This window comes from Actinomycetota bacterium (assembly GCA_030774015.1).
Classification (GTDB): Bacteria; Actinomycetota; UBA4738; order UBA4738; family JACQTL01; genus JALYLZ01.
Genome location: JALYLZ010000026.1, coordinates 1 through 57,671 on the forward strand (window position 1 = coordinate 1; position 57,671 = coordinate 57,671).

General features: G+C 71.2%; 48 protein-coding genes and 1 pseudogene (1 of these 49 running past the window's edge). 26 read left to right on the top strand and 23 right to left on the bottom strand.

Annotated features, from left to right (window positions below):
* The 6 genes from M3Q23_01655 to M3Q23_01680 all read left to right on the top strand — a co-directional run.
* Window positions 1-3,152, top strand: a 3,152-nt coding sequence (locus M3Q23_01655) for an AAA family ATPase (protein ID MDP9340816.1), incomplete at its 5' end; no start/stop codon positions are given.
* On the top strand, window positions 3,149-6,685 hold the full coding sequence (locus M3Q23_01660) for an AAA family ATPase (protein ID MDP9340817.1): 3,537 nt from the start codon (window positions 3,149-3,151) through the stop codon (window positions 6,683-6,685). The genes M3Q23_01655 and M3Q23_01660, both read left to right, overlap by 4 nt.
* A complete protein-coding gene (locus M3Q23_01665) occupies window positions 6,678-6,974 on the top strand; it encodes a hypothetical protein (GenBank protein MDP9340818.1) in 297 nt (98 codons plus the stop codon). The genes M3Q23_01660 and M3Q23_01665 overlap by 8 nt, the downstream gene beginning before the upstream one ends.
* A 661-nt stretch (window positions 6,975-7,635) precedes the next feature.
* Window positions 7,636-11,187 carry an AAA family ATPase gene (locus M3Q23_01670; GenBank protein ID MDP9340819.1) on the top strand — a complete coding sequence of 1,184 codons (3,552 nt, stop codon included), beginning with the start codon at window positions 7,636-7,638 and terminating at the stop codon, window positions 11,185-11,187.
* A 38-nt stretch (window positions 11,188-11,225) separates the two neighbouring features.
* Complete coding sequence (locus M3Q23_01675) at window positions 11,226-12,158, top strand: hypothetical protein (protein MDP9340820.1); 933 nt, start codon at window positions 11,226-11,228, stop codon at window positions 12,156-12,158.
* A 37-nt stretch (window positions 12,159-12,195) separates the two neighbouring features.
* Window positions 12,196-13,233 (top strand): zinc-binding dehydrogenase, encoded by a 1,038-nt coding sequence (locus M3Q23_01680; protein ID MDP9340821.1) that lies wholly within the window; start codon window positions 12,196-12,198, stop codon window positions 13,231-13,233.
* Between the two features lie 10 nt (window positions 13,234-13,243).
* Here M3Q23_01680 and M3Q23_01685 read toward each other — a convergent pair whose 3' ends face one another.
* On the bottom strand, window positions 13,244-15,208 hold the full coding sequence (locus M3Q23_01685) for a hypothetical protein (protein MDP9340822.1): 1,965 nt from the start codon (window positions 15,206-15,208) through the stop codon (window positions 13,244-13,246).
* Between the two features lie 79 nt (window positions 15,209-15,287).
* On the opposite strand from M3Q23_01685, the gene M3Q23_01690 reads away from it, so the two are divergent.
* From M3Q23_01690 to M3Q23_01715, 6 genes and pseudogenes are all read left to right on the top strand, one after another.
* Window positions 15,288-15,977, top strand: coding sequence for a hypothetical protein (locus M3Q23_01690; GenBank protein MDP9340823.1), 690 nt, complete (start codon window positions 15,288-15,290; stop codon window positions 15,975-15,977).
* 81 nt (window positions 15,978-16,058) lie between these two features.
* Window positions 16,059-16,607 (top strand): nucleotidyltransferase, encoded by a 549-nt coding sequence (locus M3Q23_01695; GenBank protein MDP9340824.1) that lies wholly within the window; start codon window positions 16,059-16,061, stop codon window positions 16,605-16,607.
* Window positions 16,608-16,821: 214 nt separating this feature from the next.
* Window positions 16,822-16,971: pseudogene (locus M3Q23_01700) on the top strand (FAD-dependent oxidoreductase).
* Window positions 16,972-17,050: 79 nt separating this feature from the next.
* Window positions 17,051-17,668, top strand: coding sequence for a hypothetical protein (locus tag M3Q23_01705; GenBank protein ID MDP9340825.1), 618 nt, complete (start codon window positions 17,051-17,053; stop codon window positions 17,666-17,668).
* A 67-nt stretch (window positions 17,669-17,735) separates the two neighbouring features.
* Window positions 17,736-19,763, top strand: coding sequence for a 2,3-oxidosqualene cyclase (locus M3Q23_01710; GenBank protein MDP9340826.1), 2,028 nt, complete (start codon window positions 17,736-17,738; stop codon window positions 19,761-19,763).
* A 69-nt stretch (window positions 19,764-19,832) separates the two neighbouring features.
* Window positions 19,833-21,176 carry an NAD(P)/FAD-dependent oxidoreductase gene (locus M3Q23_01715; protein MDP9340827.1) on the top strand — a complete coding sequence of 448 codons (1,344 nt, stop codon included), beginning with the start codon at window positions 19,833-19,835 and terminating at the stop codon, window positions 21,174-21,176.
* Here M3Q23_01715 and M3Q23_01720 read toward each other — a convergent pair.
* From M3Q23_01720 to M3Q23_01740, 5 genes are all read right to left on the bottom strand, one after another.
* Window positions 21,152-22,795 (bottom strand): glycoside hydrolase, encoded by a 1,644-nt coding sequence (locus M3Q23_01720; protein ID MDP9340828.1) that lies wholly within the window; start codon window positions 22,793-22,795, stop codon window positions 21,152-21,154. The two genes, M3Q23_01715 and M3Q23_01720, sit on opposite strands and share 25 nt — an antisense overlap.
* A 155-nt stretch (window positions 22,796-22,950) precedes the next feature.
* Window positions 22,951-23,910: a heme o synthase gene (locus tag M3Q23_01725; GenBank protein ID MDP9340829.1), complete on the bottom strand. Its 960-nt coding sequence runs from the start codon at window positions 23,908-23,910 to the stop codon at window positions 22,951-22,953.
* A 560-nt stretch (window positions 23,911-24,470) separates the two neighbouring features.
* A complete protein-coding gene (locus tag M3Q23_01730) occupies window positions 24,471-25,343 on the bottom strand; it encodes a cytochrome c oxidase assembly protein (GenBank protein MDP9340830.1) in 873 nt (290 codons plus the stop codon).
* Window positions 25,340-26,446, bottom strand: coding sequence for a HAMP domain-containing histidine kinase (locus tag M3Q23_01735; protein ID MDP9340831.1), 1,107 nt, complete (start codon window positions 26,444-26,446; stop codon window positions 25,340-25,342). The genes M3Q23_01730 and M3Q23_01735 overlap by 4 nt, the downstream gene beginning before the upstream one ends.
* Entirely contained in the window at window positions 26,430-27,092 is a 663-nt protein-coding gene (locus M3Q23_01740; protein ID MDP9340832.1) for a response regulator transcription factor, read from the bottom strand. The genes M3Q23_01735 and M3Q23_01740 overlap by 17 nt, the downstream gene beginning before the upstream one ends.
* A gap of 322 nt (window positions 27,093-27,414) precedes the next feature.
* Here M3Q23_01740 and M3Q23_01745 point away from each other — a divergent pair, with 322 nt between their 5' ends.
* The 6 genes from M3Q23_01745 to M3Q23_01770 are packed head-to-tail and all read left to right on the top strand — an operon-like array spanning window position 27,415 to window position 31,742.
* Window positions 27,415-27,855 (top strand): hypothetical protein, encoded by a 441-nt coding sequence (locus M3Q23_01745; GenBank protein ID MDP9340833.1) that lies wholly within the window; start codon window positions 27,415-27,417, stop codon window positions 27,853-27,855.
* Window positions 27,856-27,861: 6 nt separating this feature from the next.
* Window positions 27,862-28,896, top strand: coding sequence for a hypothetical protein (locus M3Q23_01750; GenBank protein ID MDP9340834.1), 1,035 nt, complete (start codon window positions 27,862-27,864; stop codon window positions 28,894-28,896).
* 11 nt (window positions 28,897-28,907) lie between these two features.
* Window positions 28,908-30,539, top strand: a complete 1,632-nt coding sequence (gene ctaD, locus M3Q23_01755; protein MDP9340835.1) for a cytochrome c oxidase subunit I — start codon at window positions 28,908-28,910, stop codon at window positions 30,537-30,539.
* Between the two features lie 5 nt (window positions 30,540-30,544).
* Window positions 30,545-31,141 carry a cytochrome c oxidase subunit 3 gene (locus tag M3Q23_01760; protein ID MDP9340836.1) on the top strand — a complete coding sequence of 199 codons (597 nt, stop codon included), beginning with the start codon at window positions 30,545-30,547 and terminating at the stop codon, window positions 31,139-31,141.
* 1 nt (window position 31,142) lies between these two features.
* Complete coding sequence (locus M3Q23_01765) at window positions 31,143-31,529, top strand: cytochrome c oxidase subunit 4 (GenBank protein ID MDP9340837.1); 387 nt, start codon at window positions 31,143-31,145, stop codon at window positions 31,527-31,529.
* A 27-nt stretch (window positions 31,530-31,556) separates the two neighbouring features.
* Entirely contained in the window at window positions 31,557-31,742 is a 186-nt protein-coding gene (locus tag M3Q23_01770) for a hypothetical protein (GenBank protein ID MDP9340838.1), read from the top strand.
* 19 nt (window positions 31,743-31,761) lie between these two features.
* On the opposite strand, the gene M3Q23_01775 is transcribed toward M3Q23_01770, so the two are convergent.
* The 6 genes from M3Q23_01775 to M3Q23_01800 are packed head-to-tail and all read right to left on the bottom strand — an operon-like array spanning window position 31,762 to window position 38,812.
* Window positions 31,762-32,610: a PHP domain-containing protein gene (locus M3Q23_01775; protein ID MDP9340839.1), complete on the bottom strand. Its 849-nt coding sequence runs from the start codon at window positions 32,608-32,610 to the stop codon at window positions 31,762-31,764.
* A 41-nt stretch (window positions 32,611-32,651) separates the two neighbouring features.
* Window positions 32,652-33,416 (bottom strand): hypothetical protein, encoded by a 765-nt coding sequence (locus M3Q23_01780; GenBank protein MDP9340840.1) that lies wholly within the window; start codon window positions 33,414-33,416, stop codon window positions 32,652-32,654.
* 17 nt (window positions 33,417-33,433) lie between these two features.
* Window positions 33,434-34,624 carry an acyl-CoA dehydrogenase family protein gene (locus M3Q23_01785; protein ID MDP9340841.1) on the bottom strand — a complete coding sequence of 397 codons (1,191 nt, stop codon included), beginning with the start codon at window positions 34,622-34,624 and terminating at the stop codon, window positions 33,434-33,436.
* Window positions 34,625-34,634: 10 nt separating this feature from the next.
* Window positions 34,635-35,723: an alpha-hydroxy-acid oxidizing protein gene (locus M3Q23_01790; GenBank protein MDP9340842.1), complete on the bottom strand. Its 1,089-nt coding sequence runs from the start codon at window positions 35,721-35,723 to the stop codon at window positions 34,635-34,637.
* Entirely contained in the window at window positions 35,720-37,852 is a 2,133-nt protein-coding gene (locus M3Q23_01795) for an amylo-alpha-1,6-glucosidase (protein ID MDP9340843.1), read from the bottom strand. The genes M3Q23_01790 and M3Q23_01795 overlap by 4 nt, the downstream gene beginning before the upstream one ends.
* A 48-nt stretch (window positions 37,853-37,900) precedes the next feature.
* Complete coding sequence (locus M3Q23_01800) at window positions 37,901-38,812, bottom strand: DMT family transporter (GenBank protein ID MDP9340844.1); 912 nt, start codon at window positions 38,810-38,812, stop codon at window positions 37,901-37,903.
* Between the two features lie 54 nt (window positions 38,813-38,866).
* Between M3Q23_01800 and M3Q23_01805 the strand changes: the two genes are divergently transcribed.
* From M3Q23_01805 to M3Q23_01815, 3 genes are all read left to right on the top strand, one after another.
* Window positions 38,867-39,859 carry a hypothetical protein gene (locus M3Q23_01805; protein MDP9340845.1) on the top strand — a complete coding sequence of 331 codons (993 nt, stop codon included), beginning with the start codon at window positions 38,867-38,869 and terminating at the stop codon, window positions 39,857-39,859.
* Window positions 39,859-40,851: a class II fructose-bisphosphatase gene (gene glpX / locus M3Q23_01810; protein ID MDP9340846.1), complete on the top strand. Its 993-nt coding sequence runs from the start codon at window positions 39,859-39,861 to the stop codon at window positions 40,849-40,851. Before M3Q23_01805 ends, glpX begins: the two co-directional genes overlap by 1 nt.
* A 128-nt stretch (window positions 40,852-40,979) precedes the next feature.
* On the top strand, window positions 40,980-41,219 hold the full coding sequence (locus M3Q23_01815) for a hypothetical protein (GenBank protein MDP9340847.1): 240 nt from the start codon (window positions 40,980-40,982) through the stop codon (window positions 41,217-41,219).
* Window positions 41,220-41,309: 90 nt separating this feature from the next.
* Here the strand turns inward: M3Q23_01815 and M3Q23_01820 are convergent, their stop codons facing one another.
* From M3Q23_01820 to M3Q23_01830, 3 genes are read right to left on the bottom strand one after another with little or no spacing between them, the layout of a single operon-like run.
* The gene (locus tag M3Q23_01820) at window positions 41,310-41,519 is read right to left on the bottom strand and encodes a winged helix-turn-helix domain-containing protein (protein MDP9340848.1); all 210 of its coding nucleotides are present in this window, start codon (window positions 41,517-41,519) and stop codon (window positions 41,310-41,312) included.
* A 1-nt stretch (window position 41,520) separates the two neighbouring features.
* Window positions 41,521-42,522, bottom strand: coding sequence for an LLM class flavin-dependent oxidoreductase (locus M3Q23_01825; protein MDP9340849.1), 1,002 nt, complete (start codon window positions 42,520-42,522; stop codon window positions 41,521-41,523).
* A gap of 22 nt (window positions 42,523-42,544) precedes the next feature.
* Window positions 42,545-43,894 (bottom strand): NDP-sugar synthase, encoded by a 1,350-nt coding sequence (locus M3Q23_01830; protein MDP9340850.1) that lies wholly within the window; start codon window positions 43,892-43,894, stop codon window positions 42,545-42,547.
* Between the two features lie 362 nt (window positions 43,895-44,256).
* Here M3Q23_01830 and M3Q23_01835 point away from each other — a divergent pair, with 362 nt between their 5' ends.
* Window positions 44,257-45,246 (top strand): hypothetical protein, encoded by a 990-nt coding sequence (locus M3Q23_01835; GenBank protein MDP9340851.1) that lies wholly within the window; start codon window positions 44,257-44,259, stop codon window positions 45,244-45,246.
* Window positions 45,247-45,314: 68 nt separating this feature from the next.
* Entirely contained in the window at window positions 45,315-46,337 is a 1,023-nt protein-coding gene (locus M3Q23_01840; protein MDP9340852.1) for an alpha/beta hydrolase-fold protein, read from the top strand.
* Window positions 46,338-46,373: 36 nt separating this feature from the next.
* Here the strand turns inward: M3Q23_01840 and M3Q23_01845 are convergent, their stop codons facing one another.
* Together M3Q23_01845 and M3Q23_01850 are read right to left on the bottom strand one after the other, a co-directional pair.
* A complete protein-coding gene (locus M3Q23_01845) occupies window positions 46,374-47,174 on the bottom strand; it encodes a zf-HC2 domain-containing protein (GenBank protein ID MDP9340853.1) in 801 nt (266 codons plus the stop codon).
* The gene (locus tag M3Q23_01850) at window positions 47,174-47,740 is read right to left on the bottom strand and encodes a sigma-70 family RNA polymerase sigma factor (GenBank protein MDP9340854.1); all 567 of its coding nucleotides are present in this window, start codon (window positions 47,738-47,740) and stop codon (window positions 47,174-47,176) included. Before M3Q23_01850 ends, M3Q23_01845 begins: the two co-directional genes overlap by 1 nt.
* Window positions 47,741-47,902: 162 nt before the next feature.
* Between M3Q23_01850 and M3Q23_01855 the strand changes: the two genes are divergently transcribed.
* Complete coding sequence (locus M3Q23_01855) at window positions 47,903-49,261, top strand: nodulation protein NfeD (protein MDP9340855.1); 1,359 nt, start codon at window positions 47,903-47,905, stop codon at window positions 49,259-49,261.
* Entirely contained in the window at window positions 49,258-50,226 is a 969-nt protein-coding gene (locus M3Q23_01860; GenBank protein ID MDP9340856.1) for an SPFH domain-containing protein, read from the top strand. The genes M3Q23_01855 and M3Q23_01860 overlap by 4 nt, the downstream gene beginning before the upstream one ends.
* Here the strand turns inward: M3Q23_01860 and M3Q23_01865 are convergent.
* The 3 genes from M3Q23_01865 to M3Q23_01875 form a co-directional block, all read right to left on the bottom strand.
* The gene (locus tag M3Q23_01865) at window positions 50,223-51,329 is read right to left on the bottom strand and encodes a PilT/PilU family type 4a pilus ATPase (protein ID MDP9340857.1); all 1,107 of its coding nucleotides are present in this window, start codon (window positions 51,327-51,329) and stop codon (window positions 50,223-50,225) included. The two genes, M3Q23_01860 and M3Q23_01865, sit on opposite strands and share 4 nt — an antisense overlap.
* A complete protein-coding gene (locus tag M3Q23_01870; protein MDP9340858.1) occupies window positions 51,326-52,033 on the bottom strand; it encodes a hypothetical protein in 708 nt (235 codons plus the stop codon). Before M3Q23_01870 ends, M3Q23_01865 begins: the two co-directional genes overlap by 4 nt.
* A gap of 98 nt (window positions 52,034-52,131) precedes the next feature.
* Entirely contained in the window at window positions 52,132-52,806 is a 675-nt protein-coding gene (locus M3Q23_01875; protein MDP9340859.1) for a helix-turn-helix domain-containing protein, read from the bottom strand.
* A 160-nt stretch (window positions 52,807-52,966) separates the two neighbouring features.
* On the opposite strand from M3Q23_01875, the gene M3Q23_01880 reads away from it, so the two are divergent.
* Window positions 52,967-54,118, top strand: coding sequence for an Mrp/NBP35 family ATP-binding protein (locus M3Q23_01880; GenBank protein ID MDP9340860.1), 1,152 nt, complete (start codon window positions 52,967-52,969; stop codon window positions 54,116-54,118).
* 18 nt (window positions 54,119-54,136) lie between these two features.
* Here M3Q23_01880 and M3Q23_01885 read toward each other — a convergent pair whose 3' ends face one another.
* The 3 genes from M3Q23_01885 to M3Q23_01895 all read right to left on the bottom strand — a co-directional run.
* Window positions 54,137-54,793: a hypothetical protein gene (locus tag M3Q23_01885; GenBank protein MDP9340861.1), complete on the bottom strand. Its 657-nt coding sequence runs from the start codon at window positions 54,791-54,793 to the stop codon at window positions 54,137-54,139.
* The gene (locus M3Q23_01890) at window positions 54,790-55,536 is read right to left on the bottom strand and encodes a hypothetical protein (protein MDP9340862.1); all 747 of its coding nucleotides are present in this window, start codon (window positions 55,534-55,536) and stop codon (window positions 54,790-54,792) included. The genes M3Q23_01885 and M3Q23_01890 overlap by 4 nt, the downstream gene beginning before the upstream one ends.
* 95 nt (window positions 55,537-55,631) lie before the next feature.
* Window positions 55,632-57,671, bottom strand: partial view of an AAA family ATPase gene (locus M3Q23_01895; protein MDP9340863.1) — the 3' portion only. It continues 939 nt past the right edge of the window; only the last 2,040 of its 2,979 coding nucleotides appear in the window; the start codon falls outside the window, past its right edge; its stop codon occupies window positions 55,632-55,634.

The following is a 57,671-nucleotide window of genomic DNA, read 5'->3' on the forward strand; positions in this document are numbered from 1 at the left end:
ACGACGCCGAGCGCGCGGTACGGGCGGCGCTCGAGCTGGTGGCGTCCGTGGCGGCGCTCGGCGAGGAGGTCGGCGCGACGGACCTCCGGGCCCGGGCCGGCGTGCTGACCGGGGAGGCCGCCGTGACGATCGGGGCGGAGGGCCAGGGCATGGTCGCGGGCGACCTGGTGAACACGGCCAGCCGGATCCAGTCCGCCGCGGAGCCCGGCACGGTGCTGGTCGGCGAGCGCACCCGGAGGGCCACCGAGGCCGCCATCGCCTACGAGGACGCTCTCTCGTACGAGCTGAAGGGCAAGGCCGATCGGGCTCAGCTGTCGAGGGCGACGCGGGTGGTGGCGGGCCGGGGTGGCGCGCTGAAGGCGGCCGGCCTGGAAGCCCCCTTCGTGGGCCGGGACCGGGAGCTCAGCCTGGTCAAGGAACGGTTCCACGCCGCCGTGGAGGACGGCAAGACGAACCGGGTGTCCGTGATGGGGATCGCCGGGATCGGGAAGTCCCGGCTGTCCTGGGAGCTGTACAAGTACCTGGACGGCCTGGCCCAGACCATCTCGTGGCACCGCGGGCGGTGCCTTCCGTACGGCGACGGCGTCACGTACTGGGCCCTGGCCGAGATGGTCCGGATGCGGGCCGGGATCGCGGAGGGCGAGGATCCGGCGTCGGCGCTGTCCAAGCTCGGGGCGTGCCTCGAGCAGTACGTGGCCGATCCGGAGGAGCGCGCGTGGGTCCACCCGCGGCTGGCCCACCTCCTCTCCCTGGAGGACCGGGCCGCCGGGAGCCGCGAGGACCTGTTCGCCGGATGGCGTCTGTTTTTCGAGCGGCTGGCCGAACGAACCCCGACCGTCCTGGTGTTCGAGGACTGCCAGTGGGCCGACGCGGCCCTGGTCGACTTCATCGAGTACCTCCTGGACTGGTCCCGGGACAGCCGGCTCCTGGTCCTCACGCTCGCCCGCCCCGAGGTCGCCGACCGCCACCCGGCGCTGGTCTCGGCGAGACGGGCCAGCACCTCGATCTACCTGGAGCCGCTCCCCCGCCAACCCATGGAGGCGCTGCTCTCCGGGCTGGTCCCGGGGCTCCCCGACGTGCTGCGGGAACGGATCCTGGACCGGGCCGAAGGAGTTCCTCTGTACGCGGTGGAGACGGTTCGGATGCTGCTCGACCGGGGCCTGCTGGAGCGGCAAGGGGACCGCTTCGCCGTCACCGGGAACGTGGACGTGCTGGAGGTCCCCGAGACGCTGCAGGCGCTCATCGCGGCCCGCCTGGACGGTCTCCCGGCGGAAGAGCGGGGGCTCCTCCAGAACGCCGCGGTGGCGGGCAAGACCTTCAGCGCGGATGCCCTCGTCGCCCTCAGCGGGGTGGCCGCTCCCGAGGTCGACGCCATCCTGGCGTCGCTGGTCCGCAAGGAGCTCCTGTCCGTGCAGACGGACCCCCGGGCGCCGGAGCGAGGCCACTACGTCTTCCTCCAGGCCCTGGTGCGGAAGGTCGCGTACGAGACCATCTCCCTGCGGGAACGCAAGCGCCTCCACCTGGCCCTGGCCGGGTTCCTGGAGACGAGCTGGGGAGCCGAGGAGGAGGAGGTTGTGGAGATCGTCGCCTCCCACCTCCTGGAGGCGTACCGGGCGGCGCCGGACGCCGGGGACGCCCCGGCCATCAAGGACCGGGCCAGGGAGTGCCTGGTCCGCGCTGGGCAGCGCGCCGCCTCGCTGGCCGCGATGGACGAGGCCCAGCAGTACTTCGAGCGGGCGGCGGAGCTCGCCGGTGGCCCGGAGGCCCGAGCGAAGCTGCTGGAACGGGCCGGCGCCGCGGCATACGCGGCCGGCCGAGGGGACCGGGCGATTACCCAGTTCGAGCAGGCCATCGTCCTGTTCGAGCAGGAGGGGATGGCGCATCCGGTGGCGCGGGTCGCCGCTCGGATGGCGGAGATCCTGTGGGAGCGGGGGCAGATCGAGAAGGCGATCGAGAACATGGAGAGCTCGTTCGCGGTCCTGGTAGAGGACGAGCCGGACGAGGACCTGGCTATGCTGGCGGCCCAGCTGGGACGGCTGCTGTACTTCACGGGTGACGTGGACCGTGCGACGCAGCGGATCGACGATGCCCTGAGGATGGCCGAACGCCTGTGGCTTCCCGAGGCGCTCTCCCAGTCCCTCAACACCAAGTCGCTGATCCTCGACGCCCAGGGCCGGCACGAGGAGGCTCGGGCTCTGCTGAAGCACTCCCTGGACCTGGCGCTCGATCAGGACGCCCCACTCGCGGCGTTCCGGGCGTTCTTCAATCTCTCGCACTCCATGATCGAATGGGACCAGTACGAGTCGGCGGTCGATCTCTGCAGCCGGGGCGTGGCCCTGGCCAGAAAGATCGGGGATCGCGGCTACGAGTCGAACCTCCTCGCACAGATCGCGACGGCCCAGTGGGTCACCGGCGATTGGGACGAGGCGCTGGAGGCCATGGAGGCGGTCTACGACTCGGCGGAGCCGTCCATGATCGCCGTCAGCCGCTCGTTGCCTTCCGTCGTGCACCTCCTCGCGAACCGGGGACTCGTGGAGGCGGCCGAGCGGAAGCTGGAGGGCCGTAGGGATGCCGAGCACTCCGCCGGGGTGCTGGAGCGGGCCGACTACCTGATTGCACGAGCCATCCTGCTGCGGGCAACCGGCGACTCTGGCGGCGCCCTGGAAGCGGCCGAAGAGGCCCTGAAGGCGAGGACCGTGACCGGCCTCCAGCAGGAGAACATGCGGGAGGCCTGGGTCGTTGCCGTCGAGGCGGCGTTCGATCTGGGGGACCTCGGTCGGGTTCGAGACGTGCTGGCCGTCGCCGAGGAGAAGCCGTCCGCCCACACCCCGAGGTACATCGAGGGGCACCGCGCGAGGTTCGAGAGCCGGCTGGCCGCCCTCCAGGGAGACGACGACCAGGCCCAGGCGGGGCTCCGGTCGGCCGCCGCCGTGTTCCGCGAGATCGGAGCCCTGTTCTGCCTCGCCGTCACCCTCCTCGAACACGGCGAGTGGCTGGCCGGGCAGGGCCGCAGTGAGGAAGGCGAGCCGATGCTGGGCGAAGCGCGGGAGATCTTCGAGCGGCTGAAGGCCAGCCCATGGCTGGACCGGCTCGACGGGCTGGACATCGTGGGGCAATCCGCGCCGCAGCCCGTAGCATCTCAGAACCCGTGATCTGCCCGAGCTGCGGCACCCAGAACGCGGCGGGGAAGAAGTTCTGCGTCCAGTGCGGAACCCCGCTCGCTCGCGCCTGTGCCTCGTGCGGCGCCCCGCTCGGCAGCGACGAGAAGTTCTGCGGGGAGTGCGGGACCCCCGTCGTCGATCGCTCCACCGCCCCGGTGGCGGGCCCGCCGCCGCCGGCGCCGGCCTCCGAGCGGCGGCTGGTCTCCGTGCTCTTCGCGGACCTGGTCGGGTTCACCGCCCTCTCCGAGACCCGCGACTCCGAGGAGGTCCGGGACCTCCTGTCCCGGTACTTCGACACCAGCCGGACCCTGATCAGCCGGTACGGCGGGACCGTCGAGAAGTTCATCGGCGACGCCGTGATGGCGGTGTGGGGAACGCCGGTGGCGCAGGAGGACGACGCCGAGCGCTCCGTCCGGGCGGCCATGGAACTGGTGGCTGCGGTCGCCGAGCTGGGCCAAGAGGTCGGGGGGCCGGAGCTGAACGCACGGGCGGGCGTGCTGACCGGCGAGGCCGCCGTCACGCTCGGCGCCGAGGGCCAGGGCATGGTGGCCGGCGACCTGGTGAACACCGCCAGCCGCATCCAGTCCGCCGCCGCGCCGGGGCAGGTCTTCGTCGGGGAGTCCACCCGCCGGTCGAGCGAGGCCGCCATCGCCTACGAGGACGCCGGCACGTTCGAGTTCAAGGGGAAGGCCGAGCCGGTCCGGCTGTGGCGGGCCCTGCGGGTGGTGGCGGCCGTCGGCGGGGTGCAACGGTCGGCGGGCCTGGAGCCGCCCTTCGTGGGCCGCGACCGGGAGCTCCGCCTGCTGAAGGACCTGTTCCATTCCTCGGCCGAGGACCGCAGGGCCCACCTGGTCTCGGTCACCGGCGCGGCGGGCGTGGGCAAGAGCCGCCTGCTGTGGGAGTTCGAGAAGTACGTGGACGGGCTGGCCGGGCAGTTCCGGTGGCACCGGGGCCGGTGCCTGGCCTACGGCGAGGGCGTCACGTACTGGGCGCTGGCGGAGATGGTCCGAACCCGGGCGGACATCGTGGAAGGAGAGGAAGCCGCCTCGGCGCTGGCCAAGCTCCGGTCGGCCCTGGAGGCGAGCCTCCCCGACCTCGAGGAGCGCCGGTGGGTGGAGCCGCGCCTGGCCCATCTCCTCGGCCTCGAGGAGCGGGTGTCACGCGAGCGGGAGGACCTGTTCGCCGCGTGGCGGCTGTTCTACGAACGCCTGTCCGACGAGATGCCGACGGTCATGGTGTTCGAGGACATGCAGTGGGCGGACGCCGCCATGCTCGACTTCATCGAGTACCTGCTGGAGTGGGCCCGGGACCACCGCCTGTTCGTGATCACGGTGGCGCGGCCGGACCTCGGCGATCGCCGCCCCAACTGGGGAACGGGCCGCAGCTCAACGTCCATCTACCTCGATCCGCTGTCGAACGCGGCAATGGAGGAGACGCTCACGGGGCTGGTTCCCGGCCTGCCCGACGACCTGAGGGACAGGATCCTGGAGCGCGCGGAGGGGATCCCGCTGTACGCGGTGGAGACCGTCCGCATGCTCCTCGACCGGGGGCTCTTGGTGCAGGAGGAGAACGCGTACACCCCGGCCGGCCCCATCGACGCCCTGGAGGTGCCGGAGACGCTCCACGCGCTCATCGCCGCCCGGCTGGACGGGCTGGCACCCGAGGAACGGCGGCTGCTCCAGGACGCCTCGGTGCTGGGCAAGACCTTCGCCAAGGGTGCGCTCGCGGCGGTGTCCGGCCTTCCGGCTTCCGACCTCGATGCCCTCCTCATCTCGCTGACCCGCAAGGAGGCGCTCACGGTCCAGGCCGACCCGCGCTCCCCGGAACGGGGACAGTACGCGTTCGTCCAGGACCTCCTGCGCATGGTGGCCTACGAGACGCTCTCCAAGAAGGAGCGGCGGGCCCGGCACCTCGAGGTGGCGGCCTATCTCGAGACCACCTGGGGAACGGACGACGACGAGGTCGTGGAGGTCGTCGCCTCCCACTACCTCGAGGCCCACCGGGCCGCGCCGGACGCTCCGGACGCCGCTGAGATCAAGGGCAAGGCCTGGCGCATGCTGGCCCGGGCCGGAGAGCGGGCCGCCTCTCTGGGCGCCAGCGAGGAGGCGGAGCGTTACTTCCGGCAAGCCGCGGAACTGCCCGACGAGCCCGCCCCGCAGAGCCAGCTGCTGGAGCGGGCGGGCGAGATGGCCGCCATGGGCGGGCGCCCGCAGGACGCCCGCCACCTCTTCGAACGATCCCTCGAGCTGGTCGAGCGCGAAGGGGACACCCACGCGGCGGCCCGGATTTCCGCCCGGCTCGGCTTCGTGGAATGGAGGACGGGCCAGCTGGACGAGGCCATCGAGCGAATGGAGCGCGGCTTCGACGTCCTCCGGGGCGACGAGCCGGACGAGGACCTGGCTCGCCTGGCCACGGACCTTGGCCGCCTTCACTTCTTCCGTGGCGAGCCCGAGATCGCTGCGGAGCGCGTGGCCTTCGGCCTCCAGGTCGCCGAGGCCCTATGGCTTCCCGAGCTCATCTCGCAAGGGCTGAACACCAAGGGGATCCTGGCGATGTGGCAGTCCCGCAACGAGGAGTCCATCGGCCTGCTGAGGCACGCGCTCGAGGTGGCGCAGGAGAACGAGATCCCCTCGGCCGCCCTCCGAGCCCACATGAACCTGTCGGAAACCCTCGCCCGCCGGGACCGCTACGATGACTCGATCGAGCAGTGCCAGGCTGGGGTGGCACTCGCGCACCGCGTGGGCGACCGGTTCAGCGAGTGGCAACTGGCCGGCAACCTCATGTTCCCCCTCTCCCAGACCGGCCGGTGGGACGAGGCCATGGAGATCTCTCGTGAGCTCCCGCCCGCCCAGTACCTGAACGTCGGCTGGACCATCGAGATCTCGGCGCTGCGCGGCGAGGTCGAGGAGGCGGCTCGAGTCTTCGCCGCGGTGTCGGCGATCGGGGGGACCGCCGACGTCCAGGACCGGGCGGGGCTCGACTCCGCCCACGCGGCCCTGCTCTTGGCGCAGGGCCGCTACGAGGAGGCGCTCGCCGCCGGTGAGGCCGCCTTCGCGGCACGCGAGCATCTCGGCGTGGCCGGGGAGGACCAGAAGGGTGGGTTCGTCCGGGCCGTGGAAGCGGCCCTGGCGCTCGGCGACATCGATCGCGCGGACACCCTGACGCGCACGGTGGAGGAGCTCCCGCCGGGGCTGCTCCCCCCGTACCTGGCGGCGCAGTCGTCGCGGTTCCGGGCGCGCATCACCCAGGCCCGCGGCGAGGCCGACGGCGTGGAAGCGGGGTTCAAGCGCGCGGCCGGAACGCTCCGTGAGCTGGGAGTGCGCTTCTGGCTGGGGGCGACCCTCCTCGAGCACGGCGAGTGGCTGGAGTCCGAGAGCCGTCCCGACGACGCCAGGCCGCTCCTGGCCGAGGCGCGGGAGATCTTCGACCGCCTCCAAGCCCGGCCCTGGGTGGAGCGTACCGATAGAGCTCACGGCTTCGAGGCCGTCGCGGCCACGAGTGATCTTCAGGGCCACCATGGCTGAGGAGATCCAGCGGGCTCGTCGGCGGCAGGGCCTCAAGGCTGCGGCGGCGGTCGTGATGGCCCTGGGGCTGGTGGCGGCGATATGGCTTGTACCGGTGTCTCACGTTCGGGTTGCCCTTCCACCTCTTCCGGATTGCCCCCGGTGCTTTCAACTCCAGACCCACTCCTGGATCCTGCTGCGAATTGGGATCGTCCTCGTGGGCGCCGGCCTGGCCCGACTGCTGTGGCAGCGGGCGGAATGGGAAAGCTGGCGATCCGCGCTGGTCCACCTCATCCGCGATGAGGGATGAGCGCGTCCAGGCCACCGCGGTGATGCTGTTGCGGACGTTCACCCTGGCCCGCTCGGCGGGTGAGCCGGCCCGGCGGGGGCGCCCACGCAGGCCCACCGCCGCGGACAGCTCGTCCGCGATCGCCTCCATCTCGGCACGGGCTCGGGCGGCCCGTTCCGGGTCGTTGAAGCGTTCGGCCTCGTCGATCTCGTCGCGCAGCTCTTCCACGCGACCGCGGTACTGCTCCCGGGCCGTCGCGTCGAGGATCTCGCCCGCGTCGCCCGGCCCACCGTCGGCGAAGAGCCGCGGTCGACCAACCGCCCTGACTGGAAGCGGAACCCGATCTGGACGTTGTCTTCGAGCTCGGATCGGAGTTCCCAGGCCCGGAGGTACGGCTCCAATGCCGCCTTCGCGTCGTCAACCTCCGAGTAGGCTCCAGTCGGCATAGCGCTTAGAGTCTCGGAGTCGAGGGTGCAATCGAAGTCTCCCAACTGACCGTGCCATGGAGCCGCCTTGGCGAAGTCGTATCGACTGTCCACGGCCACAAACCTGTTGGTCAGCTGCTCCACCACCTTGCCGTCCGAATAGCTTCCGGATCCCTTGGAGGACCCAGCTTCCCAGGGATCCTGGCCCATGAGGCAGCTGGGCGGCTCGTGGCTTCATCGCGGTACCCTCACGCCTGATGGCGCGCTGTCCTCATTGCGGGGAAGACAATCCCGACCGGTTCCGCTTCTGCGGCTCGTGCGGCCACGCACTGGCCCGGACGTGCTCCAACTGCGGCGCCGAGGTCCCCGCGGGGTTCCGGTTCTGCGGCGAGTGCGGCACTCCCATCGAGGCGGGAGCTGCCGCGGCAGGCGTCGCCGAGACCGCCGCCCTCCGTGAGGCGCCCGCGTCCGAGCGGCGGCTGGTCTCGGTCCTGTTCGCAGACCTGGTGGGGTTCACGAGCCTGTCCGAGTCCCGGGACGCGGAGGAGGTCCGGGACCTGCTGTCCAGGTACTTCGACTCCTGCCGCCGCCTGATCTCCCTGTACGGCGGCACCGTGGAGAAGTTCATCGGCGACGCTGTGATGGCGGTCTGGGGCACCCCGGTGGCGCAGGAGGACGACGCCGAACGGGCCGTCCGCACCGCCCTGGACCTGGTGGCCGCGGTGGCGGCGCTGGGCCAGGAGGTGGGCGCGCCCGAGCTCGCCGCCCGGGCGGGCGTCCTGACCGGTGAGGCCGCGGTCACCCTCAACGCCGAGGGGCAGGGGATGGTGGCGGGGGACCTCGTGAACACGGCCTCCCGCATCCAGGCCGTGGCCCAGCCCGGACAGGTGTACGTGGGCGAGACCACCCGGCGCTCCACCGAGGCCGCCATCGCGTACGAGGACGCCGGCACCTTCGAGCTGAAGGGGAAGGCCGAGCCCCTCCCCCTGTGGCGAGCGGTCCGGGTGGTCGCGGCCAGGGGCGGCGCGCTCAAGTCCTTCGGCCTGGAGGCGCCCTTTGTGGGCCGGGACCGCGAGCTCCGCCTGGTGAAGGAGCTGTTCCACGACGCGGCCGAGGAGGGCAAGGCGCACCTGGTCTCCGTGACCGGCATCGGCGGCATCGGCAAGTCCCGGCTGTCCTGGGAGTTCTTCAAGTACCTGGACGGCCTGTCGAACACCGCGTTCTGGCACCGGGGCCGGTGCCTGTCCTACGGCGAGGGCGTCACCTACTGGGCGCTCGCCGAGATGGTGAAGATGCGCGCCCGCATCGCCGAGGAGGAGGACCTCGCCTCCAGCCTGGCCAAGCTCCGGGAGATGCTGGAGGACCTGGTGCCGGACCCCGAAGAGCGCCGGTGGGTGGAGCCGCGGCTGGCCCACCTCCTGGGGCTTGAGGACCGCGTCGCCGCGAGCCGGGAGGACCTGTTCGGCGCGTGGCGGCTGTTCTTCGAGCGGGCCTCCGACCGATTTCCGGTGGTCATGGTGTTCGAGGACCTCCAGTGGGCCGACGCGGCGCTCCTCGACTTCATCGAGCACCTCCTTGAATGGTCCCGCGACCACCCGCTGTTCATCATGGCCCTGGCCCGGCCCGAGCTCTCCGAACGCCACCCGCAGTGGGGAGCGGGCCGGCGCAACTTCACGTCGATCCACCTGGAGCCGCTGTCCAGGCAGGCCATGGAACAGCTCCTGGGCGGCCTCATCCCGGACCTCCCCGACGACGCCCAGGAGATCATCCTGGCCCGAGCGGAAGGGGTCCCGCTGTACGCGGTGGAGACTGTCCGGATGCTGCTGGACCGGGGGCTCCTGGCGCCCGCGGAGGGCGGCTACCGGCTCACCGGGCCCCTCGGTGCGCTGGACGTCCCGGAGACCCTCCACGCCCTGATCGCGGCCCGGCTGGACGGCCTGGAGCCGGACGAGCGCCGGCTGCTCCAGGATGCGTCGGTCCTCGGGAAGACGTTCACCGGCCCCGGCCTGGCGGCCATCACCGGCATGCCCGAGGGCGAGGTCGAGCCCCTGCTGACCTCGCTGGTGCGCAAGGAGATCCTGTCCGTGCAGGCCGACTTCCGGTCTCCGGAGCGCGGCCAGTACGGGTTCCTGCAGGATCTGGTGAAGCGGGTCGCCTACGAGACCGTGGCGAAGAAGGACCGCCGGGCTCGGCACCTCGCGGTGGCGGCGTACCTGGAGACGAACTGGGCCGCGGACGAGGACGAGATCGTCGAGGTCATCGCGTCCCACTACGTGGACGCGTACCTCGCGGTCCCGGACGCCCCCGACGCGCAGGGGATCCGGACCAAGGCGAAGGACACCCTGGCCCGGGCCGGGAGGCGAGCGCAGTCCCTGGCCGCGTACGAGGAAGCGCAGCGCTACTACGAACGCGCGGCGGAGCTGGAGGACGCCCCCGTCCCCCGGGCGGAGCTCACCGAGCTGGCCGGAACGGCTGCCCGGCTGGGAACGCGCAACGACGACGCGGAGGCTCGGTTCACCGAGGCCATCGCGCTGTTCGAGGCGGAGGGCCACACCCACGCCGCGGCTCGCGTCTCCGCGCGCCTGGCCGAGATCCTGTGGTGGGAGCGCGGCCAGACCGACCGCGCGCTCGAGATGCTGGAGGCGTCGTTCGCCGTCCTGGCCGGCGAGGAGCCGGACGAGGATCTCGCCGTCCTGGCCGCGCAGCTGGCCCGGTTCCACTTCTTCAACGGGAACCTTGAGCGGTCGGTGGAGCGAGTCGAGTTCGCGCTGGAGATGGCAGAGGCCCTGTGGCTTCCGGAGACGCTGTCGCAGGCGCTCAACACGAAGGCCCTGGTGCTCAGCGCCCGGGGCCGGTTGGAGGAGTCGCTGGCCCTGCTCCAGCATGCGCTCAGCCTGGCCCTGGATGCCGACGCCGTCACCACGGCCCTTCGCGCTTACATCAACCTCTCGCACAACAGCCAGGAGATGGACCGTCACGAGCTGTCCCGCCGCTACCAGGAGAGCGGCATCGCGCTCGCCCGCAAGTTCGGGATGCGGTGGTTCGAATGGTGGCTGCTCGGCCACCTGGCTACGACGCTCGAGAACGAGGGGAGCTGGGACGAGTCCCTCGAGGTGGGCGGCCAGGTCCCTGACGCGAGGGAGGTCCCGGAGGCCAAGATCGGGTTCGCCACGGCGGCGTGGTCCGGGGTGATGATCCACGCACACCGCGGCGAGCTGGAGGCCGCCGAACGAACCGCGAACGCGGCGTTCGACATCGTCGTCCCCGGAGACGTCCAGGCCACCGCGATGGGGGCGGTGGTTCGCGCCATCGTTCGGCAGGCCCAGGGCCGCCAGGAGGAGGCGCTCGAGGCCGCGCGGGAGGCCCTGGCCGCACACCCGTCGATCGGCCTCCAGCACGGAGCGACCCGGGAAGCCTTCGTCGTCGCCGGCAGCGCCGCGATCGCGCTGGGAGATGCCGCCCAGGTGGAGGAGCTCATCTCGTGGCTGTCACGGAGCCCGCCAGGCCGCGTGCCGCCGTACATGAAGGCGCATCTGGCCCGGTTCCGGGGGCTGGCCGCAGCCGCGTTCGACCCCGATGCGGAGGTCGAGCAGCACCTACAGTCGGCGGCCGGCGCGTTCCGGGAAATCCGCATGCCGTTCTGGGTCGCGGTCACCCAGCTCGAGCTGGGAGAGTGGCTGGCCGGACAGGGCCGGAACGATGAGGCCGAACCGCTCCTGGCGGAGGCGCGAGCGACCTTCGAGCGACTCCGCGCACGCCCGTGGCTGGAGCGGGCGGACCGGGCCATCCCGGTCGCCGCTTCCGGGTGACTCCGGCGCCGGCCGGCCCCTCGCGGTAGGTTCCGCCCGTGCCGCTGGCCATCCTGTTCCTGCTGATCGGCGCCGCCGTGCTGGCGGTGGGCGCCGAGTCCGCCGTCCGAGGCACGGTCCGCTTCGCCGTCGCCGCCGGCGTCTCCGTCTTCGTCCTGGGCGCCCTGCTCTTCGGGATCGACTTCGAGGGTGCGGCCACCGCCATGATCGCGGCCGGACGGGGCCAGACCGCGCTCGCGGCGGGCGAGGCCTACGGCACGGTGATCTTCCTGCTCACCGCGGCCTTCGGGGCAGCCCTGCTGTTCGCCCGCAAGCCGGTGGCCTCGCCGTCGGTGGCCATGGTCGTGGCGCCCTCGCTCCCCATCGCCGCGGGCGCGCTGGCCCTGTACGACGGGACGGTGACCCGCCCGGAAGGGCTGCTCCTGATCATCGTGTACGCCGGATACGTGGCCAGCGTCGTGGCGGAGGGCCGGGGGGTGAAGGAGCGAGCTGAGGAGCTGGAGCGGGAGGCCCAGGAAGTTCGCGGCGGGCGGCTGAAGGCGGGGCTCATCGCGGCGGGCGGGTTCGTCGGGCTGCTGGTGGGAGCGTGGCTACTGGTGCAGGGGGGCGTGCGGATCCTCGACCGGACCGGGCTGGGCGCGGGGTTCGTCGGCGCCGCCATCGTGGGGACGCTGGCCAGCCTGGATGAGGTGCTCCTCGAGATCCTGCCGATCCGCCGGGGCCACCCCGAGCTGGCCACCGGGAACCTGTTCGGCACCGTGGCGGCGTTCACGTCGGCGATCCCGGGCCTGGCCGCCCTGATCCACCCGCTGGTCCTCGACGGCGCGGCCTCGGTGGCGTTCCTGGCCGCCGCGGCGCTGTACGCGCTGGTGGCCGTGTGGTTCCTGCTTCGGGAACGAGCGGGGCGGGTGCTGGGCGTGCTGGTGCTGGCGGCCTATGCCGCGTGGCTGGTCTACGCGGCCTCGCTGTAGGCTCCGGGCCGCGATGACGCGATGACGCGATGACGCGATGAAGGCCGCCAGGTTCCTGGGACCCGGACAGCCGGTGGCCGTGCAGGACGTGCCCGATCCCGCTCCGGGCCCCCAGGAGGTCGTGGTGCGCGTGGAGGCCTGCGGGATCTGCGCGTCCGACCTGCACCTCATCCACGGGGAGATGCCGCCGGTGGTCCCGCCGCCGCTCACCATGGGCCACGAGCCGGCGGGGGTCGTGGCGGCCGTTGGCTCCGGCGTCCCGGTGTGGAAGGAGGGCGACCGCGTGTCGGTGGCGGCCGGCAAGGCCTGCCTGGCCTGCTCGTCCTGCGCCAGCGGCAGGCTGGACGAATGCCGGAACCCCCAGATCATGGGGTTCCACTATGACGGGGCGTGGGCCGAGCAGCTCCTGGTGCCCTTCTCCGCGCTGGCCGCGCTGCCGGAGAACGTCCCGTTCGAGCACGGCGCCATCGCGTGCGACGCCGTCTCCACGCCCTACGCCGCGGTGGTGGACCGGGGAGCATTGCGAGCCGGCGAGCGCGTGGGCCTGTGGGGGATCGGCGGGCTCGGGACCCACGCGGTACAGATCGCGCGGCTGGCGGGCGCGTCGTTCGTGGCGGCGGTGGACCCCTTGCCGGCGGCCCGGGAGCGGGCCCTTTCGCTGGGCGCCGACATCGCGCTCGACCCCTCCGAAGACGTGCCGGCGGCGATCCGCGACGCCACCGGTGGCCGGGGCCTCGACCTCGCCGTCGACCTGATCGGCAAGACCGCAGCGGTCCGCCAGGCGCTGTCCTCCTGCACCCGCGGCGGCCGCGTGGTGCTGGTCGGGCAGTCGTTCGAGTCGCTCGACGCGGGCCCGATCATCCTGCTGTCGGTGGTGGGCCTCAGCATCCTGGGGCACCTCGGGTACAGCAAGCGTCACCTGGAAGAGGTGCTGGCGCTGATGGCGTCGGGCCGGCTGGACGTCTCCGGGTCCATCTCGGACCGGCTTCCGCTGGAGCGGGTGAACGAGGGCATCGACCGCCTGGCCTCGAAGGAGGGTTCGCCGGTCCGGATCATGGTCATGCCCCAGGCCTGACGCGGCGGGCTCAGGACCAGGTGACGGAGACCACGTTCACCTCGGCCGACACACCCTTGAGGGCGACGGCGCGGGGCCCGGACACGGCGCACGAGGGGCCCGCGTCGTCCGCCGTCTCGGCCGAGGCCAGCACCTGCCCGCCGTCGGCCAGCGCCGCGATCCTCGCGGCCACGTGGACCCCCTTGCCGCTGTAGTCGCCGCCTCGCCGGCTGGCCTCGGCGGCGTGGACGCCGATCCGCACGGCCGGGGCGAACCCGTGAGACCGCCGGTGCTCGGCCAGGGCCCGCTGGACCGCGATGGAACACTCGATGGCCCGCCGGGAGGAGTCGAACGCCACGAAGAACCCGTCCCCGGTCCGGTTGACCATCTCACCGCCGTGCCGGACGAACAGCGAACCGAGCGTCTCGTCATGCCAGCGCAGGAGCTGTTCCCAGGCCTCGTCGCCCATCGCCTCGGCCAGGTTGGTCGAGCCGACGATGTCGGTGAACATGAACGTCTTGGTCGTCTTCACCGAAGCGGCATCCCCGTCGGCCGTCGCCCCGATGGCCTGGGCCGCCGCCGCCGCATCCAGCATGGCTCCCAGCCGGTCGAACTCCGCCCGCGCCGCCTCGAGCTCCAGTTCGGCTTCGTCGCCCTGATCGAGCGTCCGGAGGGCCGAGGCCAGGACCATCCGGTCCCTGGCCACGTCGTACGGCGCGCCCACCTCCTGCCAGTGGCGGATCGCCACCCGCAGCTCCTGAGCCGCCTCCTCGGCGTCCCCCCTTGCCAGCAGCACCCGGCCCCGGGCGTCGTGCTTGGTGGCGTGGAGGGCAGGGGACTCGAACACGTCGGTGAGGCCGGACAGCTCCTCGGCCGCCGCGGCGGCGGTGTCCAGGTCGCCGGCGGCGATGGCGATCTCGACCTGGGCGGGAAGCATGCGAGCCCGGGCCCACCGGTCCCAGGTCTGCTCGGCCAGCGCCGCGTTGATGGCCTTGAACGCGGCCTCGACCTTCCCCTCGCCCAGCCGGATCAGCGCGAGGGCCGGCTGGGGCGCCCGGCCCAGGGCATGGGCCTGGCGCAGCGCGTCCTCGGCTCCCTCCAGGTCACCGAGCCGCATGCGGATCTCGCCGAGCGCGTAGAACCCGTCCGCCAGCGGGGGTCCCGCGTTGTAGCCGGCCAGCTCCTGGGTGGCCTGCTGGAGCTCCTCCTCGGCGCGCTGCAGTCCGCCCTGGAGACCCAGGATCTCGGCCCGGTGCACGCGGCAGACGCCCGGAAACCCGTTGATGGCCTGTCGCTCGCACCACCGGTGGGCCGCCTCCGTCCACTCGCTGGCCCGCCGGTAGTCGGTGGTGTCGCGGCAGGAGGAGATCATCGCGCAGTAGGCGATCCCGGTGGTGATCGGCCCGAGGTCGCCGTTCACTGCGGCGATGGTCGCCTCCTCCATCAGAAGGAAGCCCTCCTCGGTGCGCCCCACGGAGATCAGGAGGTCCCCCTGGCGAAGGAGCCCCATCGCCTGGAGGTCGGGGTCCCCGAAGCGGGCGCCGATGTCGACGGCTCTCGCCCCGAGCTCGATGGCCTGGTCGACGGCACCGGTCATCGCCACGCGGAAGCTCTCCGTGAGGGCCAGGTACCCGTGCGCGACGCTCTCCGGCTCCCCCCGGATCAGCCGCTCACCGCGCCCGGCCCAGGCCGAGGCGATGGAGAGCCTCTGCTTCAGCGCGTAGTCCTGCGCGATGGCGAACGCGAGCGTCGCGGCCCGGGTCCCGTCGCCCCGGTCCAGGTACGCCTTGAACGCCCGTTCCTTCGCTTCGGTGGCGAGGTCGGCCCGTGCCGTGAACCACGCGGCCAGCGCCAGCGCCTCGAGGTCCTCCGCCTCCAGCCGTCCCTCCCGGTCCGCCCCGGACAGCAGGTCGAAGGCCTCGTCCCACCGGTGGCCGGCCAGCGCGTCGTGGGCGGCCGGCAGAGCGGACGTGGGTTCGCGCTGGGTCGTCTCCATCGACAGTCATTCTCCACGGCCGCCGGTCGGGCGTCGAGGCCTCTCAGGTCGGGCCCGGGCCGGTCCGATACCTGGAGCGATGGAAACTGACCACGCGGGGGCGGAAGTCATCCGCTTTCCGGGGCATCGCCTCGGCACGATCGAGGAGACCATGGCCGGCCTGCGGGGCTCGGCCACGCCCGACGCCCGCCGGCGCGAGGGGCGGGTCACCGTGCTCGAGGTGGACCTCCGGGGATTCGCAGGCATGGCGGACGCCCTCGGGCGGGCCGGCGCCGAGCGGCTCCTGGCCACCGTCTTCGACCACGCCGTGCGCGCCGTCACCGCCTTCGGCCCCCAGACCGTGTCCGCGTCCGGCGAGCCCACCGGCCCCGTGATCTCGGCCACGTTCGAGGGCGGGGACCATTGCGGCAGGGCCGTCCGGGCGGCGGCGTCGGTGCGCGACACCGTCGACGAGATGCGCCCGTCCGGGCTGCCCGGCTTCCCGGCCTGCGCCGGCATCGACAGCGGCGACGTGATCGAGGCATCGTCGCCGGGAGTTGCCTTTCGCTCCGTGGGAACGGTGCGGATGTTCGCCGCGCGGCTCCGCGAGTTCGCCGGTCCGGGACAGGTCTTCCTGTCGGCGGAGTCCCGCGGGGAGCTGTCCGGACGCATCCAGGCCCGTTCGGTCGGCCAGGTCCGAACCAACGCCGGCGGCGAAACCAGGGAAGCCTTCTGCCTGGTCGACGCCGCGTCCGACCAGGCATCGAGCACACGCGCCATCCCGGGCTGATCGGCTCGGCCAGGCGCCCGTCCCATCTTCGGCCCCGGCTATCCTGTTCCTCGAGACACGATGCGAAGAGCACACGACCAGGTGGCAGCGATCGCGGCCGCCACCCAGCGCGACCGGCTTTTGATCGCTGCGCGGCGGGGAGAGCTCATGGACCGACCGGCGGACCAACTCGCGGCGCTCGTGGAAGCGGCGAGCGCGCTGGCGGCTGCCGGAATCCCCTACGCGCTGATCGGTGGCATCGCGGTCGGGATCCACTCGGAGGTGCCCCGAGCCACGCAGGACATCAATGTCGCGGTCCCCACGAGCATCCCTCGGGACAGGGTCATCTCGGTCCTCACGGCAGCCGGCTTCGAGGTGATGGGAGAGTTCCCGCACAGCCTGAATTTCCAGCACTCTGGGGGGGAGAGGGTCCAGGTGGCGATGGACGAGGCCTTCGACGAGATGATCGAACGGGCCGAGCCGCTCGAAGTGGGAGGTGTGGCGATCACGGTCGTGTCGAAGGACGACCTCATCGCGATGAAGGAACGCGCCGCCAGAGACCCGGGTCGTCGGCCCAGCAAGGCGCTCCGCGATCAGGCGGACGTCGAACTGCTCCGAGGCGACGTCCCCGAGCCGGGCGAAGGCTGGTAGCCCGGCCGACAGCTCGAGACCGCTTCTGCCTGGCCCATCGCCCCGGAAGCCATCGGACATGAAGTCCCAGAAGCACTAGGCAATGCCGCGATACCACGATTCCTTGTGGGCCTGATCGGACTCGAACTTTGGCGCGCCGGTTCCGGATGGTCCCTTTGCGCGTCGCTGGGTGGGTTTGGGCAGCGAATGACGGGTTCTCGTTCCGCCCCGCTGCATGATCGAGGTAGTGGGACGGCTTCGGGTGGTGATCGTGGGCGGAGGCTTCGGCGGGCTGGCCTGCGCCCGGAAGCTCGACGGAGAGCCCGTCGACGTGCTGCTGATCGACGCGCACAACTACCACCTGTTCACGCCGCTGCTGTACCAGGCGCTCCCAGGCCTGCCCGTCTGACCTCCCGGCCTTCCCCGACCGCGTCCGCGGGCCCGCCGCGTACCATCGGGGCGCCGTGCCGCTTCGCAACCGGGTCACCCCATTCGGAGACATCATCGTCACCGAAGCGCGGGGGCTCCTGTTCGGCAACCGGGGAGTCCTCCACGACGAACACGGCCGCCTGGTCCGGGCGTGGCAGGTCAGGCGGTGGATCGCCTGCCGGCTCCAGTTCAAGGGAAGACGCCGGGAGCTCCTCCGGCCGGGTCGGTTCACCGAGCTGTTCTTCCTGGATGAGGCGACGGCGTTCGCCGCCGGCCACCGCCCCTGCGCCGAGTGCCGCCGGGAGGACTTCCTCCGCTTTCGCCGGGCGTGGGGAGCGACCCACCCAGGAGCCTCGCTTCGGGTCGACGACATCGACCGGGTGCTCCACGCCGAGCGGCTGGATCCCGGCGGGGCGAAGCGCCTCCACGCGGCGCGACTCGGCGACCTGCCCGACGGAGCGATGGTTCGGCAAGACGATCGGGCCTGGCTTCTCCTCGACGGCGAGCTTCTGGCCTGGTCCCCGTCCGGCTACGGCGAGCGGCGTGCGGCGGCCGGACCGGCCACGGTCCAGGTGCTCATGCCGCCGTCCGTCATCGGGGTCATCCGGGCCGGCTACGAACCGGGCATCCATCCCACCGCCGGGAGCACCTGAGCAAGCCCTAACTCGCCGCCGGCCGTCGTCTTGTTCCGGGTTCCCGCGACCCCTACCCTGCTGATGCGTGGACAGTGGTGAGGAGACGGACGGTCGGTCACCGGCCGACTCCACCGCTGAGGGAGCGCTCGACCGAAGTGTCCGCCACCTCCTGGCCCTCCAGTACCCGGACGGGCGCTGGGAGGGCGAGATGGTATGGAACACCATGCTGGCCTCGCAGTACGTGCTGGTGAGAAGGATCACCGGGCGGTGGCCCCTCGAGGAGGAGGCGGTGCGCCGGGTCATCCGGCACTTCGCCCTCACCCGGCGCGACGACGGATCCTGGCCCATGCATCGGGAGGGCCCCGGGTATGTCTACCTGACGACGCTGGCGTACGTCGCGCTGCGGGCCCTCGGCATCGACGCCGACGATCCCTTGGTCGCGCCGGCTCGTCGCTGGGTCCGGTCGCGGCCCGGTGGGGTGCTGGCCATCCCGACCTGGGGGAAGCTCTGGCTGGCCATGGTGGGACTCTACGGCTACGAGGGCGTCTCCCCCATCCCACCCGAGGCGTTCCTCCTTCCCCATTGGATGCCGTTGCACCCGGACTCGCTCTACTGCCACACCCGTCAGGGGTATCTGGGGATGGCGTTCCTCTACGGGAGCCGGTTCCGTGGCTCGCTCGGCGATCTCACGGACGACCTCAGGAGCGAGCTCTACGACACGCCATACGAGCGGATCGACTTCGCCCGACATCGCACCCACGTCGCCCAGACCGACCTGTTCGTGCGTCCCAACGCCCTGGTTCGCGCGATCCTCGCCGTGCTCGCGGCGGCCGAGCGGCATCCGATCGCGTCCGTCCGTCGCCGGGCGCTCAGCACGTGCCTGGATCGGATCGTTCTCGAGCAGCGGCAGAGCGCACACCTCGGTCTCTCCCCCGTCGACGGGCTCCTCAACTGCCTGGCGATGTTCGCCGCCGGCGTGCCGGAGGACCAGCTCGATCGAAGCCTTCGCGGCGTCGGGCACTGGCGGTGGGAGGACGAGGAGGATGGCCTGCGCTACACCGGGGCCAGGTCCAGCGCCTGGGACACGGCCTTCGCCGTCCGGGCCGTCTCGGAAGCGCGGCAAGCATCGACGACACGGGGCCAGGACCCGGTGGTGGGGCTCGAGCCCGCCCTGCGCCGCGCCCACCGGTGGCTCCAGCAGACGCAGCTTCGCGAGGAGATTTCGAACCCTGCCGGCGCCGCCCGAGACTCCGTGGTCGGCGGATGGTGTTTCTCCGACGGGGCGCATCGCTGGCCGGTCAGCGACTGCACCGCCGAGGCGCTCTCCGCGATCCTCGCGGTGGAGTCCGCCGGCCTCGTTCCCGCCGAGGAGCGGTTCTCGGACCAGTGGCTCCGGCAGGCGGCGCGCTTCGTGCTCGCCCGGCAGAACCCGGACGGCGGGTTCGCCTCCTACGAACGACGCCGCGGCGGCCGGATGCTCGAGCGCGTCAACCCGACCGAGCTGTACGCGAACTGCATGACCGAGCGGTCCTACACCGAGTGCACGGCCTCGTGCGTCGGCGCGCTGGCGAGATACCAGCGAGCGTTCCCCACCTCGTCCGTGGGCCTCGGCTCCGCCATCGGGCGGGGGGTCTGGTTCCTGCGACGACGGCAGCGCTCCGACGGGTCGTACCCGGGTGCGTGGGGCGTCAACTTCACGTATGCGATCTTCCACGTGATCGAGGCCCTGCGCGAGACCGGGATCGCGGCCACGGACGACACGATCGTTCGGGCGACCGCATGGCTGCTGTCCAAGCAGAAGCCGGACGGTGGCTGGGGGGAGCACTGGACGAGTTGCCGCCTCGATCGGTACGTGGAGCATCCCGAGAGCCAGGCCACCATGACCGCGTGGGCTCTCCTGGCCCTCCTGCGCTCGGTGGGACCAGAGCACCCGGCCGTTCGTAAGGGCGTCGCCTTCCTGGGCTCCCTCCAGGGCACGGACGGCGCATGGCCCGGCCAGTCCCAGGCCGGGGTCTTCTTCGCGGTCGCACTGGTCGACTATCGGTTGTACAAGGACGTCTTCCCGACCTGGGCGCTGGCAAGGTCCGCCGCCATCGATCCACTTCGTCGCTGAAGCGGCCCCGTCCCGATCGGGCCTGGTTCCTCTGGAGGGTGAAGGTCCACGCGGCCGCATAATCGAGGTGTGGGACGGCTTCGGGTGGTGATCGTGGGGGGAGGCTTCGGTGGGCTGGCCTGCGCCCGGAAGCTCGACGGCGAGCCCGTCGACGTGCTGCTGATCGACGCGCACAACTACCACCTGTTCACGCCGCTGCTCTACCAGGTGGCCACCGCGCTGCTGAACCCGTCCGACATCGCCTACCCGCTGCGGAAGGTGTTCCGGCGGTCACCGAACGTGCGGTTCCGACAGGCCCTGGTGGCCGGCGTGGACTTCCAGGCGAAGACCGTGTCCACCCACGACCGCGAACGGATCCCGTACGACCGCCTGGTCCTGGCGACGGGCAGCGTCAATGACTACTTCGGGAACCAGGCCGTGGCCAGCCACGCCATCGGCCTGAAGAACCTGCCGGAGGCGATGCGCCTTCGCAACCACGTCCTGGCCTGCCTGGAGCGGGCCAGCCGAGCCTCCGACCCCGAGGAGCGCAGGGAATGGCTGACCTTCGTCGTGGTGGGAGGCGGTCCGACCGGCGTGGAGTACGCGGGCGCCCTCGGCGAGCTGCTCCGGCTGGTCCTCGGGCGGGACTATCCGGAGCTCCAGCTCGAGGAGTCCAGGATCATCCTGGTGGAGGGACAGGACCGCCTGCTGGGCCAGTTCCCGGGGCGCCTCGGCCAGTACGCCGCGCGGACCCTGGCCAAGCGGGGCATCGAGGTCCGCATGTCCACGCTGGTGCACTCGGCCGACGCCGGCTCGGTCAGCCTGTCGACGGGAGACGCCATCCGCACCCGGATGGTGGTGTGGTCCGCGGGGGTCCGTCCCGTGGACCCGCTGGGAGAGGCCGAGGCGCAGCGGGGCCGCGCCGGCAGATTGGTCGTGGACGATCACCTCCGGGTGGGCGGGGTGGAGGGAGTGTTCGCCCTCGGAGACGCCGCCGCGGCCCGTGGCGGGACCGACGCGGACCTTCCCATGCTGTCACCGCCCGCGATGCAGGAGGGCCGGTATGTGGCGCGACACCTGACCGAGGAGGCCCATGGGCGCCCGCCCGATCGATCCCCGTTCCGGTATGTGGACAAGGGGACGATGGCGACCATCGGACGGAACTCCGCGGTGGCCCAGGTGCGCGGCCTCCGGTTCCGGGGCTTCCCCGGCTGGGTGGCCTGGCTGGCCGTGCACATCTACTACCTGATCGGGTTCCGCAACCGCCTGGCCGTCCTGTGGTCGTGGGCCTGGAACTACCTGAAGAAGGACCGGGCCATCCGGATCATCGCCCGCAGCCAGGCCGACCCGCTGACCGACGAGCTGGACGAGACGGCTCCCGGCACGCCCGCTGACCCGGGCGGCGACCCCTACAGCGGCAGGATCGCCAGGTAGTCGTCCTGCTGGGCCACGGGGACCCCCTTGCCCAGCAGCTTCTCGTGCGAGTAGTTCGCGTTGAAGCCGACGTACGCCTTGCCCTGGTCGACGAACACCTCGATGTAGTCGCCCACGAACGCGCCGCCCAGGACGGGGTCGGCCTCCGGCTCGTTCGACACCGCGGTGACCCGCTGGCGGTGGCCGGACCGGACCGTTCCGGTGGCCGGGTTGACCGCCACCAGCTCCACGTCCTGCCGGTTCTGGAACACCGGGTCGAACCGGCTGGTGTACCAGGCCACCGCCAGGTCCCCGGACGGATCGGTGGCGATGGTCGGGAAGTAGTTGTCGCCGCCCTTGGACAGGATCCGGACGCCGCTCCACGTGGCGCCGTCGTCGTCGGAGTACCGCAGCTTGATGCGGGGCTCCTCGCAGATGTTGGCCAGCGGGCGGAACTTGCATCCCTCCCACACCACGAAGACCCGGGGATGGCCGTCCACCATGGCCACCGTGCTCTTCGGATACGTCGAGACCCGGAAGTCCTCGGAATGCAGGAACCCGCCGAACGGGATGGGCAGGCTCTCCACGGCGACGACCCGGGTTGGACCGAAGTCGGTGCTCCCGGCCTCGGCGACGCGCATCTTGATGGTGAACTGCTGGGGCGTTCCCTCCAGCTCGCCGGCGACGTCGACCCACGTCAGGTAGGTCCGGTTGTCCGGGCCGATGGTCACGTCGCCGAACTGGACGTCCTCGTCCGAGCCGCTGATCTGGATGGGAGCGGTGCACGTCGCGAGGTCCGCCGTGCACCGGACCGCGAAGATGCTCGCGGTGAAATCGAGGGGGCCCGGCCCGGTGGCGGTGAAGTCCGTGTACACGACCCACACGTGCTGGCCGTCGCCGGTGTCCCCCACGTCGAACCAGGGCTTGTCCAGGAAGTGGCTGGGGTCCGGCGCGGTGGCGACGAGGCGGCGGTTGGGCCAGCACGACGACGCCGTCCCACCCGGGCAGGAGTTCAACTGGGACACCGTGGTGCGGTAGATCCCGATGCCGCTCGGGAACATGCTCACCGGGTCGAAGGCCAGCCCGCCCGCGAACAGGTTGCAGGAGGCGTCCGCGACCATCACGGGGTCGCCGCCCGACGGGACGTTCAGGCCATCCTGCGAGATCGGCGGCAGGAGCCCCTCCTTCTGGACGCTCTTCCCGCCGGTCGTCGAGAGGTACCAGCCGGTGGTGTTGCCCTGCGGATCGACGAGGCCCCGGTAGTCGTTCGCCCCCATCAGCACGACGTCGGGGTCGCTCCGGCACACCGTGACGGTCTCCTCGTTCTGAGGCATCCCGCTGTGGTCCTTATTGAACACGACGGCGGGACCCTGGATCCCCTGCCTGGGAGCGCTCTCGGTGGCCGGGGTGCCGCCCTTGCGGGCCAGCGCCATGGCCCGGTTCGCGGCCTGGAACCGGCCCCGGAGCTCGGGCGGAGCCTTCTCCGGATGCGACAGCCAGTACCGCACCGCAACGCTCTGCGACAGCTGGGCCCACTGCCCGGCGCCGAAGGGTGCTCGGGGCTCCTCCGCGCCCTGCGCCGGCAACGCGAGAAGGCCCAAAGCCAGGGCGAACAGCCCCAGGCGGGCGAGCCGCGACACCGTTCGTCGTTCCAGCGCTTCCCCTTTCGAGGCCGGGGCCCGTGACGGGCCGTGCTCCGCCCGCCGCGGCATCGTGGGAGGCCGGACGGGGTCCGAGGATATCGGGACGAAACGGGAAACCGCAATGGGGCGCAGCGACGGCGTGAGCCGGGGGGCTACGTGAGCGAGCCGCCCGTGGCCAGCACGTCCACGGCGACGGCCGCGAACAGTAGGGCGAGGTACGCATTCGACGTGTGGAACAGGCGCATGGCCCTGGCCAGGGACGGGTCCCGCCGGAGCCCCAGGGCTCGAGTGGCCAGCCAGATCCACAGGCCGGCCGCGGCAACCGCGTAGACCGGCCCGAGATGTGCGACCGGAGCGAGGACGAGGCTCATCGGCAACAGGGCAGCCGTGTAGCGGACGATCCGCTTCGTGGTCTCCTCGACACCCCGCACCACCGGCAGCATCGGAACCCCCGCCTCCCGATAGTCGTCCACGTACCGGAGCGACAGCGCCCAGAAGTGGGGTGGGGTCCACAGGAACACCACCCCGAACAGCAGGAGCGCCGGAACCCCCACCCGCCCCGTGACCGCCGCCCATCCCACCAGGGCCGGGATCGCCCCGGCCGCCCCGCCGATCACGATGTTCTGCGGCGTGGTCCTCTTCATCCAGGCCGTGTACACGAACACGTAGAACAGGATGGCCAGGGCCGACAACGCGGCAGCGAGCACGTTCGTCGTCAGGGCCAGCCACGCGGTGGACACCAGGGCGAGGACGACGCCGAAGCGAAACGCGGCACCCGGCTCGACGGCATGACGGGGAAGCGGCCGCTGCCTGGTCCGGCTCATCTTCGAGTCGATGTCCCGGTCGAGATAGCAGTTGATCGCGTTGGCCGCCCCGGCAGCCATGGATCCGCCGAGCAGCGTCGCCAGGATCAGCCAGGGCGACGGCACGGCCCGGGCCGCCAGGATCATGGCCGGAACGGTCGTGATCAGCAGCAGGATCACGATCCGGGGCTTGGTCAGCTGGAGATACGCCCGCCCCACGGCCAGGGCCGGGACAGATCGAGGCGCCTCGGCGACGCCCCCGACGCCCCCTGGGGGCAGCCGGTAGGCGAGCGCGCACAGGGCCACCATGGCCGCCCACAGCACCCCGCTGAGAGCCTGATGCCACGTGGCGAGCGTCGTGGCCGAGCGGAGGCCCAGGGGGCCGTCCGCGGCCAGCGCCTCCAGCAGGGACAGGACGACGACGGCCGCCATCAACACCCGGATGGCCGGACGGCGCCGCTCCCCTCGGACGGTGAGCCAGGCCAGGGCCACCAGCCCGAGCAGGAGCGCGGCCCCGCCCGCCTCGTGGAGGGCCCGGAATGCCGTGGGCGGGGCGGCCTCGGAGGCCCCGGCCAGCATCACCGCGAACATCCCGAAGGCGAGGGCGAGCGATGTCCGCGCCACCAGGAGGTGGGCGCCACGAGGCCGCCATTCCCGCATCCGGAATGCCGACGCCAGAGCGGTGAGCACCGACGCCGCGATGAGCAGCAGCATGCTGGCTAGCCGTCCCGCGGTGGCGGGACCGGGCTCCGCCGCTCCCGAGGCGACGACGGCCACCGCGGCGGCGCCCGCCGCTGCCGCCGTGGCCGCCACCGCAAGGCTCGCCGGGGCAGCCCACGACGTCCGGGTGGCCGGAACCCGCACCGCGTTCATCCCGGGGTCGACCCCGTGGCTCGAGCGACGTCATGGACCCGCCGGGCGTCCTCGCGCTCGGCTTCCCGCTCCTCACGAGCCAGCCAGTCGAACAGCACGGCGCCGAGGGCCACGACCATGACGAGCATCCCTCCCTCCCACATCAGAGCCCCGGCCAGATGCTGGTCGCCCAGAGGCGACAGCCCGAGCGAGCGTGTGCTCGCGACGTAGGGCTGGTACAGGACGTGGCTCGCGCTGTAGATGGCCAGCCCGAGGACCGCCGTCACCGGCATGGACAGGAACAGGTACAGCAGGCGGGCCGGATGCGACAGCCGCCGCGGGCTGGGATCGAGCCCCACCACCGGCAGCCAGAACAGCAGGGCCGCCACCAGGTACGCCACGTGCTCGAGCGTGTGGATGGCCTCGCTTCGGACCGCGGCGACGTACAACGGGGGCACGTGCGTGGCCCACATCACCGCCGCGAACAGGGCCCACCCGAGCACCGGCCAGCCCACCACCCTTCCCACGGGACCGTGCAGCACGGGCAGGAGCACCGAGCGGCGCACGCCACGTGAGGATGCCTGGAGCGCGAGCATGGCCGGGGTGCCCAGGACCAGCAACGGGGCCGCCACCATGGTGATCATCAGGTGCTGGGCCATGTGCACCGACAGCAACCGACCCGCGTAGGCGTGCACCGGAGACTCCAGCGCGACCAGGAGCACCCCCAGGCCGGCGAAGAAGAAGCTGGCCCGGCGCCGGGGAAAGGCGGAAGGACCGCGGGTCCGCCACACGCGCCGGGCCGCCACCAGATACAGGGTCGCCGCCGCGACCGTCAGGGCGAACGGCACCGGGTCGAATCTCCACGACGTCAGGAACGTTGCTGGGGTCATGACCGGGCGAGCCGCTCCTGGGCGGGGGCGGTCAACTCCGGCCGATGTCCGTTCCCGACCAGCGGGAGGAGCAGCTCGAACACGCTTCCCTCCCCGGGAGTGCTGTGGACGGACACCCGGCCGCCGTGCGCCTCGACCACCGTCTTCACGATGGAGAGTCCCAGCCCGAACCCGCCGCCTTCCCTGCTCCGGCCGAGATCGGCCCGAGCGAACCGGTCGAAGATCCGGTCGAGGTCGGGCGGTTCGATCCCGGAGCCTCCGTCGGCGACGGAGATGGCGGCCATGCCGTCACGCCGGTGCACCGAGACCCTGATCTGCTGCTCCGGGGTGGTGTGCTTGACCGCGTTCTCGATCAGCGCGTCGATGGCGAGGGACAGCCGGTCCTGGTCGGCCTCGACCGTGGCTTCCTCCACGTCGTCCAGGACCCACACACGTGGAACCGGCGTCCACCGCCGGAGGGTCTCCACCACCACGGGCTCCACGTCGATCCGGCTCGGCCGGATGAAGTCGGGATGCTCCGAGGCGGCCAGCAGCAGGAGGCGGTCCGCGAGGCGTCGCAGGCGGGTGAGCTCGTCCACGACGACGCGGAGGTCCTCCCGCACCAGCGGGTCGCCGGTCGACCCGTGGACGAGCTCGGCGTGGCCGAGGGCGACGGTGATGGGGGTCCGGAGCTCGTGCGAGGCGTCCTGGAGGAACCGCCGTTCCCGATCTAGGACCCGGGCGATCGCTTCGTTCGCTCGCTGGAGCTGGTCCATGGCCGCCTGCCGGCGCCTGGCGTGCCACACCATGGCCAGGAACATGGCCGACATCAGCGGGACCTCGGTGAGCTCGTCGGCGGGCTGCGCGCCCTTCAGCACGTCGAGGTAGATGAACGTCGCGGTGGTCAGGATCACCGCCCCCAGGGTCCACAGGGTTGGGCGGACCCCCCAGACCCGGAACCCGTACAGCAGCGTCAGGCTGACCCAGATGAAGTGGAACGGGACGGTCTCCCACTCCGCCAGCAGCAGCATCGCCGTGAGGTTGGCGGCGCTGAAGACGACCCAGGCCAGGTCGATCCACTTGAGGCCCCGCGTCCACGACCGCCGCTCAGCCGGCTTGGACACGGTACCCCTCACCACGGACCGTCTCGATGGCGTCGGCCCCCAGCTTCCGCCTGAGCCGCCCCACGTACACGTCCAGGACGTTCGACCCGGACTCGAAGAAGTAGCCCCACACCCCCGAGAGCAGCCGCTCCTTCGACATGGTCTGTCCGGCATTGGCCATGAGGTGCTGGAGCAGCAGGAACTCTCGCTCGGCGAGCGGGGTGGGTCCCCCACCGGAATCGGCCTCCCGCCGGATCAGGTCCAGCCGCAGGTGGCCCGCCGAGAGCTCGGTCTTCCCCGGCTCCCGGGTCCGCCGGAGCCGGGCCCGAACCCTGGCCACCAGCTCCTCCAGCGAGAACGGCTTGGCCAGATAGTCCTCGGCCCCGAGCTCCAGGCACCTCACCTTCGAGGCCGGGTCCCCCAGGGCCGAGAGGACCACGATGGCTTGGGACGGCCTCACCTCGAGGATCCGGGTGAGGACCGCCACGCCGTCCATGTGGGGCATCAGCAGGTCCAGGATGACCAGGTCGTAGCGCTCGGTGGTGGCCGCGCGAAGCCCTTCGGCCGCGTCGGCGACGGCGTCAACCAGGAATCCGTGGGAACGCAGGCCGCGGGAGACGAAGTTGAGGATCCGGTGCTCGTCGTCGATGACGAGGATCCGAGCCAACCCGGCGACCTGCCTCGCGGCTGTCTGCAATCCGTCCCCCCAGGTCCTGGCACGCGCAAGGGTAGCGGTCCCGGACTCCCGCGAACAGAGGGGCGGTCGCTCCTGTGCATGACAGTTCTGTCATCGGAACCCCTGCACACAGGGGTTCCGGGACTCTCCCCGGTGACACTTCTGTCATGTGCTTGATTTGCACCGCCGGCCGGGTACTGACTGTGGACGTGGACGGCGGATCGCTCCGGCGCGGCCGGGGCGACGGGGCGAGGAGGTGACTATGCGGGGCATGAGGTCATCCGGCCGGACGGGGATCCGCCCGGTCTTGGCCGTGGCGCTGGTATCGGTCCTGGCGCTCGTGGCTTCCGGGTGCTCGAAGAGCGCGAAGACGACGCCGGCGTACGACGTCTTCGTCCAGAAGTTCCGCTTCCACAACATGCCGGCAACCCTCTCCGGAGGCAACATCTTCATCAACTTCTCGAACAAGGAATCGGACACCATCACCCACGAGATGGTGCTGGTCCAGCTGCCATCCGGGAAGACGTCGGACGACATCATCGCCGACGCCAAGACCGGCGGGACGGGGTCGGAGGACGAGTGGCTCCACTTCGGTGAGATCCCCGAGGTGGACACCGGCGCCACGAAGACAGGACTGTTCGATCTCCCGGCCGGAACCTACGCGCTGGCCTGCTGGCAGACGGGCAATCTGGGGGGAGGCAAGGGAACTCCCCACGCGGCGCGCGGGATGGTGTTCCAGTTCACGGTGACCTAGGGAGCCATGCGGGCTCGAGGTCGCCTTCTCGCCGGCGCGGCGGCGTGCTCGCTGCTCCTGGCAGGTTGCGCCAAGCAGGGCGCGACGGCCCAGGGGCAGGAGGTGCACCACCTCTACGGGATCATCTTCGTCCTCGGCGCGTTCGTGTTCCTGCTCGTGGAGGGCCTCCTGCTGTTTTCGATCGTCCGCTTCCGGAAACGCGACGATGTCGAGCCGCCCCAGACCGCCGGCAGCAACCGCGCCCTGATCGGGTTCTTCGCGTTCGGGATCGTCCTCGTCGCGGTGCTCTTCCCGTTCGGAGAACAGGCGCTGTCATCCGTCCAGAAGAACGAGCCCCCGCTCGTGAACATCCGGATCGAGGCGTTCCAGTGGGAGTGGACCGCCTTCTATCCCAACGAGGGCATCTTCACGACCGGCAAGACCCTGGTCCGGCCGTTGGTCATCGAGGTCCCGGTGGACGAGCCGGTCCACGTCACGCTGGTGTCCCGTGACGTCATGCACGAGTTCTTCATCCCGGCGTTCCTGTTCATGCGCAACGCCTTCCCGGGCCATCCCAATTCCTTCACGTTCACTCCCACTCGGCTGGGGACGTTCCCCGGCCAGTGCGCCGAGTTCTGCGGCCTGTGGCACTCCCGCATGACCTTCATCCTCAAGGTGGTCCCGTCCATCGACTACTCGGACTGGGTGAAGACCAAGATCCATCAGGCCATCGGTGGCACGTGCGAGCCGAAGGGGAGCTCGCTCCACCTCACGGCCCACAACACGTCGTGGGACACCAACTGCATCGCCATCGACGCGGGCTCCACGCTGGCGCTCACGGTGACGAACCTGGACCAGGGCATCGACCACAACTTCGGCATCTGGCCCAGCCTCCAGGCCTCCTTCGCCAAGAAGGGGGAGCTGTTCGAGACGGGTCGGTTCCCCGGGGTGGCCACGAAGTCGTTCCAGGTGTCGCAGGTCTCCTCGCTCCCGCCCGGCCACTACTACTTCCAGTGCGACGTCCACGGCGTGGCCATGGCCGGCGCGTTCATCGTGAAGTGAGGGGGTGATCGATGGCCGTCACCGAGGTCCGGCCGCACGCCCTGGCACCCCAGCCCCGGGGCCGCCTGATGGGTTGGCTGACCACCACCGACCACAAGAAGATCGGCATCCTGTACTGGATCAACTCGTTCGCGTTCTTCTTCATCGCCGGGATCTTGGCCCTGCTCATGCGGACGGAGCTGGCCCGTCCCGGCACGCAGTTCCTGAGCGCCCACGCCTACAACGAGGTGTTCACGGAGCACGGGACGCTGATGATCTTCCTGTTCATCTTCCCGGTCCTGTCGGGCTTCGGGAACTACTTCGTGCCCCTCCAGATCGGGGCCCTCGACATGGCGTTCCCCCGGGTCAACGCCCTGTCGTTCTGGCTGCTCCCGGTGGGAGGGCTGTCGATCGTGGGAGGGTTCCTGGCGAAGGGCGGGGCCGTCGCGTGCGGGTGGACCTGCTTCGCGCCGCTCTCGCTCCAGGGCAAGACGGGAGAGGACCTGTGGATCGCCGGCCTGCTCCTGGTGGGTGCGGCGTCGATCCTCGGCGCGATCAACTTCATCGTGACCATCCTCAGGATGCGCGCGCCGGGGATGAGCATGATGCGGATGCCCATCTTCTGCTGGAGCATCCTGGCCACCTCGTTGCTCGTCGTCCTGGCGACCCCCGTGATCACGGCCGGCCTGGTGATGCTGTTCGCGGAGCGTCACCTGGGGGCCGTGTTCTTCGATCCTACACACGGCGGAAACGCCATCTACTGGCAGCACATCTTCTGGTTCTTCGGGCACCCCGAGGTGTACATGCTCGTCCTCGGAGCCTGGGGCATCGTGAGCGAGATCCTGCCGGTCTTCTCGGGCAAGCCGCTGTTCGGCTACCGGGGCGTGGTGCTCGCATTCCTCCTCATCACCGCCCTGTCGTTCACGGTGTGGGCCCACCACATGTTCGTGACGGGCCAGGTCCAGCTGTCGTTCTTCAGCGTGACCACGGAGATGATCTCGATCCCCACCGGGGTCCTGTTCTTCAACTGGCTGGCCACGCTGTGGAAGGGGAAGCTGCGGCTCGAGCCCCCCATGCTGTTCGCCCTGGGATTCGTCTCCATGTTCCTGATCGGGGGGATCGACGGCGTGTGGATGGCCTCCCCGGCCATGGACTTCGCCATCCACGACACGTACTGGGTGGTGGCGCACTTCCATTACGTGCTGTTCGGTGGAACCGTGTTCGGCGTGATGGCCGGCCTGTACTACTGGTTCCCCAAGATCACCGGCCGGATGATGTCCAGGAAGCTCGGCCTGTGGCACTTCTGGCTCCAGCTCATCGGATTCAACCTCACCTTCTTCCCCATGCACGTCCTGGGGCTGGAGGGCATGCCGCGGCGGGTGGCCGACTACGCCTCCAACCGGGGCTGGAACCTGTGGAACTTCATGTCCAGCGTGGGCGCGTTCGTGATCGCCGCGTCGATGGCCGTGTTCCTGGTGAACGTGATCACCACGATGCGCAAGCCGAGGTCCGCTCCGGCCGACCCGTGGGGGGCCAACACGCTGGAGTGGGCGACCTCCTCGCCGCCGCCCCCGCACAACTTCGACGTGCTGCCGCCCATCCGATCCGAGCGGCCGGTGTACGACGCGCGGGCCGCGGTGCGCGCCGCCGAGGAGGGAGCGTGAGCGCGGTGGACGCGAGAGCCGACGAGCGCGCGGTCCGGGGCACCAGCAGCCCGGTCCTGGGAATGGTGCTGTTCGTGGCCTCGGAGGCCATGTTCTTCGCGGCCTTCTTCGCCGTCTACGCCATCGACTACTCCTCCTCCCGGATCTGGCCGCCTCGCGGCATCGTCGTCCCGTCGCTGGCCCTTCCGTCCGTGGCCACCGCCCTCATCGCCGCCAGCAGCGTGTCGGTGCAGCTCGGGCGAAGGGCCATCCGCCGCGGGGACGTCGGGGCCCTGAACCGGTGGGTGGGGGCCACGCTTCTGCTGGGGGTGGGGTTCGCGGTCCTCCAGCTGGCCGGCTACTCCCAGGTCGACTTCGGGATCTCCGCGGGCGTGTTCGGCTCCCTGTTCTACATGATGACCGGGATCGCCCTGGCCCACGTGGTGGGCGGCGTCGTCTTCCTGGTGATGGTCCTGACGCGGTCGATGACCGGCCAGCTCACCATGATCCGCCACGATTCCGCGGAGGCGGCCGCCATCTACTGGCATTTCGTGGTGGTGGTGTCGATCGCCATCTACCTGGCGTTCTTCGTCCTGGCCTCCGTCTCCACGAAGGGGCCATGAGGTGAGCCTGTACGCTCGGATCGCGCTCGGGCTGGCGGTGTTCCTCGGCGTCGCCGGCGTCGTCTACGCGGTGGCGTCGCACGAGTACGTCGGGACGTCGCTGCTCCTCATCGCCACCGCCTGTTTCGCGTTCCTGGGGTTGTACGTGCGTCGGGCCGTCAGGGCGGCAGCCGCCGAATCGAGAGCGGACTCGGCCGAGAAGGCCGAGGAGCCTCACATCGCGCCGACCATCTGGCCGTTCGTGTTCTCGCTGGCCGCGGTGGGGCTGGCGCTCGGCGCCATCGTCAGCCGCTGGCTGATCCCGGTGGGGGCAGCACTGTTCGTCGCGGCGGGAGTCGGTTGGTTCCTGGACGTGGGCCGGCAGTGGGGCCACGGGCGGCAGCGATGAGGCGGCGCGGGGAGTAGGGTCGATGGGATGAGGCGGCTCTACGATCGTTGTGCCCGGTGCGGGGTCGCCGTGCCCCTGGGCCGCTCGGTGTGCCGGGCGTGCAATCCGGCCGACCTGCCGAGCCCCAGCCCGTCGCAGTACCACGCCGTCGTGTACCTGGCGATCGTGCTCACCCTGGTGCTCGCGACCATCGTGGTGCTGATCCGGGCCTGATCCGGGCCCTCGCCCAGGATCAGCTGCGCGCGATGCGCTCGGCCCGGTCCTTCAGGGCGGCGAACTGGAGGGGGTCGGTGGTGAACGTTCCCAGCCGCACCGGGTCGTACCGTGTGCCATGGCAGTCGGAGGCGCCGGTCGCCACCAGGCCGAGCTCGGCCGCCAGGTCCCGGTAGTAGGCGCGCTGCTCCGGCGTGTGGTCCGGGTGGTCGGCCTCCAGGCCGGCCATGCCGCCCTCCGCCATGGCCTCGATGAGCTCGGTGGGCACGGACCGCTGCCTCGCCCACATCCCCGGATGAGCCAGGACGCACACCCCGCCGGCCCGGCGGATGAGCTCCAGGGCGTCCAGCGGGTGCAGCGCGTGCTTGGGCACGTCGGCTCTGCCTCCGTCGGCGATGAACTCCTCGGTGAACGCGTCCTCCTCCGTCGCCACCACGCCGGCCTCGACGAGGGCCTGGGCCACGTGGGGCCGGACGATGCTGCTGTCGCCGGCGATCTCGCGGACCCGCTCGAACGAGATCGGATAGCCGAGGGCCTGGAGCTTCTCCACCATCCGCTCGCCCCGGCGGAACCGGTCGTCGCGCAGCCGCTGGAGCTCTTCCTGGAGGGCCGGGTCGTCGCGGTCCATCCAGTAGCACAGAACGTGCACGCTGGCTCCCTCGTAGATCGCTGAGAACTCCACCCCGGGGACGATCTCCAGCGGCGTGCCGGCGGCCGCCTCCGTCGCCTCGTCCAGGCCGTCGGTGGTGTCGTGGTCGGTGACCGCGAGCACGTCCAGGCCCCGGTCCAGGGCCAGCCGGACCAGCTCCGCCGGCGTGAACGTCCCGTCAGATCGGCTGGTGTGCGCGTGCAGGTCGATGCCGCCCATGAGCCGGCCATGCTACCGGGCTTCAGGCGCCCCTTACACGCCTATGGGCGCTGACGACGCCGGGACCACCACAGGCCGGCCACCCAGGCGATCTCGACCAGAACGACGGCCGGCAAGGCGAGCCAGGGACTGATGAACGAGGCGGGGACGGCGAACAGCGCCCAGCTCGCCAGGCGGATCCACCAGTGGATGTTCCCGTGGTGCAGATCGTGGTCCAGCATGGCCAGCCGGCGCCCCAGCCTGGCCAGTGCCCCCGAGGGCCCCGCCCAGACGTACATGACGCCCCCGCTGCTGGCACGTCGTTCCTCTCGCATCCCGGGGACCATTTCGACGAACGGCTCCGCCTGGATCGCGCAGTGGAGCTCGAGTCGGGCCCGCATCGCCTGAAAGACCGGATCACGGCGGCTGGCGAAGGAGAACGTGGTCTCCGCACGTGAGACCTCGGCCATAACGTTGCCCCAACGGAACCACAGGAACCGATGTGCAGGCACCCACTCGAGCCTCCGGTGGGCACGGTGCTCCAGGCGGAGCATCGGGCGCTCGTCGTGCCGTCGCCCCTGGCTCCACCGAGCGATCTCCGCGAACGCGAGCGCCTCGTGCGTCCACTCGCCGGCGTGCGGGGGCGAGCTCAGCCGCCAGGCGAAGAGGATCCGCCGGTCCGTGACAAGAGCGCCGACGCGGCGCACGGCCACTCGATCGGCGGGCCGGTCCCTGACGAGGCCAACCGATCCTGCGGAAAGAATCGTTTCCCCCGGCTCGATCTGGGCCCGCACGTACGCGTCGATCTGATCGCTCCAGGAGCTCAAGGCGCCGACCACATCGATCAGGTGAACGCGCTCTCGCCGGTGAGCGCTCGGCCGATGAGGAGCTTCTGGATCTGGCTTGTGCCCTCGTACAGCGTGGTCACGCGGGCGTCGCGGAGGTACTTCCCCACGGGGAACTCGTCGATGTAGCCGTACCCGCCATGGATCTGGAGAGCGGCGTTGGCGGCGCGGACGGCGACCTCGCTGGCGAAGTACTTGGCGTACGACGACTCCAGCCGGTGGGGCTTCCCGGCGTCGGCCAGCGCCGCCACCCGCCACACCAGCATCCGGGCCGCTTCCGTCTCCACTGCCATGTCGGCGATGAGCTCCTGCACCAGCTGGAACCGGGCGATGGGCCGGTCGAACTGCTGGCGGTCGCGTGCGTACGCGATGCTGGCCTCCAGGCAGCCCTGGGCGATCCCCACGCACCCGGCTGCCAGCGACATGCGGCCGTTGTCCAGCGCGGACATGGCCACGGCGAACCCCTCGCCCTCACCCCCCAGCCGGTTCGCGTCGGGGACCCGGACGCCGTCCAGGTGCAGCTCGGCGGTGTCCTGGGCCCGCAGCCCGAGCTTCCCGCGGACCTCACGGGCCTCGAAGCCCTCCGAGCCGGTGGGAACGAGGAAGGCCGTGACGCCCTTCGGACCGGGCCCGCCGGTGCGGGCGAACACGAGCGCGACGCCCGCCCACGACCCGTTCGTGATGAACATCTTCGAGCCGCTGATGCGCCAGGCGTCGGCGTCGGCGTCGCCCTCGTCGCCCTCGCCGTCACCGTCGCGTTCGCGTTCGGCCCGGGCCTCCAGGCCGGCCGCATCGGAGCCCCGCCCGGGCTCCGTCAGGGCGAAGCACCCCAGCGCCTCGCCCGAGCACAACCGAGGCAGCCATTCCCGCTTCTGCTCCTCGTTCCCCCACTTCAGGACGGTCTTGGCCACCAGCCCGACGTTCACCGAGATCACGCCGCGGACGCTCGAGTCCGCCTTCCCGATCTCCTCCACCACCAGGCAATAGGACAGGTTGTCCAGGCCCATCCCGCCGTGCTCCTCGGGGATGGGCGCGCCCAGGAACCCCACCGCGGCCAGCTTCCCGACGATGGCCCGGTCCATCCGCTCCTCCCGGTCCCAGTCCCGGGCGAACGGGGCGATCTCCCGCTCCGCGAACTCCCGGGCGGTCCGTCGGACCAGCTCCTGCTCCGGCGTGAGCTCGAAGTCCACCACCGGGACCTCAGCCGCCCGCCCGCGCCACCAGGTCCGGCGTGGCGTCCGCCACCGACCGGCAACCCGCGATGGCCATGGCGACGTCGAGCTCCGCGCGCAGCAGATCGAGCACCCGGCGGACCCCGTCCTCTCCATCCACGGCCAGGCCCCACAGGACCGGCCGGCCCACCAGCACCGCGCGTGCCCCCAGGGCCAGCGCCTTCAGCACGTCAGACCCCCGGCGCACGCCCCCGTCCACCAGCACGTCGGCCGCGTCTCCCACGGCCTCCACCACCTCGGGAAGGGCGTCCATCGACGAGACGGCCCCGTCCAGCTGCCGCCCGCCGTGGTTCGACACCACGATGCCCTCGAACCCGGCGTCCACCGCCCGGCGCGCGTCATCCGCCCGAACCACGCCCTTCAACACGAAGGGCAGGCCGGTCAGCGACCGAAGCCACGACACGTCCTCCCACGAGAGCGAGGGATCGCCCTGGAACCCGATGAACGCCGCCAGGCCGGATCCCCGTCCTTCCGGAGGCCGCTGCACCAGCATGTTCGCGTAGCGCACGTCGCCGGGAAGCTGGAAGTCGTTCCGGACGTCGCGGTCCCTGGCACCGACCACGGGGAGGTCCGCCGTCAGCACGATGGCCGAATAGCCCGCCGCGTCGGCCCGCTTGACCAGGCCGGCGGTGAAGTCCCGGTCACGCTGGACGTACAGCTGGAACCACCGGCGCCCGCCCGCTTCGGCGACCTCCTCGAGGGTCCGCGACGACAGCGAGGACAGGATCATCACCGAGCCGGCCGCCGCGGCCGCTCGGGCCGTCGCCACCTCGCCCTCCGGATCCGCCAGGGCGTGCAGCGCGGTCGGCGCGACCAGCACCGGCAGGGACACCTCCTGGCCGAGGACGGTCGTCGCCGCGTCCCGGGACGACACGTCCACCAGCACGCGCGGACGCAGGGCGTAGCGGGAGAAGGCGGCCCGGTTCTGGCCCAGGGTCCACTCGTCCTCCGCGCCGCCGGCGAAGTAGTCGAAAGCCATGCGCGGCAGGGTTGCGCGGGCCCGTTCCTCGTACTCCGCGAGGGTGATCGGCGGCCGCTCCTCCCCGGAGCGGCTCATTGCCGGATCAGCACGCCGAGGTCCCCCTCCTTGCGGGAGACCTGGACGGCGGTGACGCCGTCCCTGCGGGTGAAGGTGAGGTCCACCCTGGCCTTCCCCACCCGCAGGCCGACCAGCTCCGCGGTGTCCAGCCAGTCCGGGAGGGTCGGCCGGATGATGTACAGCACCCCGTTCGGCGCGTCCGCCGTCATCCCCGCGTAGGACCGGAACATCAGGAGCGACGCGCCGGAAGCCCAGGCCTGGGGCCGGCACGCCACCGGGTACTGCACCGGGACCGGCACGTCCTCGGCGGAGAACCCGCACCACAGCTCGGGGTACCGGGCCAGCGGAAAGTACGCTCCGGCCAGGCAGAGCTCGTCGATCACCCGCATCGACTCCTGGTCGAAGCCGTAGCGCTTCAAGCCGTGCGCGATGAGCGAGTTGTCGTGGGGCCACACCGTCCCGGTGTGGTAGCCGATGGGGTCGTACGGCGTCTGGCGGGCGGCCAGGGTCCGGATCCCCCACCCGCTCAGCAGCTGCGGCGAGGTCAGCTTCCCGGCCACCCGGGCCGCCTTGTCCTCGTCCACGATGCCGGCCCACAGGGCCTGTCCAGGGTTCGACGTGATGGTGGTGACCTGGCGCTTGTCCCCGTCCAGGGCCAGCGCGAAGTAGCCCTCGCGCTCCATCCAGAAGTCACGGTTGAACCGCTCCTTCAGCGCCTCCGCCTCCCCCTCCAGGCGCTCGGCGAGCCGCTGGTCGCCCACGGCCCGGGCCAGCGTGGCAGCCCGGCGCTTCGCCTCGAACACGTACCCCTGCACCTCCACCAGCGCGATGGGCGCGGCGGCCCTGGTGCCGTCGGGATGCACGATCGCGTCGTGGGAGTCCTTCCATCCCTGGTTCTCGAGCCCTCGAGGGGCGCGCTTCTCGTACTCGACGTAGCCGTCGCCGTCCCGGTCGCCGTACCGGTCGATCCACTCCAGGGCGGCCAGCGCGTTCGGCCACAGCTCCTTCAGCGCATCCTCGTCGGCGGTCCACGAGTACGCCGACGCCAGCACCATCAGCCACAGCGGCGTCGCGTCGATGGAGCCGAAGTACGGGGTGTGCGGGATCTCACCGGTGGCGGCCATCTCCCCCACCCGGACCTCGTGCAGGATCTTCCCCGGCTCCTCCTCGCGGTCCGGGTCCTCCTCCGTGCCCTGGAGCGCGGCCAGCTGCCGGAGCGCATCCCACGCCAGGTCCGGGTTCACGGCCAGGCACTGATACGCGGTGATCAGGGAGTCCCGTCCGAACAGCGCCGAGTACCACGGCACCCCGGCATCGAGGTAGGAACCGCCGCCGTCCGAGGGCGATAGCAGCATGCGGAGGTCCAGGACGGCCCGCTCCAGGAACCGGGACAGCTGGGCGTTCGAGGTCCGGAACCGCGTGCAGCGCTTGCGCCACGAGGAGTATTCGCTCTTCAGGGCCTCGCGGGTCTCCCGGAACCCGCGGCGTGGGGGGGCCTTCCCCTCCAGCTGGGGCTGGACCTCCATCGCGATCTCGGAGCTCTCCCCCGGCTGGAGCCTCAGCTCGAAGGAGGCGCCGTCACCGGTCAGCTCGGCCGGCTGGGGGGAGAACCGCAGCGTGGTGGTCCGGATCACGCCGTCCAGTCCCCGGTACCCCATCACGACCTGGTGGCGGTCCACCTTGGGCTGCTGGAGCTGCCCGCGCTGCTCCCGGGTCATCCCCCGGACCTCGAAGATGTCCAGGAAGTCGGCACCGAACTCGACGGTCAGGTGGACGTCGCGGGGCTCCCGCCCGAAGTTCGAGAGCTTCATGCGCTCCATCAGCGCGTCCCCCAGGATCCGGGTGCGGGTCACGGCCAGGTGGTCCTGGCGCTCGAACCCGTCGGGCTCCCGGGCCGTGGTCACGTAGGCCAGCTCCACCACCTGGAGGTAGTTGCGCTCCGGGGAGGAGTGCAGGAGGAGCGGCCCGCTGTCGTCGAGCGACAGCTCGAGGCGCGACAGGAAGCGCGTGTCCATGTGGTACAGGCCCAGGGCCGCGGTGTTCCCCTCGGGGACGTTCCCGCGCGAGTCGGAGATGAAGAAGCTCCGGCCGTGCTTGATGACCTGCACGTCCCGGATGTCGACGGGAGAAGCGGTCCGCTTCGCCACAGCCGTATCGTAGTTCGGCTCGAACACCCCGGAGAACGAAAGGGAGGGTCAGTCCACGGGCGCCTCGACCACCCGCCGGCTCCGGGTGATCGCGACGTAGATGCCGGCCAGGATGAGCAGGCCGCCCGCCACGGCGGTCCACCGGGGCACCTCCCCGAAGAAGGCCAGGGCCAGGAGGGACGCGCCGATCGGCTCCCCCATGATGGCGATGGCCACCACGGTGGCCTCGATGTGGCGGAGCAGGTAGTTGAAGACGGTGTGCCCCATGATGTGCGGCACCAGCGCCATCAGCACGAACAGGCCCCACGTCCGGGCGGGGAACCCCCCGAACGGCTCCCCGGCGATCGCGACCGCCGGCACCAGGAGGACCGCGCAGGACGTGTACACGATGGCCACGTACGGGAGGAGCGACAGGTCCTGCCGAAGGTTCCGCCCCACCAGGAAGTAGCCGGCCGCGCTGACGGCGCCGGCCAGGGCCAGGGCGTCGCCGAACGCGGCTCGGGACGACACGGTGAAGTCGCCGCCGGACACCACGCCCGCTCCCGCCAGGGCCACGGCGATGCCGCCGAGGGCCGCCGCGGGGAGCCGCTCCCCCATGGCCCGTCCCAGCAGCGCCGTCCACACCGGCTGCGTCGTCACCAGCACGACGCTGGCGGCCACGCTCGTGTAGGAGAGCGAGGGGATCCACGTGGCGAAGTGCACCGCCAGCATCGCGCCGGAGGCCACGGCCAGGAGGACCTGGCGGCGGGTGAGCCGGAGCAGCTCTTCCCGATGCCGGACGATCGCCAGCGGCACCACCAGGGCGGCGGCGATGGCGTCGCGCCACAGCGCGACGGAAAGTCCCGGCGCGTCCGCCCACCGGATCAGCACCGCGGAGAAAGACACCGCCACCACGCCCAGCGTCAGCAGCGGGTAGTCGAGGCGCGACGGGACGGCTCGGGCCGGAAGCCCTGCCGGCACCGGGGCCCCCGGAGGATGCCGCCCTGGCATGGCGCCCATTATGGTTTGGCGGCCATGGCACGAATCACGGTGTTCGGAGCGGGCGCGATGGGCACGGCGCTCGCCATGCACACGGCCCGCCGGGGCCAGGACGTCTCGCTGTGGGCCAACCCGCACGACCGCGCGGTCTTCGAGGCCATGAAGAGCGAGGGACGCCATCCCTCGCTCCCCGAGCACCTCCCCGCCGGCGTCGCGCTGTTCGGGCCGGAGGACCTCGGTTCCGCCGCCGACGGCGTGGAGATCGCCGTCATGGCCGCGCACTCCGACGGGGCCCGGTCGCTGGCCCGCATGGTCGCCGGCGCGGTGGCGGGAGCGCATTCGGTGGTGTCCGTGGCCAAGGGGCTGGAGACCGAGACCGGCATGCGCGCCTCCGCCATCTACGCGCAGGAGCTCCCGGTGGCGTCCATCGTCGCGGTGGGCGGGCCCTGCCTGGCCCCCGAGCTGGCGGAGGGATCCCCGTCCGCGGTGGTGTGGGCCGGGAGCTCCGTGGAGGCGGCCCGGGCCGCCGGTGAGCCCGTCGCGGACCGCCACTACCAGATCACGTTCAGCGACGACGTCCTGGGCGTCGAGTACTGCGCGGTGGTCAAGAACGTGTCCGCGATCGGCCTGGGCATCCTGGACGGCCTGTCGAAGCTCCAGAGCATGCCGCTTCAGAACGCCAAGGCGGCGCTGTTCGTGCGGGCGGCGTCGGAGCTCGCCACGCTGGTGGTGGCCCTGGGAGGACGGGCCGAGACCGCGCTGGGCCTTCCCGGCTTCGGCGACATCGTGGTCACCGGGCTGGGCGGCCGGAACCGCCTGTTCGGCGAGCTGGTCGGCGAGGGCGGCAAGCCCGCCGAGATCGTCCACGCCATGCGGGAACGCGGCCTGACGGTGGAGGGCCTCGACAACGCCCGGCACGTCCGTCGGCTGATCACGGAAGCCGGACTCGACCTCCCCTACCATCTCGCGGTGTACCGGGTGCTGTTCGAGGGGTATGACCCCCGTCACGTGCTGGAGGTGTTGTGCTGATGCAGCAGGAACGGCCGGATCGCAACCTCGCGCTCGAGCTCGTGCGGGTCACGGAGGCCGCCGCGCTGGCGGCCGGCAGGTGGGTGGGGCGGGGGGACAAGGAAGCCGCGGACCAGGCGGCGGTCGACGCCATGCGCCTGATGCTGGACACGGTGGCCATGGACGGCGTGATCGTGATCGGCGAGGGCGAGAAGGACGAGGCGCCGATGCTGTTCAACGGGGAGCCGGTCGGCAACGGCTCGGGCCCGGCCGTGGACGTGGCGGTCGATCCGATCGATGGAACCAGGCTCACGTCCGTTGGGCAGCCCAACGCCCTGTCGGTGGTGGCGCTGGCCGAGCGCGGCACCATGTTCTTCCCCGGGGCCGCGGTGTACATGGAGAAGGTGGCCACCGGGCCAGAGACCGTGGACGCCCTCGACATCACCGCGCCGCCGGACGAGAACGTGCGCCGCGTGGCCAAGGCCAAGGGTGTCTCGCCCGAGGAGATCACGGTGGTGATCCTGGACCGGGACCGGCACCAGGAGATGATCTCGAGCGTCCGCGAGGTGGGAGCCCGCGTGTTCCTGATCACCGACGGCGACGTCGCCCCCGCCATCGCCTCCGCGCTGCCGGCCTCGGGCATCGACATGCTCATGGGGATCGGCGGGACGCCGGAAGGGGTGATCGCCGCGGGAGCCCTGAAGTGCCTCGGGGGCGGCATGCAGGGCCGCCTGTATCCGCGGAACGACGACGAACGCCAGCAGCTCCTCGACGGCGGCTATGACATCGATGCCGTCCTCACCATCGACGACCTGGTGTCGGGACAGGACGTGTTCTTCGCCGCCACCGGCATCACGAACGGGGCGCTGCTGCAAGGGGTGAGCTACTCCTCCTCCGGTGCGGTCACGTCCTCGATGGTGATGCGATCCCGCTCGGGGACCGTCCGCTACATCGAGGCCCAGCACGAGTTCGAGAAGCTCGACCGCATCTCCCGGGTGGCCTATCGCCGCTAGCGGCCCGGCACGACGTCGCGCGGATTTTTCCGGCAGTCCTCCCCAAACCAGCGGCGCATCGCTGCGTGATATGCAACATCCCACTATGCTGTGCGCAACGAGCCCTACCCCCGGGAAGGAGTGATCCGATGGGTGAACGGACCATCCTGGTCTGCGATGTATGCGGTCAGCCCGCGACCCAGACGGCAACGATCAAGGTCGGACGGCGAAGTTGGGCCAAGGACCTGTGCGACCGGCACGTCGCCGAGCTGATCGCGGGGGCCAGGCGTCCGCGGCCCGGCCGCCGGCGCGGCGTGGTGGCGGCCGCCGGCCTGCCCAAGCGTCCTCGGGGCCGGCCTCGCAAGACCCCCACCACCACGGCCTCCTAGCGGGCGTCTCCAAATCCAGCGCATTTTCGCCGCCGTCTGCGGCAGTTTCGACGTGGCCCTGAGCGAGCGTCGCGCAGGAAGTGGCCCGGTTCACGGCAGGCGATACACGCCCTTGCCCTCCCGCTCCAGGTTCCCGTCCCGGGCCGCCCTGGCCAGAGCGGCGACGAGGTCCTGGCGGATGTTGCGTTGGGTGAACGGGTCGAGATACCCGCGCTTGAGCGCGAGGTCCTGGATCACGGTCCAGTGAAGAGCCACGCCCTCCTCGCGCAGCACGGTGAGGGCAGCCTCGAGGACCTCCACGTCACGGCCGCGAGGTGTTCGCCATGACCGCCTCGGCCAACGCCTCGATGGCCGATCGGTCGTACACGCTGAACGGCAGCGGGCCCAGCGACACGATCAGCTCCTCGACGCCCAATTCCTCGAATTGCCCGACCGTCTCCCGGACTTCCTCAGGGGTACCGACCAGGGCGCCGGTGGCCCATTCGTCCAGCGAAACGGCGTCGATCGCGGCCCCCGGCGCCCACCGCTGCATGGCGGCGTACCGAGCTTCGAGGTCGGCCCGGTCCTCCCCCACCAGGGAATAGAGCCCCACCGACAGCCGCAGCGTGCCGGGGTCCCGGCCTTCCTGCTCGCAGATCCGCCGGGCCTCGGCGACCAGCTCCGCGTAGTCGGGGACCGTCCACCGCCACACGGTGTTCCATCCGTCGGCATGCCTGGCCGCCAGTCGAAGCGCCCTCGGCCCGCCCTTGGCCCCGAGCCAGATCGGAGGCCGGCCCTCCGGGGCCGGGCGGTTGTAGGCGCCGTCCAGCCGAAAGTGCTTGCCCTGGAAGGTTGCCGGGCCGTCGCCGAAGAGAAGGCCGAGCACCTCCAGGGTCTCCTCGAGGACCTCGAACCGCTCCCTCACGGAGCCGTACGGATATCCGAATGCCTCGTATTCCTCCTGGTACCACCCGGCGCCGATCCCGAGATCCAGCCGTCCGCCGGACAGCAGGTCCACGGCCGTGGCCATCTTGGCCACGATGCCCGGATGACGAAACGACGAGCACAGCACCAGCGTGCCCAGGCGAACCCGCTCGGTGGCCATGGCCAGGCCGGCCAGCGCGACCATCGGCTCGGTGGAGCCCTGGACCTCCGGGCCGCCCCCGTAGCGGGTCAGGCGGAGGAAAAAATGGTCCGAGATCCACACCGATGAGAATCCCAACCGCTCCGCCAGCTTCGCGATCTCGGCCAGGCGATCGAACGTCACCGGCCCAGGATCGGGACCCGAGAAGTCGTAGTGGGGAAGCGCCAGGCCGAATCGCATCAGCGGACTCCCGTCACTCCCATCACAGGTACTTCAGGACGTCGTCCGGGCCGGTGAGGTCCGTCCCCGACGGCACGGAGATGCCGGCCGGGATCTTCAGGCGCGGATAGACCGCGATGTCGCCCGACAGGTGGACCCCCGCGTACACGACGACCTCGTCCCCCAGGGCCACGTCTCCCTGGATCATGGTGGGGTTCGACGGCTCCGAGCGGATCTCGCTCATCGAACCGATGACCGCGTCCCGGAGCACGGCGTTCGGCCCGATGATCGCGCCGTCGCGGATCTGGGAGCGGGAGATGAACGCGCCTTCCCGCACCTCGATGTCGTCGTCCAGGTTCGATTCCGTGATCACCACGCCGGGACCGATCTCGCAATAGCGCCCGATTCGCACGGCCGGACCGATGGTCACCAGCCCCTCCCCCAGCTTCTCGGCCAGGGTCTTGCCGGTCAGCGAGTCCCGCATCCCCAGCGATTCCGGTGCGATCCACACCCGTCGGTCGGGGTCGAGCGGCGGCCCCAGCAGGCGCGAGACCGACTCGAAGTTACCGTGAAGCGCATCGACCATCGTCTCCAGGAAGTCCTCCACGTTGCCGAGGTCGCCGATCCTCCGCACGGTGTGGGCGTACACGGGGTGGCCGTTGCCGACTAGCCACGGCAGCAGGTCCTTGCCGAAGTCGAGGCGAGACCGGCGGAGCGAGGCGATCTCGGTCGTGCCGGACACCTCGCGTAGGGCCTTCGCGTCGATCAGGTAGAAGCCCGCGTTGGTGAGCAGGGGGAGCCGGTCGAACTCGCTCTCGTCGTGCACGGCGAAGTGCTCGCGGAGCTCGGCCAGCGTTGGCTTTTCCACGAACTCCCGGATCCGGGCGTCGGGCGTGGTCAGCATCACGCCGTATTTCTCGGCCACCTGGACGGGTGCCCGGGTCATGGCGGCGACCGTGACCGTCGCGCCCGACTCGAGGTGGGCCCGGTACATGGGCTCCAGGTCGAAGTCGAAGATGGAATCGGTGGGGAACACCAGGCAGGGCCCGGTGAGGTCCCAGTACTCGAGCATGCGAAGGGTCGAATCGGCGCTGCCGGTGGTGAGCACGTCGAACTTCACCGGCGAGTACATGACGTTCACGCCGAACTCCTCGCCGTAGCCGATCATGACCTTGATCTGGTACCGGTTCTCCTTGCCGTGGGCGATGATGTAGAAGTCCTTCATCCCCTCGTGGGTCAGGATCTGCATCACCCACCGGATCAGCCGCCGCCCCAGGAACGACATGGCGGCCTTGGATCGCAGGTACCCCGGGGCCTTGAGGGTGAGCGGGCGAGCGCGGACCCCCTGACCGCCGGCCAGGCCGATTCCCACCAGGTCCGAGAAGACCGCCACGGGCCCGATCATATCCACCGACCCGGCGAGGGCGGTCCCGGAGGCCCCTCCTTCGCTCACCGAGCGCGACGCTCAAGTGTCCGCCTCCCCCCGTCGACCCTACTCGGGTGGACCCCTTCGATTGGGAGCATCGAGAGGCCCGTCCGCACGGGCAGGGCGCCCCCACGGCCGTACCCGAGACCCGCGCGCCTGCGCCCGCGCCCGAGGTCCCTCCGCATGAGCCCGCCACGCCCGAGGGACCCATTCCCCTTCCCGCCGGACCCCTGACCGCTTCGCCGCCGCCCACCACCGTCGGCATCTTCGCGACCATCCCGCCGCCCGAAACGCCTCCCAGTCCGCTTCGCGCAGAGCACCCGAAGCCGATGCCGGCCCCTGCAGCCCAGCTCCCCACCTCGTGGGCGGCCCAGTCCTCGAAGGCGCCCTCGGGAGGACGCTCGTTCAGGCGGATCGCGCTCGCCCTCGCCCTCGTCGTCGCGCTGGCCGCCGGAGCGGTGGTGTTCCTCTTCGGCCGGGGAAGCACCGGCGGCGTCGCGCTGGCCATGAGCTTCGAGCAGGGCAAGACCCTGAAGTACCGAATGCATCTGTCGTCGGACCTCGCGTTCTCGGCGGCCGGCCGGACCTACCCGTTGAAGGCGGACGTGAACGAGCTCATCGCCATGCACGTGGTCTCGGTCGAACCGGACGGGACCGCGACCGTCAGGGTGACCGCGTCGCGCGGGGCGGGCGTCGTCAACGGACGGCGGCTGCCACCCGATGCCGGAAGAACCCAGACCGTGGTCGTCCAGAAGATCGCGCCGGACGGACGGCTGATGCCGGCAGCCGATACGAAGAAGGGCTCACCGACCAGCTTCGACCTCGTCCCGACGAGCGATGAACTCATCTCCCTGCTCCCGGATCATCCCGTCCAGCCCGGCGACACGTGGACTCGGGCGGCCACGGCCTCCTTCCCGTTCGGAACGGGGAACGACCTCCACCTGTCGGAGCAGGTCACCTTCGTTCGATATCAGCGGGTTCAGGGGACGAGGGCTGCGGTGTTGCAGGACCACGCGCTCATCCCGATCGATCTGACCCTGGACGCCGCGCAGCTCCTTCAGGCCCTCGGGGGGAAGGCTCCCGGCCTCCCTCCGGGAACCCACCTGCAGATCGTGTACCGCGGTACGGTGACCGAGGACGTCACCAGCTGGTTCGATCCCACCGCCGGCCGGATGCTCTCCTTCTCCGGACAGGCCACCATCGACGCGACGATGAGCGCCACGGGCCTGCCGCCCGGATCCAACGCCCCGCCCATGACGCTCTCCGGGACGCTCTCGGTCAGCTTCAGCGAACCCGATCTCCACGCGAAGAAGTCCTAGTGGCGCCGGGTCTTCCATGCGACCTCGGCTACGATGCGCCCCTGACCGGCAAACATGGAGGAGGTCGCATGAAGCCCTGGAGCATGGAGTTCGCCGGACGGATCGATGAGCACGTCATCGAGAGCCAGGCACTGGCCGGGAATGCACTGGGCGACCCCGCCACCCGTCCACTGTGGGTGCACGTCCCCCCGGGCTACGACGACGACCAGGATCGCCGGTACGTCTCCGTGTACGCCATCCAGGGACTGACCGGCCAGCTGGACATGTGGCGGAACCGGACCGCGTTCCGGCTGAACTTCCCGGAGCTGGTCGACGCCGGCATGGCCTCCGGCGAGATCGGGCCGGCCATCGTCGTGTACGTCGACGCCTGGACGTCCCTGGGAGGAAGCCAGTTCGTCAACTCCGCCGGCACCGGCCGGTACCACGACTACCTGTGCGACGAGATCGTGCCGTTCGTCGATCAGCACTACCGGACCGATCCGTCACGGGAGCGGCGCGGCATCCAGGGGAAGTCGAGCGGCGGCTACGGCGCCCTGATCACGCCGATGCTCCGTCCGGACCTGTTCTCCGGCCTGGCCTCCCACGCTGGCGACTCCCTGTTCGAGGCCTGCTACCTCCCCGGGTTCCGCGAGTCGGTGCGGACGCTCCGCCAGGACTACGAGGGATCGTTCGAGAAGTTCTGGGAGGACTTCCGGTCCCGGCCGGCGTTCAGCAAGGACTCCGACGGCACGCTGCTGAACGACTGGTGCATGGCGGCGTGCTACTCGGCGGACGAGGACGGCACGGTGCGCCTGCCCTATGAGCCCTCCACCGGGAAGCTCGTCGACGAGGTGTGGCAGCGCTGGCTGGCCTGGGACCCGGTCCGGATGATCCCCCAGCGCGCCGACGCCGTTCGGTCGCTCCGGGCCGTCTACCTCGACGCGGGGACCCGCGACGAGTGGTACCTCGACAACGGGACGGTGGCGGTGTCGAAGGAGCTCGAGAAGCTGGGAGTCGACCATTTCCTCGAGCTGTTCGACGCGACGCACATTGGGATCGAGTACCGGTACCCGAAGAGCCTGGCCTACCTGGTGCAGAAGCTGTCGGCCTGACGCGGACCGCCAGGAACGCTCGGGCGGGGGCGGCCGCTACGGCGTGGCCGTCGCCACCGGCGTCGGCGCGATGCTCCCCGCGAGCACGATCCGCCCGGTCCGGTCCTTCACGATCACGTCGCTGTAGCCGTTGAGGTGCTGCTGGTACTCGTGCCAGACGGAGGCGCCGCCGCCCGCGTCGAGCTTGGAGATCGACCCCACGTACGCGAACTGACCGTACTGGTTGCGCAGCGTGACCCGGTACGGAGCAGTCTTCTGCGATAGGCCCCCCACGACGATGAGGGCCCAGTCGTTCTGCTGGGGCGAGATGAACACCGCGGCGCTTCCTCCGCCCTGGTGCCCCGCCGTGGGCGCGAGCTGGGATTCGAGAAGATGGTCCCGCGGTCCGACCTGCTGGTTCTTGTCCGGGACGAACTGGGAGATCAGCCTGGCCAGCCGCTCGCCGAGCAGGCGGGACTGTAGCTGGGCCTCGTGGAGGCGCTGGCTGGCGCTCTGCTCCCGGGCGAGGGTCCCGCCCCAACCGAACGCCACCACGGCCACCAGGGCTGCGGCGACGCCGACCGCCACCACCCGGCGAATCCGGCGCCCCCGGGCCGGCCGGGGTGCCCTCCCTGCCACGGCGCGGACGGCGTGCACCACCCGGTCCTCGAGATCGGCCGGCGGATCGGCCTGGGGCACGGCCTCGCCCGCCAGGGCGGCGGCCGAGGTCAGCTCGGCGGCCTCCTTCCGGCACCCCGCGCACCACTCCAGGTGCCGTTCCACGAAGGCCCGCTCTTGCGGGTCCATGTTCGACAGGGCGTACTCGGTGAGACGCTCCCGGACCGGCAGGCAGTCCATCACAGGTCCTTCCCTGCGTTGGCCCGGCGGAGCTTGATCAGGGCCGTCCGCAGGCGCGTCTTCACGGTGCCCAGGGGAACGCCGTCGGCCTCCGCGATCTCCCTGGCGGTGTGGCCCCGGAAATAGGCCTGCACCAGCAGCCGGCGCTCCGCCGCGGACAGGGACTCCATGGCCCGGCGGGCGACGTCGCGCTCCAGCACCGGCTCCGAGCCGTCCTCGGAGGCGTGCTCGGGGAGCTCGCTCATGAACACCAGGCTGGGCCGGGCGGCGCCGTTGTCGCGCCGGAGCCGGTCGACGGCCAGGTTGTGGGCGATAGCCATCAACCAGGTGGACAGGCGCCCCCTGGAGGCGTCGAACCGGCCGGCCTTGCGCCACGCGGTGAGGAAGACGTCCTGGGTCAGCTCCTCGGCGGCCTCGGAGCTTCCCAGCAGGCGCAGGCCGAGGCTGTACACGGGACGTCCAAAGCGCCCGTAGATCGTGCGCACCGCGTCCTCGTCGCCTTCCAGCAGTTGCTGCACCAGCGCTTGTTCCTCCCGTGCCGAGAGCGGGCCGTCCGGCTGGAGCATCAGGCGGCTCCGCTGCCTCGTCGAGGTATACGGGAGGGATGCGAGGCGAGGCTTGCCCTGACCATGCCAGTCATTATGCGCTTGCGGGCCCCGGAGTTCCCCGGCAGGTCAGCGTGCCTTTCGCCCCCCTCTCGTGGGTGGGATGATGAAGTGGTGCGAGCGATGCGCGGCATGTCCAAGTTTGGGGCGGTCCGCCTCCTCGCGTTGACCGTGGCGGCACTGGCGCCGTTCGCGGCAGCCGCTCCCGCCCACGGCGCATCCGGCAGCCCCGTGGTCGTCACCATGCGGCTGTCGGGCGTGGTGGATCCCTTCGAGGCCGGCTACATCAAGTCCGGGATCGCCGCGGCGCAGGACGAGGACGCCGCCGCCGTGCTGCTGACCATCGACACCCCCGGCGGCCTGGACTCCTCCATGCGCCAGATCACCCAGGCCATCCTGAACTCGACGGTCCCGGTGATCTGCTTCGTCTCCCCTTCGGGGGCCCGAGCCGCTTCTGCGGGGACGTTCATCATGTACTCGTGTTCGGTGGCCGCCATGGCGCCGGGCACCAACATCGGGGCCGCCCATCCGGTCGGGGTGTCCGGGGCCATCGAGCTGTCCAAGGTCACCAACGACGCCGTGGCGTACATCCAGAGCCTGGCCGAGGAGCGGGACCGGAACGCCACGTGGGCCGCGGACGCGGTCCGGAACTCCGTCAGCATCTCGGCCGAGGAGGCCCTCCGTATCGGCGTGATCGACGTCATCAGCCCGGACGAGACCTCCCTGCTGAACACGCTCAACGGACGAACCGCCCCGGTCGCGCACGGCCGGACCGTCACGCTCGACACGGAGGGGGCCGTGCTCCAGTCCCGGAGCCTGGGCCTGGGGTTCTCCATCCTGCACGGCCTGTTCACCCCGGACCTGGCGTTCCTGTTCTTCTACCTGGGGATCGGGCTGATCATCCTCGAGCTGATCCATCCGGGGATCCTGGCCGGGGTGCTCGGCGCGCTGTTCCTGGTGGGGTCGTTCGTGTCGTTCGGCGAGCTCCCGTTCCAGCTGATCGGAGCCGTCCTGTTGATCGCGTCGGCGGTGTTCTTCCTGCTCGAGCTGAAGCACCCCGGGATCGGGGTGTGGTCGCTGGCCGGGACCGTCACGCTGGTCCTGGGAGGGCTGTTCCTGTTCAATCCGCACGTCCCGAACGCGCGGGTGTCGCCGTGGCTGATCGTCGTGGTGGCGGGCGGGGCGGTGCTGTTCTTCGGGTTCGCGCTGAGCGCGCTGTGGCGGGTCCGGCACCTGCCGCCCGGCATGTCGACGCGAAACCTGGTGGGCGCCGAGGGCGTGGTGACGACGGCGCTCGCGCCCACCGGGGTGGTCCAGGTGGCCTCGGAGCGGTGGACGGCCGAGTCCACGGCGGGGGCGGTGCCCCCGGGAGCACGGGTCCGGGTGGTGGGGACGGAGGGGCTCCGGCTTCGGGTGGAGCCGATCGACGCGCTGCCGGCGACACCCACCGTGGCACGAACGAGGGAGGGGGAAACGACGTGACGGGCGCATACATCGGGATCGGGGTGGTGCTGTTCCTGCTCATCCTGATCCTGCCGCAGGCTATCAAGATCGTGCCCGAGTACCAGCGAATGATGGTGTTCCGCCTGGGCCGGGCCATCGGGACGAAGGGGCCCGGGCTGATCATCCTGATCCCCATCATCGACCGGGGGGTCCGGGTGGACCTCCGGGAGGCCTACCTGGAGATCCCGCACCAGTCGGCCATCACCGAGGACAACGCCACCATCTCGATCGACTTCATCGTGTTCACCAAGGTCGTCGACGCCGCCACGTCGGTGGTGTCGGTGCAGAACTTCGAGGGTGCCGCGCAGAACATCGCCGCCACCACGCTTCGTTCCGTGGTCGGCGACATGACCCTGGACGACGTCCTGGCCAAGCGGGAGACCATGAACGAGATCCTCCGGGCCAAGCTGGACGAGGTGACCGAGCGGTGGGGCGTGAAGGTCACCAACGTGGAGATCCGCGAGATCATCCCGCCGCCCATGGTCCAGGAGGCCATGACCCGGCAGATGTCGGCGGAGCGGACCCGTCGAGCCGTGGTCACGGAGGCGGAGGGCACCAAGCAGGCCGCCATCACCGTGGCCGAGGGGAACAAGCAGTCCGCCATCCTGAACGCCGAGGGAGACCGGCAGGCCGCCATCCTTCGGGCCGAGGGCTTCGCCCTGGCGCTGTCGAAGATCTTCGAGATCGCGCAGACCCTGGACTCCAACACCATGAGCCTCCAGTACCTGGACGCGCTGAAGGTGATCGGGACCTCGCCCTCGACCAAGTTCGTGGTGCCGCTGGAGCTCGCCACCATGCTGAACGGGCTGTCGGGGCTGACGAAGTCGTTCACGGCGGGCGGCGGCGGCAACGGCAGGGTGGGCGGGAGTGGAAAGCCTGCCTCGGAGCCCGCGGCGCCGGCGGAGCCCGCGGCGCCGGCGGAGGAGACGAATCCGGCGCCCTAGCCCGTGGGGAGCAGCCTGGCCTGCTGGAGCATGAGCTGGAAGTCGTGCGGCTCCGACGCGGCCGCCATGGCTTCCTCCACGTCCACGCGCCGGGCTTCCACCAGTTGCAGCAGCGACTGGTCGAAGGACTGCATGCCGTAGAACCCGCCCTCGCGGATCACTTCCTTGATCTCCTCGGTGCGGGCAGGGTCCAGGATCCGCTCGGCCACCCGGCCGGTGTTCACCAGGACTTCCACGGCGGCGGTGCGCCTCTTGTCCACCGTCGGGACCAGCCGCTGGCACACGATGCCTCGAAGCGCCGAGGCCAGGGTGACCCGGGCCTGGTTCTGCTGAATGGGCGGGAAGAAGTCGACCACACGGTTCACCGTCTCCACGGCGTTCGAGGTGTGGAGGGTCGAGAGCACCAGGTGGCCGGTCTCGGCGGCCTGGAGCGCGGCCATCACCGTGTCGGGGTCGCGCATCTCGCCGATCAGGATGACGTCCGGGTCCTGGCGGAGGGCCGCCCGGATGGCCTGAAGGAAGCCGCCGGTGTCCTGCCCGACCTCCCGCTGCGCCACCAGGGCCTCGTGGTCGGGGTGCAGCACCTCGATGGGGTCCTCGATGGTCACGATGTGGACCGGCCTGGTCCGGTTGATGTGCTCGATCATGGCGGCGAGCGTGGTGGTCTTCCCCGAGCCGGTCGGTCCGGTCACCAGGACCAGCCCCCGAGCCTCGTCGGTCAGGGCCCGGACGGACGCCGGGAGGCCAAGCTCGTCGAACGGGACGCCGCCCACGTGCAGCAGACGGAACACCATGCTGGCGGACCCCCGCTGGCGGAACGCGTTCACCCGGAACCGGCCGAGGCCAGACACGGAGTACGCGAAGTCCACCTCGCCCTGCTCGTCGAAGTCAGGCCGGCGCCACGCGGGGACGATCTCCCGGGCCAGCGCCTCGGTCTCCTCGGGGGTGAGCGGACCGCGGCGGAGGCGCCGGAGCCGCCCCTGCTCCCGGATGCGCGGCGCAGACCCCACCTTCACGTGCAGGTCGGACCCGGAGACCTCGACCAGCTCGCCCAGCCACCCGTGGAGCTGCTGGACCATGTCGTGCTCGCGCGGATCGCTCATGGCGCGCTTCTGTTCGAGGCGTCGTGCGTGGCAGAGGGCCCGGGCCGCAGGCCGACGTACACGTAGGCCTGCTCCTGGGCCATGCCGTCGCCGGTCGTGGCCGGGGTCGCCTCGATGAGGTCGTGGCATGCTTCGAACGCGGTCGTCGACAACAGGATCTGCCCGGGCCCGGCTCGCTCCCGGAGACGGTGCAGCGCTCCGTCCGACGATCCGGTGGTGACCATCACGCCGCCGGACATGCGAGCGATCGTCCCCACCGTGAGGGCTCCCACCACCTGGAACTCGTTCTCCGCCGCTCGCTGGACCCGGCGAACCGACGCCAGCACCCGCTCCGCGGCCCTGGCCGCCCGTTCCGGAGCACCCTCGCCCCCGAAGCTGGCTTCGACAACCGGTCGTGCGGGCGTACCGGCGAGCTCGGTCGAGGCTCCGGCCGCGGAGAGCACCTCGATGGCGGCCATGACGCAACGGTTCATGATCCGGCCCTCGATCTCCGGGGTGATCCTCGAATGGGCACGAGGCACCCGCCGGATCTCGAACAGCATGCGGGCGAGCGCCTCCGAACCGGCCTCCGAACCGGCCTCCGACCCGGCCTCCGACCCGGCCTCCGACCCGGCCTCGTCGGCGGCCTCGGACCCGGCGGCAGGCGCAGTGACGGACCCCTGCGCCGTGGCGAGGAGTGGCAGCGGAAACGAAGCTTCGGTCACGGTGGTGGTATCGGCACGCCGGGGAACGGCCTGAACGGACCAAGCTCAGGCCAGGCACGCCCGGGCCGCCGGCCGGGGCATCCTCGGCGACCAGCCGGTCAGCTCGCCGCCACCAACTTGCAGATCGAGCGTTCCGCGAAGGGGCGGAACTCCAGCACCTGGAGCGCGGGCCTCACCGCGGCCAGCATGCCCTCCAGGAGCCCCCGGTGCAGCGCGCACACGAGCTCCCGGTGGTCGTCCACCAGCTCCCGGAACGGGCAGTCCCGGAACAGGACCTCCACCTGCTGCCGGCCCTGCCGGCGGAACCGGGGCTCGAACCCCGCCCTGGCCATGGCCTCCTGGAGCACGGCCAGGTTCCGGCCGGCCGGGACCCTCACCCCCGGCTTCGGGCCGACCCGCGACGCGAGGTAGCCGCCCCATTCGCGGGCCAGGTCCTCCGCCCGGCCGGTGGCTCGCTTCCCCGAGACCGACCCGAGGAGGATCTCCGACAGCAGGCGGTAGTCGCCGTCCCGGCTCTCGTCGGTCGCCTCCGCCAGGGAGTACAGGGTCTGGGGCCGCCCCACGCTGGTGCTGCGACGGACCTCCCGGGTGACCAGACCGGCGCGCTCCAGCCGGCGGAGGTGCGGGCGGAGCGTGTTGGGGTGCAGGGACAGCCGCCGGGACAGCTCACGGACCGAGACGGCCCGGCCGGTCAGCCCGAGATGCCGGTACAGCCGGAACCGCGTGTCGTCGGCCAGGGCCTTGTGGATCTCCAGGGCCTTGAGGTCCGCCACGCTCCTCACGCTCTCCCGTCGGGTCGTATCATCGAGTGGAAGTTCTTACGGTAAGCACCGTTCCAAACATGATTATCCGCCGCTCGACGCTCCGAGCGAGCCCAGGCTTCGAAGGAGACACGTGGTCACCGAGGAACAGGTACGCCAGGCCCTTCGCCAGGTGCTCGACCCCGAGATCGGCAAGCCCATCGAGGACCTGGGCATGCTGAAGGGCATCGACGTGAACGGCGGCCGGGTCCGGGTCACCGTCCTTTTGACCATTGCGGGATGCCCCCTGCGCGACCGCATCGACCGGGACGTGCGAGGAGCGCTCGCCACCGTCGATGGGATCACGGAGGTCGAAGTTATCCTGGGAGAGATGACCGACACCCAGCGCCAGGACATGGTGACCGGCCTGCGGGGCGGAGCGGCGGCGACCCCCACCTTCTTCACCGACGGCAAGACCGCGGTGATCGCCGTGGCGTCCGGGAAGGGCGGCGTGGGCAAGTCCACCGTGACGGCGAACCTGGCGGCGGCCCTGGCCGCGGAAGGACACCGGGTCGGTGTCCTGGACGCCGACGTGTGGGGCTTCTCCATCCCCCGGATGATGGGCGTGTCCGGCCAGCCGGTGGGCTTCAACAACATGATCCTGCCGCTGGAGTCGCACGGCGTCCGGATCATCTCCATGGGGTTCTTCGTCCCCGAGGAGCAACCCGTGATCTGGCGCGGTCCCATGCTCCACAAGGCCGTCCAGCAGTTCCTGGGCGACGTCTATTGGGGTGAGATCGACTTCCTGCTGTGTGACCTCCCTCCCGGGACCGGCGACGTGTCCCTGTCAATGGCTTCGTTCTTGCCGGGAGCGTACATGCTGGTAGTGACAACCCCGCAGGACGCCGCGCGGAAGGTGGCCGAACGGGCCGGGAAGATGGCCGCGCAGGTCCGCCAGCGGGTGATCGGCGTGATCGAGAACATGTCGCACTTCGTGTGCCCGCACTGCGGCGAGCGGACGGCGATTTTCGGCGAGGGGGGCGGCGAGGAGGCGGCCCGGACCCTTTCCGTCCCGCTGCTCGGGCAGATTCCGCTGTATCCGCCGGTGCGGGAGGGCGGCGACCAGGGCCGGCCCATCGTGCTGTCGGATCCGGATTCCCCGGCCGGGCAGGCGCTGATCGAGTCGGCTCGGGCCCTGGCCCGGACCACGCGATCGGTGGTCGGCAAGCCGCTGCAGCTCATGGTGGCGCCCGGAGCCCAGGCCGGAAACGGGCACGAGCAACAAGCGGGACACGGCGGTCACGCCGGCCACGCCGGGCATGAGCAAGCCGGGCACGCCCACTGACCCAGAGGCGCTCCAGCGTCAAGGCAGGCGAGAGGAACGCCGGGCGGCCAGCGCGCCGCCCACCAGCACCACACCGAGCGCGGCCAGTCCCACCGCCATGACCGGACCACCGCCCCCTCGCGCCGATGCCTCGGCAGCGGGCGCCGGGGGCGCCTTCGCCGGCAGTCCCCTCGCCACCAGGAGGTCGAAGACCAGGCTGGAGTCGATCCAGCTCGAGTCCACCCGGTGGGTCCTGTCCCCCACCGTCAGCGTCTGGCCGGCGGGCGTGAAGACCCACGGCACCGGCAGGTGGATGATCTCGTTCGGGGAGTACGGATAGAGGTCCTGCCGGATGGTCAGCACCGTGACCGCGCCCCGTCCGGACCCGCCCCGGGGTCGCCATCGCAGCTCGTACCGCACCTCGTAGCGGGGGCCCAGCCGGGCCGGGCGCGGAGACATGAAGCGGACACAGCAGCGGGGCTCGAACAGCCGGGGCACGACCGGGCCGATCCATTCGAGCATCTTCCCGAGGTCCTTCCCACGGATCACGATGGGGGCGGCAAGCCCGGGCCCGGTGACCACGGCCCTCCCCCCGGCGAGCTCTCCCGCCCCCTTGGCCAGCGCGCCGGGCGCCGTCACGGCCAGGAGGACGGCCGCGGCGGCACCGGCCAGCAGGGAACGACCCAGCAGCCTCATCGCCGGGCTTCCGCGGCGATCCGGCGGGGGCGACCGGCCAGGGCCGCCACCAGCAGGAGCACGGCCAGCGCGGCGACGCCGATCCAGATCCGGCCCGGTCCCCCCGGGCTGCCGGCCGGGCTGCCGGGTCCGTCGGAGCCGGCCCCGTCGTTCGAACCAGGACCGGCGAGCGCGCCGGCCGCACGCGCGGTTCCCGAAGCGCCGGCCGGGGCCGTGGCCGGCAGTCCGTGGGCGGTGAGGACCTCGAGCAGCGCGGCGGAGTGCCACCATCCGCCCGGTGTGGTGAACGCGCCCATGTCGCTCCGGAACCGCTGGCCGTTGGACGTGAACGCCCACGCCATGCTGGGGGCGTACGGGTACAGGTCCTGGGTCATCGAGAGCGTCGGGCCGTGCTCCGGCTCCACCGTGTAGGTTGCCCGGTACCTGGGCCCGAGGCCAGACGGTGACGGCTGGGAGGGCTCCGCGTAGCCGTACGGACGGTACCCCGCGCCGGTGAGGTACAGGACCGTCCAGAAGTCACGACCGGCGACGGTCACCGGGCGGTCGAGTCCCGTCCCCACCATGGTCAGGTGGCCCGCCGGGCAGTAAGGGTCGCCGCCGACCGGGCATCGCCATGCATGCGGGGGACCGGCGTGCTGGCCCTTGGCCAGCGCCGGCACGGTCCCGAGGACGGTCCCGGCGGCGAGCATCCCGACCACCGCCGCCGGCACAAGTAGCACGCGCCATCCGCCACCCAGCCCCATGCCGCCTCCCTCGGAGCGATCGTGGACCCGCGACCAAGGGACAACAGAGGCCGCAAACGGGTTCCCTTCAGAGAGAAGAGATCGACCGCGCCCACCTACCGGGCCGCCTCCCCCAGCACCCTCGCCAGCCGGTCGCGCGTGCGCGCGAGCTTGACGACGTTTCCCTTCAGCTCGAACCGCACAACCGCCTGTTCCAGCGCCTCGGCTGCCTCCTCGAGCCGGCCGGCGAGCGAGAGGACCTCGGCCAGATCGACGAGCGTGTCGCCCTGGTCGTCGAGCATGTCGGTCCCCCGGCCGATCGCCACCGCCTCGCGGGCTAGCCGCTCCGCCTCGTCGTGCTCGCCGCGGCGGACGAGCACCTTCGCCCGCACCCGCCGGCACAGCATCTGGGTGGACGCATCGTCGCTCCCGCCGAGCGACGCCCCCCGGCTGGCCCAGCTGTCGGCGTCGTCGAGACGGTCCAACTCGTAGAGGGCCTCCCCCAGCAACCCGGCCGCGTACGACAGGAAGCCGCGCTCTCCCAGCTCGTCGAGGAGCCTGCACCCTTCCTCCCCGAGCTCCGCAGCGGCGACCGGATCGCCGGCCAGCAGCTCGACCTCAACGAACGACACGCAGAGCGTCGCCCCGAGCTGGATGCCTGCGCCGCGGTCGGCAAGCTCCGATCGGACGCCGGCTATCAGCTCCCTGGCCTCGTCGAAGCGACCCAGCATGGCCACCGCCTGTGCGCGATCCCGGCGGACCAAGGGGTCCGGACCTCTCAAAGCTTCCTGCTCGTCCATCCAGGCGAGCAACTCCGGCACAGGCATGGTGCCGTACAGACGGCCGCCCGAGCTCCACGCCGAGATCGCCGCCGGCAGCTCCACCACCCCCTGAGCGTGGGCGAACGCGTGATCGAGCGCCTCCACGACGGCATCCGCGCGGCCGCGATTCAGCTCCACATAGCCGAGGGCGTAGTACGCCACGTACAACGCCAGGTGGGCGCCGGCAGCCTGGAATACGGGGAGGGCCTCCTCGATGAGAGCGGCGAGCGCCTCGGCGGCACCCTCCGGCTCGAGGGACATTCGGAACCGGCCCACGAGGATCCTCGCGCACAGCTCACCCACCCGATCAGCGGCAGCCGAGGCGCGTTCGGCCGTCGCCTCGGCCCGTCGGATCGCCTCGGCGCCGCGGCCCCCTTCGAACAGGGCGTCGGCGAGCATGGTCTCCAGGAGGAGATCGATCTCGGCCAGGGGTAGGAGCGCCGCGGCGCGCTCGAGCAGGCTGACCGCTGCTCGGTAGTCACCTCGCCGGTACGCGCGGCGGCCGGCGGCGGTGAGGCGGCGCCGCGCTGCGGCCGCCAGCTCGCCGTCAACGGGCAGGCCGAGCTCCTCGCGGTACCAGTGGGCCTGCTCGAAGTGGTAGCCCAGGACCTCGTCGAGCTCGACGAGCGAGGTGCCGTGTTCCTCAAGCCAGAAGGCGAAGTTCCGGTGCAGCTCGGCTCGAGTCGCCTTCGGCAGGGCCTCGTAGGCCGCGTCCCGGATCAGCAGGTGCCGGAACCGAAAGCCGTCCTCGCCGGGGAGGTGTGCCCGGTCCGGCCGGATCAGCTCCTTGCGGACGAGCGCGGCCAGGCGCGGAGTGACCCGAGTCTCCTGCGGCGCCAATGCCTGGACGGCTCCCCGGTGGAAGATCTCGCCCTCCACCGCGCCCAGCTCGAGCACCGTGCGCTCTGTCGGCTCGAGCTGGTCGAGACGCGCCGCGAGTAGCGCGTGCAGCGTCGGCGGGACGACCACCTCGCTGTCCGCCTCGCCGGACATGGCCAGCATCTCCTCGATGAACAGGGGGTTGCCGCCGGCGGCGCTCGCGATCCTGGTGCGCAGCTCGTTCGGGATGCGCTCGGGGAGGAGCTCGTCGACCTCCTGGTCACCCAGTGGCTCCAGACGAAATGTGACGGGCCACCCGGAGCGGCGATCTGTGAGCTCCGGCCGGGCCATGCAGAGCACCAGGATCGGGGCCCCCGAGGAGAGCAGCGCGACGTGCTCGATCAGGTCGAGGAACGTCTCCTCCCCCCATTGGATATCGTCGAAGACGGCGACGACCGGCCGGTCCGCTGCCGCCCGCTCCAGGGTCTTGCGGAACGCCCAGGCGATCTCCTCCGC

Bases quoted from the DNA above. Each gene is read 5' to 3' on its own strand.
- M3Q23_01885 (MDP9340861.1), bottom strand. From the start codon at position 54,793: ATGAGGCTGCTGGGTCGTTCCCTGCTGGCCGGTGCCGCCGCGGCCGTC.
- M3Q23_01850 (MDP9340854.1), bottom strand. From the start codon at position 47,740: ATGCTCCAGCCGGACGGCCCGCTCTCGGCACGGGAGGAACAAGCGCTG.
- M3Q23_01855 (MDP9340855.1), top strand. From the start codon at position 47,903: ATGCGCGGCATGTCCAAGTTTGGGGCGGTCCGCCTCCTCGCGTTGACC.
- M3Q23_01665 (MDP9340818.1), top strand. From the start codon at position 6,678: ATGGCTGAGGAGATCCAGCGGGCTCGTCGGCGGCAGGGCCTCAAGGCT.
- M3Q23_01730 (MDP9340830.1), bottom strand. From the start codon at position 25,343: ATGACCCCAGCAACGTTCCTGACGTCGTGGAGATTCGACCCGGTGCCG.
- M3Q23_01775 (MDP9340839.1), bottom strand. From the start codon at position 32,610: ATGGGCGGCATCGACCTGCACGCGCACACCAGCCGATCTGACGGGACG.
- ctaD (MDP9340835.1), top strand. From the start codon at position 28,908: ATGGCCGTCACCGAGGTCCGGCCGCACGCCCTGGCACCCCAGCCCCGG.
- M3Q23_01805 (MDP9340845.1), top strand. From the start codon at position 38,867: ATGGCACGAATCACGGTGTTCGGAGCGGGCGCGATGGGCACGGCGCTC.
- M3Q23_01750 (MDP9340834.1), top strand. From the start codon at position 27,862: ATGCGGGCTCGAGGTCGCCTTCTCGCCGGCGCGGCGGCGTGCTCGCTG.
- M3Q23_01670 (MDP9340819.1), top strand. From the start codon at position 7,636: ATGGCGCGCTGTCCTCATTGCGGGGAAGACAATCCCGACCGGTTCCGC.
- M3Q23_01825 (MDP9340849.1), bottom strand. From the start codon at position 42,522: ATGCGATTCGGCCTGGCGCTTCCCCACTACGACTTCTCGGGTCCCGAT.
- M3Q23_01845 (MDP9340853.1), bottom strand. From the start codon at position 47,174: ATGGACTGCCTGCCGGTCCGGGAGCGTCTCACCGAGTACGCCCTGTCG.
- M3Q23_01790 (MDP9340842.1), bottom strand. From the start codon at position 35,723: ATGAGCCGCTCCGGGGAGGAGCGGCCGCCGATCACCCTCGCGGAGTAC.
- M3Q23_01680 (MDP9340821.1), top strand. From the start codon at position 12,196: ATGAAGGCCGCCAGGTTCCTGGGACCCGGACAGCCGGTGGCCGTGCAG.
- M3Q23_01890 (MDP9340862.1), bottom strand. From the start codon at position 55,536: ATGGGGCTGGGTGGCGGATGGCGCGTGCTACTTGTGCCGGCGGCGGTG.
- M3Q23_01865 (MDP9340857.1), bottom strand. From the start codon at position 51,329: ATGAGCGATCCGCGCGAGCACGACATGGTCCAGCAGCTCCACGGGTGG.
- M3Q23_01770 (MDP9340838.1), top strand. From the start codon at position 31,557: ATGAGGCGGCTCTACGATCGTTGTGCCCGGTGCGGGGTCGCCGTGCCC.
- M3Q23_01835 (MDP9340851.1), top strand. From the start codon at position 44,257: ATGCCGGCCCCTGCAGCCCAGCTCCCCACCTCGTGGGCGGCCCAGTCC.
- glpX (MDP9340846.1), top strand. From the start codon at position 39,859: ATGCAGCAGGAACGGCCGGATCGCAACCTCGCGCTCGAGCTCGTGCGG.
- M3Q23_01815 (MDP9340847.1), top strand. From the start codon at position 40,980: ATGGGTGAACGGACCATCCTGGTCTGCGATGTATGCGGTCAGCCCGCG.
- M3Q23_01690 (MDP9340823.1), top strand. From the start codon at position 15,288: ATGGAAACTGACCACGCGGGGGCGGAAGTCATCCGCTTTCCGGGGCAT.
- M3Q23_01685 (MDP9340822.1), bottom strand. From the start codon at position 15,208: ATGGAGACGACCCAGCGCGAACCCACGTCCGCTCTGCCGGCCGCCCAC.
- M3Q23_01725 (MDP9340829.1), bottom strand. From the start codon at position 23,910: ATGGTGGCCCTGTGCGCGCTCGCCTACCGGCTGCCCCCAGGGGGCGTC.
- M3Q23_01840 (MDP9340852.1), top strand. From the start codon at position 45,315: ATGAAGCCCTGGAGCATGGAGTTCGCCGGACGGATCGATGAGCACGTC.